The sequence below is a fragment of the Crossiella sp. CA198 genome, from assembly GCF_052078295.1.
GTDB lineage: Bacteria > Actinomycetota > Actinomycetes > Mycobacteriales > Pseudonocardiaceae > Crossiella.
This window is the reverse complement of the sequence record NZ_JBQJIM010000023.1, coordinates 1-56,373: the sequence shown is the minus strand read 5'-3', so window position 1 is coordinate 56,373 and position 56,373 is coordinate 1. Positions and strand designations below refer to the sequence as shown.

Here is a 56,373-nt window from a genome sequence, read left to right as displayed (position 1 = left end):
CGCTGGTGGAGCACGAAGACCGACATCCTGCTCGACGCCTTCCTGCAGGACGCGGCCGAAGACCTGGTCGTGCCGGATCACGGCGACCTCGGCCCCGACCTGCGGGACTACCTGCGGCGCCTGACCCACTTCCTGACCCGGTCGGACGCGGGCGCCGTGCTGCGCGCCCTGCTCGGACACGCCCAGCACGACCCCGGATTCGCCGCGGTGCTGCGGACCCGGTTCCTCGACGAGCAACACGACCGCGACCGGCTGGCGATCGAGCGGGCCGTGCACCGGGGACAGTTGCCCGCCGACCTGGACGTGGCGGCGGAGGTCGATCAGCTCGTCGGGCCGATCTACTACCGCGTGCTGGTCACCGGCAGCCCAGTCGACGAGCAGTTCACCGACCGGTTGGTAGGGACGTTTCTACGTCGCGTTGACGGAAGTTGACCGACTCTGCTAGCGAACCGGCGGCATGTTCCGTACCACTTGGGCCAACCGGTACGCCCACTTGGGCCAAACTGGCGTACCAGTTGGCCCAAATCGCCGGAAGATCGGCACGGCGGGGCGGAATCGCCAGCGGAGTCGTTGACCCCGCCCCGAGGGCGGGCTGCAGCCTGGCCGCATGACACACAACAAGCCGCAGTCATTGCGGCGAGCAGGGGCCACGGCGCTTACTGTCGCGCTGCTGGCCGGGGCCGCCCCCGAGGCCGCTGCCCGGCCGGATCGCCCGGAGCTGCAGCAGGCCGTTCAGGCGTTCGTCGACATCGGATTCGCCGGGATGCAGGCGCGCGTGCACGATCAGCGCGGCGAGTGGACGGGCAGCGCCGGGGTGCGCGAACTGGGTGAGACCGCGCGGCCGCCGACGGATGGCAGGTTCCGGATCGGCAGCAACACCAAGACCTTCGTCGCGACCATGGTGCTGCAGCTGGTGGCCGAGGGCCGGATCGGCCTGGACTCGCCTGCGGCCGGCCACCTGCCGCGGTTCGCCCTGGACCCGCGGATCACGGTGCGGATGTTGCTGGCGCACACCAGCGGGATCTTCAACCACACCGGCGAGGTCGACCCGGACGGGACGGTCGTGCCCGGACTGCCTTCAACCGGCCAGGACTGGGTGGACAACCGGTTCCGCGGCTACCAGCCGGACGAGCTGGTGCGGTTCGCGCTGGCCAGACCGGCGAGGTTCGCGCCGGGCACGGGCTGGAGCTACTCGAACACCAACTACGCGCTGGCCGCACTGCTGATCGAGCAGGTCACCGGCCGCTCCTACGCCGAGGAGTTGCAGCGGCGGATCCTGCGTCCACTCGGCCTGGACAGCACCGTGGCACCGGGCAAGTGGCCGGGCATCCCCGGGCCGCACGCGCACGGCTACTACCGCTACCAGCACGCGGGCCAAACACACACGGTCGATGTCACCCGCCAGAATCCGTCCCTGCTGTTCGCCTCGGGTGACCTGATCTCGACCACCCAGGACCTGCACACCTTCTTCGCCGCGCTGATGGGCGGCAGGCTGCTGCCCGCTCCGCTACTGGCCGAGATGCGCCGGACCTCGCCGCACAGCAACGGTTTCGGCCTCGGGGTGCGCGTGCAGGAGCTGGGCCCGGACTGCGGCGGCACCCTGTTCTTCCACAACGGCAGCACCATCGGCTACGGGGCGCTGATGTACAGCACGCCCGACGGCAGCCGGACCCTCACCGCCTCGGTGACCGGCGGGGACGCCGAGGTCGACCTGGCGAACGCGTTCCCGAAGGCGTTGGACCGGCTGCTCAAGGTGTTCTGCGGCGGGCAGGCGGGTTGACCTTGACCTTGGGGCAGGCCACACACTGACCCGCATGGCTCCCCCGACCGGCGTCACGATCGGCCAGGCCGCGGCCTTCACCGGGGTCACGGTGAAGACGTTGCGGCACTACCACCAGCACGGGCTGCTCGACGAACCACCTCGGGACAGCTCCGGCTACCGGCGGTACGGCTCGGCCGACCTGTTGCGGCTGGTCCAGGTCCGGATCCTGGCCACCGCCGGGGTGCCGCTGGCCGAGACCGGGCCGCTGCTCGACGCGGACGCCGAGCAGTTCACCGCCGCGGTCACCGACGTCGACCGGCGCCTCACCGAGCAGATCGCCGCCCTGACCGCCCGGCGCGACACCCTGCGCCGGCTCGCCGAGGGCGACCGGCTGCTGTTGCCCGACCGTGCGCTGGCGATCCTGGACCGGCTCACCGAGCTTGACTTCGATCCCGGCTACGTGGCCGGTCAGCGGGAGGCATTGGTGCTGGCCAGGGCGGTGGCGCCGGAGTTGTTCGACCTCTTCCTGACCCAGCTCGAACACCGGCTCGACGATCCCGGGTTCGTCCTGCTGACCAAGCGTGCCTGGGACGCGCGGACCTGGGATCCGGACGACCCGCGGATCGAGGAGCTGGCCGCCGCGCTGGCCGGCAACCTGCTGGCCGACCGCGAGCGCCTGGAGGTACCGGCGGGCGTCCAGTCCACGCCCGAGGCCGTCACCCGGTACGGGCTGATCAACAACCACGGCGAAGGTCAGCCGGTCTGGGTCCGGCTGAACGGGCTCGTCGAGGCCAGACTGCGGGCCGCGGGTGTGCCCGTCCCGCACCAGTGACGGCAGTTCAACGCCGCCGCCTACCGAACGGTCGGTAAACATGCAGAAGCGACCGGCGCACCCCTCGCGCCGGTCGCTTGCCTCGGGTCAGGACAGCTCCCGGATCTCCCAGCCCCAGTCGCTGATCGTCTCCCGCCCGTCGTGCTCGGCCAGCACGATCAGCTCCATCCCCAGTGGGTTCGGGTCGAAGTGGATCTCCACCCGGCTGCTGAAGTCCGGGCGGATCGCCGAGTGGTACTCCAGCACGTCGGCCTCGCCCTTGAGCAGCTGCTCGAACTGGGGTGTGCTGAGCCCGCGGGACACCTTGGCCACCGCCTTCTCACAGCTCTCGGCGTTCGCCCTGGCCTGGAACTTGGTCAGGGCGGCGCCGGAGAGCAGCCGGCAGGCCGTCGGGGAGTTGATCGCGACGGCGCGGAAGAACTCGTACACGGTGGCGCCGCTGGCCCGGAGATTGGCCGCGCAGCCCTTGAAGATCAGCACGATCACCCCGACGGTCACCATCCCGGCCGCGATCCGGGTCAGAACCCGCCGCACCGTCATGACTGGGCCGGTACCAGGACGACCACCTCGGACTCGTCGTGGGCCAGGTAGCGCACCCGGACCACCGCGCCCGGCTGGGCGTGCGCGACCATCTCCGGCGAGAGCGTCTTCTCCTGCACCAGGTCGAAGCTGCTGCCATCGGGCCTGCTCACCCGCATGCCCAGGGACACCACCGCGCGGTCGCCGCGGATCTCGCCGGTGGGGGCCATGGACAGCACCACCGCCCGGGTTTCCTGGCCCTGCTGGGCGATCTGCAGCTGCCGAGGGGTCACCAGGCCCTTGGCCAGCCGGATCTGGTCGAGCACCTGCTGGAGTTCGGCCGGGGGCGCGTCGGTGGCCAGCACGACCTTGTCGTTCCCTGGCAGGTAGCGCACCGGCAGCAGGCTGCCCGGCTGCACCGCGGGCATGTCGGTCAGGTCCACCATCTGCTTGGCCACGGCCCGGAAGGAGCGGCCGTCCTGGGTGTCCACATCCAGGGTGATCAGCAGCTGCGGCTGGTCGTTGACGGACAATCCGGTGCGGGACAACGAGACCACCGTGCCCATGCCGATCGGCGCACCCCGGTAGGCGGCCGGGATCTTCCCGCCGAAGCCGGAGTTCTCCAGTGCCTTGCTGACCCGGAACAGCATGGGGACCACGGTCACCGCGCAGATCGGGCCCGCGATGAAGCCGTTGAGCCAGGGCATCGGGCCCGCACCGGTGAGGCCCTCCCGGAGGTAGAGGAAGGTGGCGACCAGGCCGACCGCGGCGATGAGCCAGGCGAGGATCTTCATGTCCAGTCCTTTCAGAGCGAGGGGTTGCCGAAGAAATCGATGCTGCCGAGGTAGAACCAGTTGATGTGCCCGTCCAGGCCGACCGTGGCGACGCCGTCGCCGAGGACGCTGTCCGCACCGTCGGCGAAGAGCAGCGTGCGCTTGCCGGGGCTGGTCAGGGCGCGGATCGAGCTGGGGCCGATCGGGTGGGTCGCGACGATCTGGCCGGTCTGTACGGACACCACGCTCACCGCGTAGTTCCCGGAGTTGAGGTCGCGGAGGTGGTGCACCACCACCAGTCCGGCGGGTGTGCCTGCTGCCGGACTGGTGATGTTGTCCGGGAAGCCCTTGCCCTCGATCTCACCAGGCGGCGGGGTGAGCGGCAGGCTGCCCTTGTGGAAGACGGTCTCGCCGATCGGCGTGCCGCCGCTGTTCCCGGTGCGGCGGACCAGGCTCAGGCCGGGCACGTCCTCCCGCGGGATCAGCTCCACCTTCTCCCGCCCGGCGAGCACACCGTGGCTGGAACTGGCACCGCCAGTGCTGTCGGAGCCGGGACGCTGGGGGCTGAGCTTGCCCCGCCAGGCCCTGGCCAGCTCCGGCGGCGCCGGGGCCGCGACCACGGTGTCCAGTGGAATGGTGCGCAGGCCGCCGTCGGCGCTCATGGTCACGATCGAGGTGGACGCGGCGTCGTAGCCGTAGGCGGCGCTGGAGGTCACCGGGTTCGGCAGGCCCTGGATGTCGCCGTCGCGGGCCAGGATCTCGCCGCTGGCCAGGTCCAGGATCACCAGGCCGCCGTCGGTGGCCACATAGGCGTTACGGGCGCCCGCGGTGATCACCTTGGCCTGCCAGCTCGGCATGCTGGAGAGCTGCGTGTCCCACAGCCGCCGCCCGGTGTCCAGTTCGACGGCGAACAGCCGCACCTGGAAGGTGTCCTGGGTGATCATCTGGAACAGGCCCCGGCTGCCGCTGCGCCGGTAGGGCACCAGCGCGATCTCCTTCTCCGCCACCGTGGCGAACCCGACCCCCTTCTGCGGGGCGGCGCTCACGTACGGCGAGGCGAAGTAGGACATGCCGAAGACCATGAATCCGATGAACGAGAACAGGACCAGCACGAAGATCCCGCCGTTGCGCTTCCGTCGGCGGAGGCCGCGCTGCACCTCATAGGGTCCGGGCGCCGCCCACACGTACCCGGCCTGGCTGCTGTCCTTCATCGGGCTGCTCCTCTCGTCATGGGAGAAGCTTCGAGCCCGGGCTCCGGCTACCGATCACAACTTTGCCGCCATCGGCTGGACCGTCGCCGGCAACGCCTAGGCTGGCCGGTATGGGGATGGGGACGGTGACGACGGTGTCACGGGGGCAAGTGCTGGCTCAGGCCTGGCTGGAGCTGGGTCCGGCGGTGGCGCCGTTGAGCAACGGCCTGGGCCGTCCGCTGGCACGCACGGAGAAGCTGATCCTGGACCCGCTGGTGCTGCGGCCAACGCAGAATCCGCGCTTCGCCGGGGTCTCGGTGCGGGCCGAGCACGCCGAGGAGCTGCGCGCGGTGCTGGCCGCGGCCGGACCGGCGCTGGTGGCCACCGCGGGCTGGTTCACCCTGCTCAAGAAGGCGCGGCGGCGGGCCAAGATCACCGAGGGCAACCCGCAGGACCTGTACTTCCAGCGCTGCTACGAGCTGGCCACCGAGTACGGCGCCCCGGACACCCGGCCGGATGCCGACCGGATCGCCACCGGCACCATCGCCGAGATCCACGAACCCGGCGGACGGCTCACCGTCACCGAGTTGCGCGAGTTCGTCCGCACGCACGCCCCCGAGCTGACCGCGCTGCTCAGCCGGACCTGGCCCGCGCCCCGGCAACGCACCGCGCCCGCCGCCCGGCCCGCCGAGTTCCTGGCCACCAGCGCCGATGCCCCGGATGCCGCGCTGTTCGCGACGCTGGTGCGGGACCGCGCGGGCACGCACGAAGCGGCCGAGGTGGAGCGGCCGGGGGTGGCGCTGGGCTACGGGCTTACCGACCACGAGCGGCTGATCCCGCCCGCGCTGGGCAGCACCGCGTCCAAGAAACAGCTGCCCAAACCACTGGACCGCTCGATCCTGGAACGCCTCTTCGCCGCCTTCACCAGCGCCTACCACCGCGAGGCGATGGCCGGGGTGCCCGCGCTGGTACGACAGGAGATCCACCGCTGCGCGCAGCCCTGGCAGCTGGCCGAGGAGGTCAGCCGGGTGGTGCTGGTGCTGGGCAGGGACGCCACCGACGGCCTGGACGCCGACGGTCCGGCCGCCCCCGGCGCGGCCACCCGGCTGCGCGCCCGCTGGCAGCGCGAGGCGTACGTGCGACGGGTGCAACGGCTGCCCGCGGCCGAGGTGCCGGAACGCTCGCGCGCGGACGTTTTTGGGGTGCGCCAAGCCTATCTGCGCCGGTTGTGGGTGCGGTTGCATGGCCGGGAACTGCGTGCTGAGGAGGTCACCGCCGAGCAGGTGTGGGATCTGCTGGACGGGGTGCTGCGCTCGGTGATCATGGACCAGCGGGACCAGCTGCGCTCGGCGCTGACCAGGGCGGGGGCGGCATGACCCATCCCGAGCAGACCGCGCTGGTGGAGGCCGCGGGCGCACTGGTGTCCTGGGACCTGCTGGGCGCGCCGGATCCAGTCACCGAGGTGCACACGCCCGACCGCGCCGCCGCCTGGCTGTGGGAACTGGCCGAGCCTGCGGTGCTGGCCGCCGTGCACCGGCTGGCCTGCCTGAACTGGGCCCGATCCTGGTGGCCTGCCTCCAGTGTGGCCGGGGTGCCGCCGCTGCACCCGGCGTTGCTGGCCGCCGAGCACGCGCTGGCCACGCACGCGGTCAGCCACCTGCTCGACGACGAGCACGCCACCGACCGCGCACTGTCCGGATTGCTGCCACTCCCGCTGGAAGCCTTGTCCGCCAACGAAACCCTGCACGCCGAGGCACTCGCACTGGCCGAACGGCTGGCCGCGCTGGCCGAGAACTTCGGCGTCCAGGCGCCCGCACCGGCGGCCCTGACCCGGCGGGATGACTACGCGCTCGCCGCCAGTGGTGGCGGGACCCCGGATGGCCTGGTGGTGCAACGGGGTACGGCGCCGGTGGACTGGTCGCTGGTACCGGCGGGCGCGGTGGACGCGGTCGCCGAGGCGAGCTGGATCATCCTGCGCCGCAACGGGATCTCCGTGCTGGAAGCCGCCATCCCGCCCGGTCCCGTCGGCTTCCCGCCGCGACTGGCCGCGCGGTTCGGGCCGGTCGAACTGGACCTGGAACCCACGCCGACCGGTGCACTGACCGGCTCGATCCCGTTGCCCGCCACCGCGTTGCTGCTGCCCGCCGACCAGCGGGTGCTCACCGTGTACGCGCCGGAGTTCGCCGAACCCACTCCCCCGGATCCGGCCGCACCAGCCCGCCGCGCCGCACTGGTGGGATTTGCCCTGTCCCGACTGGATGATCCGGCCGCCACCCTCGCCGAACGCGCCGGGCGACTGCTGTGACCACTCCCGCCGGACCACGCTGGCAGAAGTGGAAGAAGCTACACAACAAGGGCGCGCTGCAGGCCGGCCGGGGCAACCTGGCGGCGGCGAACCGGTTGGTGCGCAAGGCATACGAGCTGACCCTGACCGCGCCCGATGATCCCGAGGCACTGGCCAGGCGGGCCCAGACACTGATCAACCTGGCCGGTCTCGCCGAGGGCCAGGAGGCGATCGACCTGGTCAACACCGCGATCGAGCTGACCCACGAGTGCGAGGCCCTGGTAGGCGATGAGTTCGGCACGGTGTCTTTGCGCGCCACCCTGTTCGCCGTGCGCGCGATGACCGTGCTCAACACCGGCGAATGGCAGGAACCCCTCGCCGACCTGCGGCGGTCGCTGGACCTGGAACCGGCCAACGACACCGCGCAGCCCGTGCTCGGCAACCTGCTCACCTGGCTGGTCCAGCTGGCCCACGCCCTGCGCCACCACGCCGATTTCGCCCAGGCCCGGCAGGTGCTCGACGCCGGACTCGAGGCCATCACCTGGTTCCCGCTCCCCCAGGAACAGGGCCAGGCCGCCTTCCTCAGCACCCGCGCCTCGGTGCTGGCCGCCGCCGGTGACTACGCCGAGGCCGCCGCCGACGCCGAGCAGGCCCTGACCCTGGCCGAGCGGTCCGCGCCGACGCTGATCCCGAACGTGCACCAGGCACTGGCCGATATCGCCGATGGCACCGGGGATCAGGTCACCGCCGTGGAACACCTGCACCTGGCCCGGGAGTTGTTCGCCGCGATCGGCGAGGGCGACGGCGAGGCGGTCGCGCTGAACAGCCTCGGCAGGCTCGCCCACCTGGCAGGCCGGGATGAGGAAGCCCTGACGCACTACACCGCGGCGGCGAAACTGGGCACCGATCCCTGGCACCGGGTGGCCAGCCAGTTCGGCCGCGCGGCCATCGCGGTCACCCAGTCCCGCCCTCGGGAGACGTTGCGGCTGCTGGCCGACGTGCCGGTGGACTCGCCGCGGATCCTCTCGGGGGTGTTGTCGGTGCGCGGCAACGCCTACGAGTCGCTGGCCGAGTTCGCCAAGGCCGATGAGTGCCTGGACCAGGCGCGGGCGCTCTGCGTGGACAACGGCATGTGGCACATGGCGCTGACCCTGGACTCCTGGCGCTCGGGCGCCCTGCACCGCCGCGCCGCGCACGGCGTGCCCACCGCCGAACTCATCGCCCCCGCGCTGGACCTGGCCCTGCCCGCCGCGCTGGCTGCCGAGGCCGCCCGCCGCCGTTTCCGCGCCGGTCCGATGCGGGAACGCTGGATCGCCCAGGCCGCCGCCCCGGCCACCAAGGCCGCCCTGGTCGCCATCGGCGCCACCCTGGACGAACACCTGATCGTGGCCTACCTGGACCACCTGGCGGCCGCGGTGTCGCTGCCCGGCCAGTCCGCCGAACCCGCGGAGATCGACCACTCCGCGCTGCTGTCCCTGCCCACCCCGCAAGATCTGGCCCTGGTCGCCGCGGGCGAGGGTGAGCCGCTGCCGGTGCCGGAACTGCTGCTGCCGCCCCGGGTCCGGGCGAATACCGCGGTGCCCTCGCCGCTGGATCCGTGGCTGGATTTGGCTGAGCAGCGCTACGGCATCCAGGTGCGTTCGGCGGAGGTGGTGCGCTCGTGGTGACCACCGTCCAGGTGACCTATGTCGACGCGGGTGAGCTGTACATCAGCTGGCGCTGGGAACACGATCCGGAGCACCCCAGGGCGCTGATCCTGCCCAGGGACCGGGTCGGCCCGCCGCTGGCCGAACTGGCCGCGGCGCTGCCCACCCCGCGTCCCGGCGAGTCCGCGCACCAGGCCCTGACCAGGGCGCTGGCCCACGGCGCGCTGACCGACCGGGACACCGAACGCGCGCTGTCCTGGCGGCTGACCGGCGTGCTCTTCCCGTCCCAGCTGGGGCAGGAGCTGCACGCGGCGCACGAGCGGGGCCCGCTGCACGTGCGCATCCAGCCGTCCCCGTCCACCGCTCAGGTGCCCTGGGAATCACTGCGGATGGAAGAGGAGGAACGCTTCGTGCACACCGCGAAGGTCTCCATCCTCACCCCGGCCACCGTGCGCAACGCCGTCGCCCGCCGGGTCTCCCCCGGCGCCGGCCCGGTGGCCGCGGTGGTGGACCCGCCCACCCCGCTCGGCCGGGTCCTCGGCCAGGTGCCGGAATCCCTTGCGGCACTGGAGGTTCTGGACCGCGACACGCTGCGCCCGGCGCTGGCCGAGGCGGGCCGGTTCCTCTACGTCGGCCACGTCACCACCGCCGCGCACGCCCTGGACGCCCGCCTGCACCTGGCCCAGGGTCCGCTCACCGCGGCCGACCTGCTCGGCTGGCGGATCCCCAACCGCACCGCCCTGATCGCCTGCGAGAGCGGCGGCGACCACCGCTACGCCGAACCCTCCGGCCTGGTCGCCGCGCTGGTGCACGGCGGGGCCGAGTACGTGACCGCCACCCGCTGGGTTCTGCCCACCGACGCAGGTCTGACCCGGCTGTTCCCCGGCTTCCAGCCGCCGGCCCAGGGCGTGCTGAGCGCGGCGGTGCTGGCCGTGCACGAGGCCCAGGAGCAGCCGGATCCCGTTGCGGCACTGAATGCCTGGCAACGCGCCCAGGCCGAGGGCTGGGATTCGACCGGGGCACCGGAGCTGACCCCGCTGGTGTGGGGGGCCTTCGGCGTCGCGCACGCACCCGCGCCGCCAGGAGCGCAGGCGGGACCTGCGAGAATGCCGATATGACTGGGGAACAGGGCACGGTTCGGGTGTGGCGGGTGCGGTGGTGGGTCCGCCTGCTGACAGTGGTGCTGCCGGTGGCGCTGGCGCCGTTCCTGCTGGTGCCCTCGCTGATGCCCAACCCGGACTGGCAGCAGCACGGCATGCCCGCCGAGGAATGGGTCTGGGTCGGGGTGTTCTACCTGGGTCTGGGGCTGGCGGCCTGGTCGGCGTTCCGCGCGCGGATCGAACTGGCCGACGGGCGGGTGCGGGTGGTCAATCCCTGGGGGACAAGGGAGTTCCCGGTCTCCGAGGTGGCCGAGGTGCGGGAGGGGGCGCGCGGGGTGGAGTTCGTGCTGACCTCGGACCGGGTGGTGGCCGCCTTCGCGGTGCAGTGCACGGCCGCCCACCGCGGTCCGGAACCCCGCTGGGTCGAGGTGGCCAGGGCGATCAGTCCCTGACCTTCTTGTTGAACCAGCCCATTGAGTTGGCCGCCACCGCGGCGCCGATCATGACCACGATGGGCAGGGTGCGGGCCAGGAAGGCACCCACGTCCAGGGAGATCATCAGCGCCAGGGTGCAGCCGCCCAGCGCCAGCAGCACGAGGGTGCCCAGGGCGAGCCGGGCTTTGGAGATGTTCGGGTCCATGGCCATGGCGCCCAGTCTCACCCAGGTGTGTCACCGCCGATGAGGTGATTTTTACCAGCAGTTCAGTGGTCGCCGGACTGCCGCTGCTGCCGGGCCAGGAAATGCGCGGTGTCCACAGTGGACGGATAAAGCCGCAGGTAGTGCTCGTGATACTCCGCGTACAGCCCGGCCCGCGCCGGATCCACGGACACCGTGTGCGCCAACGGGTTCCACCGCCCCGGGTCCACCTCCTCGCCCAGCGCGCCCGCCGCCAGCATCGCGTCGCCGAGGCAGGCGCCCATGGTGTGCCGGGGCACCTCCTGGGCATACCCGGTGACGTCGGTGACGATCTGGGTCCACAGCGAGCCCTGCGCACCACCGCCCACCGCGACCAGCCGCCGGGCCTGGCCACCGGCGGCGGCCAGTGCGGCCAGGTTGTGCCGGACGCCGTGCGCGACGCCCTCCAGCGCGGCCCGGTACAGCTCGGCGCGACCGTGCCGCAGGGTGAGTCCGGCGATGATCCCGCGCGCGTCCGGGTCGAAGATCGGGGTGCGCTCACCGGCGAAGTAGGGCAGCACCAGCAGTCCGTTGCTGCCCGCGGGCACCTGGGCTGCCTCTGTCAGCAGGGTGCCGAACTCGCCGCCGACCAGCCCGCGCAGCCAGTCGGTGATGGTGCCGGAGGTGGCCATCCCGGCCGCCAGGCTGTACGTGCCGGGGAACACGCCCCGGGTGGTCCACAGTTCCGGCGCGGGCGCGGGCTGCTCGGGCACCTGGACGAGGAACAGCGTGCTGCCGTACATGATCATGGTGTCGCCGGGGTCGCGGACGCCGACACTGGTGGCCTCGGCCCAGGCGTCCACCGTGCCCGCGGTGACCGGAATCCCTTGCGGCAGCCCGGTTTCGCGCGCCGCCTCGGCAGTGATCCCGCCCGCGATCTCGGTGGGCCACAACAACTCCGGCAGCGGCAGTCCGGGTGCGACCAGCTCGGCCCAGTCCCGGGCCCAGTCGGCGGCGTGCAGGTCGTAGAGCGGATCGCACTGGCTGGCCGAGTGGTGGTCCAGCACGAACCGGCCGGTGAGCCGGTGCACCAGGTAGGAACTGGCCATGAACCACAGTTCGGTGCGCCGGTGGATCTCCGGCTCCCGCTCGGCCACCCAGCGGATCTTGGGCCCGACGGCCTGGCTGGACAACGCGGTGCCGCCGCGGGCCAGGATCCGCTGCTCGCCCAGTTCGGCGTTGAGCGCGGCGATCTGTTCGGTGGCCCTGGTGTCCACGCCGTAGAGGATCGCCGGCCGCAGTGGGCGCCCGGCGCCGTCGGCCGGCAGGTAACAGGGCCCGATGCCGCTGACCGCGACCGCCGCCACCGGCTCGTCGGCCTGGCGGAGCAGTTCCCGGGTGAGCGCGATGAAATCGGCCCACCACACCGCGTCAGCGTCGTGCTCGAACCAGCCGGGGCGGGGCGTGGACAGGACGTGCGCCCGGCTCGCCCGCGCCAGCACCCGGCCATCCCGGCTGGTCAGCACACCTTTGGCACTCGACGTCCCGATATCGACGCCGAGCACGATTCCCGAAGCACCCACCGCGCCGGTCAGGACTCCCGGCTCAGGTCGACCCCGTGCTCCCCGGCCAGCCGTTTCAGGTTGGCCAGATCGGCCTCGTGCAGATCGGCGCGGTGCTCATCGCCGTCTGCCCGAGCGGCCTGGACGGCCGCCTCGGCCTGCGCCACTCGCTGGAGGATGTTCGCGGTGAACTCACTTGCCACGTCTGCTGCCCCTGACCTGCTCAGCCGTACCCGGAACCTGCGACTTCATCATGCCCCCGGCCGCCGACAATTTCACCAGCGGTCGTAGTGCAGCACCTCGGCCAACGGCTGGCGGGCGGCCCGGCGGAAGTCCGTGCCGACAGCGTAGGCGGTCGGGATCAGCGCTGCCTGGCGGATATCGGACGGCAGGCCGAGCAGCCCGGCGATCTCCGTCTCGTACTCCAGGTGCAACGTGGTCCAGGCACTGCCGAGGCCACGGGCCCGCGCGGCCAGCATGTAACTCCACGCCGCGGGCAGGATCGACCCCCACAGCCCCGCCTGGTTGCCCTCGGCCAGTGCGGGCGCGCGCAGGCACGGGATGACCAGCACCGGCACCTGCCCCATCTTCTCCCCGAGGTAGGCCACGCTGCTGCCCACCTTGGTCTGCACCTTGGCCCGGTCCGGGTCCTCGGCGAACAGCTTGCCCGCCGCCCCACCCGATTCCAGGTAGCTCGCCACCGCGCGGCGGTAGTACTCGCCGATCGCGGCCCGCTGCTCCGGATCGGTCACCACCACCCAGTGCCAGCCCTGCCGATTGCTGCCGGACGGCGCCTGCAACGCGATCTCCAGGCACTCCTCGATCAGTTCCCGCGGCACTGGTCGTTCCAGGTCAAGCCGCTTGCGCACCGAGCGGGTGGTGGTCAGCAACTCGTCGGGCGTGAGGTCCAGGATGGCCACGCGACCTGCCTTCAGCTCAGCGGAGCCGCTGCCCGGTTGGCCAACAGCGTGGCCACGGTATCGAGCACCGTTCGAGTGCGCGCGACCTGGTGCGCCCGGAACACCGCGGCCCCCGCGTACGCCGCGATGGCGGTGGCCGCCAGGGTCCCATCCACCCGCCCCGCCAACGGCACGCCCAGGGTCTCCCCGATGAAATCCTTGTTGGACAACGCCATCAACACCGGCCACCCGGTATCCACCAGCTCGTCCGCCCGGCGCAGCAGTTCCAGCCCATGCCAGGTGTTCTTCCCGAAGTCATGGGTAGGGTCGATCAAGATCCCCGCCCGCGGAACCCCTTGCCGCACCAGCGCTTCCGCCCGCGAGGTGGTCTCCGCGATCACCTCCCCCACAATGTCGGTGAACCGCACCCGAAACGGCCGATGCCGAGGCGTCAGCCCCCCAGTGTGCGAACACACAAACCCAGCCCCGAACTCCGCCGCCACCTCGACCAGAGCGGGATCGGCCACCGCCCAGGTGTCATTGACCAGATCAGCCCCCTCGGCACAGGCCACCCGCGCGACCTCAGCCCGCCAGGTGTCAATACTGATCACCACATCCGGAAAGGCCGCCCGCACCGCCACCAGAAACGGCACCGTCCGAGCAATCTCCTCCGCCACCCCCACCTCGGTGCCCGGCCCAGCCTTGACTCCACCGATATCAATGATGTCGGCCCCCTCGGCCACCGCTTTGGCCACCGAAGCCATCGCCGCCCCATCAGCGAAGTTGGCCCCCCCGTCATAAAACGAATCCGGCGTCCGATTGATGATCGCCATGATCATCGCGCCCTCGCGCCCCACCCACCGACCACGAAAGCTAAACTCCACCACCCCCCAGGTCTATCACACCCCCCACCCCCAGAGTGTTGGCCGTTATGGACGCCGAGTTGGCCGTTATGGACGGTGTGTTGGCCGTTGTCGTACGGCGGGTTGGCGGTTGTGGGACGACGGGCCGGAATCCCGGGCGCCGACGCCGGGCCGGGTGTGACAAGCCGAGCTTGTCCGGGACCCGAGCCCCATGACGGGGCAGGGGGTGAAACCCCCACGACGAGGGCCCTCGCGTGTTCTCCGTACGGCCTGGAGCATGCAGACCACACCCCGATGAGCGGCCCCTGCAACACAAACCGCCGCCCGGCCAACCCAACGCGACGGGGGCCGCTCATCGGGGTGTGGTTGGCTGGCGGAAGGCCGTACGGAGAACACGCGAGCCCTCGGAGCCACGCTGGAACCGGCCCCGGCAGCCCAAACCCCGCCCCGCAACCCGCTCATCCCGGGGTTTGATCTGCCCCACCCCTCCGGTGGTCTGCCCGGCCGGCGAGGCCATCCCTTTTTGATCTTCGGGTTGACAGTCAAGAGAAAAGATCAAGAGCTACAGGCGTCCTCGCCGGACGGGCAGGAATCAAAGGATGGGGGGAAGAACAAAGTCAAGAGCGAAGAGCAGTGCTCGTGGGCGGTTCCCCATCCCCGTCAGCCCTCCGATACCAAACCACATCCTGGGCAAGCGGCCCGTTGCGGTTGGGCGGGCACGCGGAAGCAGGTTGCAGGCCGCTTGCCCAGGATGCGGTGTGTCCTCTCCAGGCTGACGGGGATGGGGAACCGCTCGGGGAACGTTTGAAAAGCCACCCCCGCCGCCCGTCCCGGGCTTCGCCCGACCGCAGTGCCTACGGCGTACAACAACGGCCAACGTGCCGTACAACAACGGCCAACACACCGTCCACAACGGCCAACTCGGCGTCCGTAACGGCCAACTCGGTGTACGACAACGGCCAACACTCGGTACTTCACAATCCTTCGAGCGGCCATCACCCGGTCGGGTGATCACCCGGTGGAACCGGGATTCACCCGCTCACGCATGAACCCCTTGCCTACGGAAGCTGGTACAAACACCCCACCGAGTGCTGATCACCAAACGGAGGGCTCGCACAGTCATGACCGCGCCCGGTTCGAGCGCCGATCCCGTGGATCCGGCCTGCCACTCCTGTGGCCACGCCGCCACCGACCGCCTCACCGGTCTGCTCGACCGCTGGGGATGGGACGAGCGGGCGCCGGCCGAACTCGCCCAGGCCGCCGCGGCGCGGGATTCGTTGGCGTTGCTGGTCATCGACATTGATCGGTTCAAGCAGTTCAACGACCGGTTCGGGCACATCGCGGGTGACGCGGTGATCAAGGCTGTGGCGGACACCGTGCGGCGCTCCACCCGGGAGTCCGATGTGCTCGGCCGGTATGGCGGGCATGGTGGGGACGAGTTCCTGGTGTTGTTGCGCCAGACCGACGCGGCCGAGGCGCTGTCGGTGGCGCATCGGATCCGGACCGGGGTGCGGGAGATCGCGGTGGACGCGCCCAGCACCGATGGCGGGATCATCCGGCTGGACCGGGTGACCACCTCGATCGGGGTGTGTGCCAAGGTGCCGCGGCCCGAGGACGATCTGACCACCTACGTGGTGGCCGCGGACGCCGCGCTCCAGGTGGCCAAGCAGGCAGGCCGAGACCGGATCCGGCTGGCCGATGAGTCGCGCACGCCGTTGCCGGTGCCGCTGGGACGGCACCGGGCGGCCGCCCGGCCCGCCGCCCGGCGGTTCGTGCCGGTGCTGGTCGGACTGGGTTCCGCGCTGGCGGCCTTCGCCTACATCGTGGTCTTCGCCCCGCCCGGCGAGCGGGAGGAACCGGCGATGGCGGCCGCGCAGCTCGCGCCGATCGCCACCGCCGCGCCGGCCACCGAGACCACGATCATCGTGGTGACCACGGTGATCGCGCCGCCGCCCGCTCCCCCGCAGCGACCCGATCCCAAGCCCGCCACCGCGAAGAAGAAGCCCACCAGCAAACCCGCGCCGACCACCACCACCGAGCAGAAACCCCTCGTCGACGTCTGCCAGATCATGCGCCAGGTAGTCGGCCGGATCTGCTAGACAAGCCCCGCCATCGTGTTGGCCGTTGTCGTACGGTGTCTTGGCCGTTCCGGACGGCGAGTTGGCCCAACTGGTACGCCGGGTTGGCTGAAGTGGGCGTACCAGTTGGCCCAAGTGGTACCGGTTCGGCCAAGACAGGGTACGACAACGGCCAACACGCCGGTGAGTTACGGACGGGGGTGCTGGACCCCGGCCAGCAGCAACCGCGCCGCGACCAGCGTGCCGTCGGTCCGGACCTGCTGCGCGACCTGCGCGGCCCGCTCGGCGATCTCCGGCCGCAGCACGAATTCCAGCGCCCGCACCAGTGATTCCGCCGTGGGCGCCCCGGGCGCGTGCGCGAAGCCGATGCCGAGGGCCCGCACCCGCTCGGCAAGGTAGTGCTGGTCATACAGCTGGGGCACGATCACCTGTGGCGTGCCGGAGCGGGTGACCGCGGTGCTGGTGCCCGAACCGCCGTGGTGCACCACCGCCGCGACCCGTGGGAACAGCGCGTCGTAGTTGACCTCGCCGACGGAAAGACAATCCGGCGCGTCCTCGATCAGCTCCACATCGGCCCAGCCACGGGAGACGATCGCCCGCCGCCCCACCGCGCGCGCCGCCTTGAGCACCTCCTGACCCAGGTCACCGGGTGCGGGCATGCTGCCGAAGCCGAAGAACACCGGCGGCTCGCCCGCGTCCAGGAACTCCGTCACCTCCGGCGGCAGCGGGCGCTCGTCCGGCATGCTCCAGGCGCCGGTCTGCACCACGTCCAGCTCGGCGGGCAACTGCCAGGGCGCCAGGGTCGGGTCGGCGGCCAGCCAGGGCTGCTCGGTGAACATGTAACTCCGGACATCGGTGACCGGGGCCAGGCCGAGTTCCGCGCGGTGTGTGTTGAGCGCCTCGCCCCAGCCCGCGTTCAGGAATTCCGCGTTCCGCGCCCAGAGTTCGGCGAATTGCGCCGGATCCTCGGGTGGTTTCTGCCCGAGGCTGCCCAATGGGGCCGGTCCGTGGTGCGGGGAGGGCAGCGTGTTCGGGCAGAAGGTGACATAGACGTAGCGGATTCCCAGGTGCTCGGCCACCGAGGCGGCCGCGATCTGCAACGCCGACCAGGCCACGATCACATCGCAGCCCTTGGCCGCCTCGCCGACCGCGGCGAACTGATCGCGAACGGTCCCCGCCATCAGCTGCTTGCGCTGCTCGGGCGTTGGCGGGACCAGCGGCTTCCCCGGATCGGGCCGGGCGCGCTGGCGCAGCTCCGGCCCGACCGGGGTGAACGGGATCCCGAGCGAGCCGATCCACTCGCCGAAGTCCGGCGGCGCGACGATCCGCACCTCCTGCCCGAGTTCGCGCAATTTCAGCGCCAGTGCGACCACCGGTTGCACATCGCCGCGCGACCCGATTGTCGACAGCAGAACCCGCATGGCAAATCCCCTTGGTAATCGCGAACGCACGCCGGCCGGCGCACGAAGCGAAATTGTGGACCGCCACCGGGGCCTTGCCGCAAGCCCCCCACCCCGCTATAACTTGAAAGTGGAGCGCAGCCCGGTCAGTCCGTGAACTCCTTCCGGACCAGCGGCAGCACCTCGGTCCCGAGCAGTTCGATCGCCTTCATCACGTGCTCGTGCGGCACCCCGGACCAGTCCATCTGCATCGCGTACCGGTTCGCGCCGACCAGCTTGCCGACGCTGATGATCCGCTCCGCCACCTGCTCCGGACTGCCGGTGAACAGCGCGTTCGCGTTCTCGGTGTAGCCGTCGTAGTCGGCCCGGGTGGGCACCGCCCAGCCCCGCGCTTGTGCCCCGTACTTCATCGTCCGCAGCCAGTACGGGTAGAAGATCTCCTTGGCGTCCTGCGAGCGCGGCGCGATGAACCCGATCGCACCCATGGTCACGTGCAGATCCTCCGGCGCGTGCTCGGCGGCCGCCCCGGCCCGCCGGTACAGGTCCACCAGCGGCGCGAACCGTTCCGGCTGACCGCCGATCACCGCGTAGACCACGGGCAGCCCGAGCACGCCCGCGCGGATCGAGGACTCCGGGTTGCCACCGGTGCCAACGGAGATGCGCAGCCGCCTACCGTACGGTCGGGGCAGCACCCGCACGTTCTTCAGCCCGGTGCGGTGCTTCCCGGACCAGGTCAGCGGGTCCTCGCGGTCAATGCGCAGCAGCAGCGCCAGCTTCTCCTCGAACAACTCGTCGTAGTCGCCGAGGTCCGCGCCGAAGAGCGGGAAGGACTCGGTGAACGAGCCGCGGCCGGCCAGCAGTTCGGCACGGCCGTGACTGAGCTGGTCCAGCGTGGTGAACTGCTGGTAGACCCGGACCGGGTCCTCGGTGCTGAGCACGGTGACCGCGGAGCTGAGCGTGATGTGCTCGGTGACACTGGCCGCCGCGGCCAGCACGGTGGCCGGGTTGGAGATCGCGTACTGGTCCAGGTGGTGCTCACCCAGACCGTAGAAGGACAGGCCCAGCTCGTCCGCCAGCTTGATCCGCTCCAGCTGGTTGGCCAGGGCCCGGGCCACGGAGACCTGCTCGCCCGTCACCGGATCGGGGCTGCGGTCGCCGAAGCTGTAGATACCGAGTTCCATGGGCACTACAACGCCAGGTGCGCACGATCCGATACCCGGCGGACGGGGGCGAGGACATGAGCGAGACCACTGACGTGGTGGTGATCGGTTCGGGCGCGGCCGGACTGTCCGCGGCACTGGCCGCGGCGGTCGGCGGGGCCAGGGTGACCGTGCTGGAGGGCAGTCCGCACTGGGGCGGCACCACCGCGGTCTCCGGTGGTCAGGCGTGGGTGCCGGACAACCACCGGATGGCCGCGCTCGGCGTGTCCGACGACCGGGCGGAAGCGCTGACCTACCTGCTGGGCCGCACCGAGGGCCGGGAACCCGAGCTGGCCACCGCGTTCGTGGACGCCGCGCCGCGGATGGCCCGGTTCGTCGAGGCGCACAGCCCGATCGAGTTCACCGCGATGAGCACCCCGGACTCCTTCGCCGAGGCCCCCGGCGGCAAACCGGCCGGTCGCAACATCGAGGTGGCGCCGGTCGAACTGGGCGGGCTGGGCCGGGCCGACGACCTGTTCTGGCCCGCCGCCTTCCCGATGGTGCTGACGAATGAGGAGATCTCCGGGCTCGGCCTGATGACCGGCGGGCAGCTGCCCCAGGGCCTGATCGAGTACCGGATGACCACCGGCCAGGTCACCCTGGGCCAGGGCCTGATCGCCGGGCTGCTGCACGGCTGCCAGGCGGCTGGCGTCCAACTGCGGAAAGGCCAGCCGGTCACCGAGCTGACGCTGGAGCACGGGTGGGTGGACGGGGTGCGCACCCCGTCCGAGAGCATCCGCGCGGACGCGGTGATCCTGGCCTGCGGTGGTTTCGAGCACGATCACGACCTGGCCGAGGCGAAGTTGCACGGCCCGTTCCGGCACCCGGTCTCACCGCCGGTCAACCGGGGCTCCGGGATCCGGCTGGCGTACCAGGCCGGGGCGTCGTTCAGGCACCTGGGCGAGGCGTGGAGCTGGCCGGTACGGCAGGGCTCGACCTGGGCGGACGGCTCGCCACGGCCGGAACTGGTGCTGGCCGAACGGATGCTGCCGCACGTGCTCTGGGTCAACCAGGCCGGACGGCGGTTCGTCAACGAGTCCAGCCACAACGTGGCGCTGGCCTTCGCCGAGACCGATCCGGCCACCGGCCTGCCCGCCAACCTGCCCGCCTGGGCCATCGCCGACGCGCACTTCCGCGCCCGCTACCCCTTCGCCGGGGCCTACCCCGGCCAGCCGCTGCCCGCGCAGGTCCGCCAGGCCGACACCCTGCCCGAACTGGCCGACCAGCTCGGCATCCCGGCCGCCACCCTGACCGCGACCATCGCCGAGTTCAACACGCACGCGGCCCAGGGCACCGACCCGGAGTTCGATCGCGGCTCGTTCGCCTACGACCGCCACGGCGGCGACCCGAGCGCAGCGCACCCCAACCTCGGCCCACTCACCGAACCCCCGTTCCTGGCCATGCCGGTGCAGGCCGGACTGGTCGGCACCAAGGGCGGGCCAAGGGTGGACGCGCACGCCAGGGTGCTGTGCTGGGACGACTCGCCGATCAGAGGCCTCTACGCCGCGGGCAACGCGATGGCCGCCCCGATCGGCCCAGGCACGGTGTCCGCGGGCGCCACCATCGGCTCCGCGCTCACCTGGGGGTGGATAGCGGGCGCAACGACATCCGGTCTACATCGCACACCAGCCGAGCCCCGGTGAGATCGGTCGCGCACACCCCGAGGAAGCCGCGGGCGACCGGCAACGGCGGCCCGATCCCGGTCCAGCTCCCGCCGTCGGCGGAAGCGGTGAAACGCAGCTCGCCGTGCTGGATCAGGGCGCGCAGCCAGACCGGTCCGCTCGGCCAGGGCAGCGGGTCGGCAGGGGCGCCGAGCTGACCGTTGTCGCTGGTCAGGACGGCGAGGCAGCGGCCAAGGTGCTCGTGATGGGTGAGGTGCAGCCAGTGCCAGCGGGTGTGGTCGGTGTAGTGGATCAGTCCGGCCAGCTGCTGGAAATGCGTGGGCTGGGCGTCGAGCACGGCGGTGAACTCGCAGTCCTGGTGCTGGTGGCGGGCGAGCAGGCTGACCCGGTGCCGGCTGGCCGGGGACTCGTCCGCGCGCAGGCGCAGCCAGCCGGGACGTTCGCCAAGGGAGAGCCAGCCTGGGTCGGGCGGTCGGCGCACGGACTGCCAGCAGAAGGCGAGTTCGGTGGCGTCGAAGTCGTCGGCCAGGTGGGCCGGATCAGGTGCGGTGGGGTTGATCCGTGGCCGCTGTCCGCCGACCCGCGGCCACCCGTCCCCCGCCCACTCCACCGCCCGCACAACGGTTTCCGGCCCCAGCGCGCACCCGTCCGCCGGCCACGCCGTCAGCCACCACTCCCCCGCCCTGCCCTCGATCAGGCACCCCGCCCCGCCCCCGGCCACCAGCGCGCCGTGCGGATCCGGGTGGAACGGCCCGGTCAGGTGCGGCGACCTGGCCAGCGCGATCCCCTCGGCCACCAGGTAGTACCAGCCCGCCCGCCGGTGCAGCCGGGCTCCCCGGTCACCGCCGCGCACCGGGTGCGCCCGCCCGGTCAGCCGCCGCGCGCCGCGATCGAACTCCTGCGCCCAGGTCCCGCCGAAGGAGTCTCGGCCCGGCCGGTGGTCCCACTCCGCCCACAACAGGTACGACCGCCCCGCCTCGTGGTAGAGCGAGGGCTGGAAACCCTTGGCGTGCAACAACTCCGGCGGCGACCAGGGGCCGTGCGGCGAGGGGGCGCGCAGGTGGAAGATCAGCGAATCGGCGAAGCCGTGCCCGCCCGCGGAGAGCACCGTGCTGTACAGCAGGTGGTACACACCGTCCACATAGGACAGGGCAGGTCCGCGCAGGACACCGGATTCCGGTATCTCGAGTTGTTCCAGTGGATGCGGGAGTTGTTCCCAGCGCGCCAGGTCCGGGGAGCGGAACAGCAGCACGCCGGGATAGAAGCCGCCGGTGGCGATGGCGGCCAGGTACTCGCCGTCGGCCTGGATGATCGACGGGTGGTCGCGCTGATTCGTCGTCATGGGCGCTCCCCGTTCCCCCGTGTGGCGGGAGACGTTAGGTCGCGATACTTCGTGGGTCAATGACTACGGCTGGCCGGTGACCGTAAGTTCACTTTTCCCAGGTAGTTCGATGATGTGGCCATGTGTCCGCCGCCAACCGGGTGGCAGTCTCCGCCAGAATCACCGCGGGCGGACCGTCCTAAAAGGTCATTACCCCCGAGTAGGCGAAGACTTTACGCAGGTCAGCGGCATCGGCGGCCGGAGAGCGCCGGGTGTACGGCAGCCGGGAAGTCGCCGCGGCCACATCAAACATGCTGGCCACGCCTGCACTCCGCGCGAGGTTGCTGGCACCATGGCGTCCGTGTCGCGGCTGGTGAACGAACGCAGGTTGCGCCAGGAGTGCCGCCGGTTGCTCAGGGAGCTGGGCCTGCGGCCGCCACTGGACGTGCGGGAGCTGTGCCGCCGGGTCGGCGAACGCCGCGGGCGGCCGATTCACCTGATGCCGCACCGGTTTCCGGTGCCCGGCCCGTTCGGCGCGTGGACCGCGGGCGCCGAGGCCGACCACATCCACTTCCAGGCCGAGACCTCCGCCGCGCACCAGGATCACATCATCCTGCACGAGCTGAGCCACCTGCTGGCCGGGCACGAGCCCACGCCGGAGCGGGCGCTGTTCCGGCGCACCCACTACACCACCGCGGCCGAGTACGAGGCCGAGGCGCTGGCCACCATCATCCTGGAGTGGTCGGCGGTGGCCGGGCGGGTCAATCCCGGGCGCTCCAGCACACTGCCCGCGCGGCGGATCAGCCGCAGCCTCTCCGGTGAAGCGGTGGGCTGGTTGTGACCGCGGTCTACCCGATCGCCACCTACCTCACCCTCACCTGGGTGCTGTTCCTGCTCGCCCGCCGCCCGCACGACATCCGGTTGCGCGCCATCGTCGGCGTGGTCGCCTGCTGGGCGGTGGCCTACCCGTTCCAGGCGCTGGCCAACGACCACGTCACCTTCCTCGGGCTGCCACCGATGGCCTCCCGGTTCCTCCAGCACTCCCTGTTCCTGATCGCGGTGAACTTCCTGATCGTGTTCTTCCTGCACTCCGCGCTGGAGGAGGAGCTGGCCCGGCGGCGGGCCCGCTGGTGCGCGGTGCCACTGGGTGTGGCCGTGACGGTGCTGCTGGTGACCGCGGCGCTCACTCCGCCGTCAGCCGACACCAACGACCAGTCGGTGACCAGCATCGCGGTGTTCTTCCTGACCTCCAACCTCTACGTGGTGTTCGGCTTCACGCTGTCCTGCGTCTGGACCCTGCGGCACGCCCGCGGCGCCGAACCCCGGCTGGCCCGCGGGCTGCGGCTGGCCGCGGTCGGCCTGGCCGGGATCGTGGCCGCCGACCTGGTGTTCCTGCCGACCGTGCTGATCCGCTGGGCCGGCGGGTTCGCGCCGCGCTGGTTCGTCGACATCGGGATCACGCTGGTACTGCTGGGGATCGTGCTGTTCCTGGCCGGGGTGTGCTATCCGGCCGCCGGCATGCGGGTGGCCGGGCTGGGCGTGTGGTGGCAACACCTGCTGCTGTACCGGCGGCTCTATCCACTGTGGACGATCCTGCACGAGCGGTTCCCACAGGACACGCTGGAGTCCTTGCCCGCCAACACCCTGCGCGAGCTGTACGGGTTACGCGGGGTGCACCGCCGCTACTACCGGCGGGTGATCGAATGCCGGGACGGGCTGGTGCGGATCAGCCCGTACCTGGGCTGCTCGCGCCGGGCCGGCCTGCCGCTGGCCGAACAGCTGCGCGCCGCGCTGCGGGCACACGCGGCAGGCATCCCGGCCGCGGTGCACGCGGTGCCGGTGGCGATCCCGCGGGCCGAGGGCCTGGAAGCCGATGTGCGCGAACTGGTCGCGCTGTCCGACGCGCTGCGGAGCGCGCCGCGCTGACCGGGTGGGCTCAGTAGTCGTCGTCCTCGCCGGAGAACTGCTCCTCCAGCTCGTCCGCGGTGGCCGCGAGCAGGCTCAGCGGTTCGGTGAACTCGTTGAGGTCCAGGTTCTCCAGCGGCAGCGTATGCCGCAGCACCACGTGCTCACCCATGATCACCACGCCCCCGGCCACCGTGTTGTGCCCGACCTCGACCAGCAGCGCGTGCAGGTCGACCCGCCCGGCCCGGCCGCACGGCGAGGCGATCTGCACCCACTCGTGCTTGCCGTCAAGTACCTCCCGGCCCAGCAACACGGTCTGGCTGCGGTCGTCCTCGAACCGCACCAGCAGCCGCAGTTCGTCCGGCTGCTGATCGACCACCTTGTAGGCCGACCGGACGTAGCTGACCAGCTCGTCCCAGGTTGCCACGATGCCCCTCCCCGATGACCGGAACAACTCCGCGCCGAAGCCTAGTGGCAGCCGATCTATTCCCGGCGTTCCACAGTGCGAGATCACGCCACCGGGTCAACCCGGGTCCCGATACTGATCACATGACCGAGCTGTCCGCGCACGAGGTGCTCACCACCACCCGCACCGTCCGCCGCCGCCTCGACCTGGACCGCCCGGTTGACCCAGACCTCATCCGCCAGGCCCTGACCACCGCGCTGCAGGCCCCCAGCAGCTCGAACGCCCAGCGCTGGCACTTCCTGGTGATCACCGACGCCGACCGGCGAGCGGCCATCGGCGAGTACTACCGGCGCGCGGCCGAGGAGTATTTCGAGACCGCGGAGTCCGCGGGCAACCAGCCACACGAGGATCCCGCCCGCCAGCGCACCCAGCAGCGGGTCCGGGCCAGTTCCGCGCACCTGGCCCAGCACATGGGCCGGGTACCGGTGCTGGTCATCCCGGCCGTCGAGACCCCGGACGTCACCGAGTTGCCCGCGGGCAACCAGTCCGGCCTGTGGGGCACCATCCTGCCCGCCGCCTGGAGTTACATGCTCGCCGCCCGCAACCTGGGCCTGGCCGCCGCCTGGACCACCCTGCACCTGAAGTACGAACGCGAGGTAGCCGACCTGCTCGGCCTGCCACCGACCGTGCACCAGGCCGCCCTGATCCCCACCGCCCACTACACCGGCGACGGTTTCAAACCAGCCGCCCGCCAGCCGCTGGATGAGGTCCTGCACCTCAACCGGTGGTGACAACGGCTGGGTCATGATGGAGGCATGCGCACCTTCGTCGACATCTCCGTCCCCCTGATGAGCGGCATCGCCTCCGACCCGCCCGGCTTCACCCCGGAGATCACCTACCTGGACCACCAGGACACCGCGGCCGACGTCGTCTCCTTCTTCCCCGGCGCGAAGAAGGAGGACCTCCCGGACGGCGAGGGCTGGGCGCTCGAATGGGTGCGGATGACCACGCACTGCGGCACCCACCTGGACGCGCCCTACCACTATGCGTCCACAATGGACGGTGGCCAGCGCGCCATCACTATTGACGAGGTGCCGCTGGAGTGGTGCCTGCAACCCGGGGTGAAACTGGACTTCCGGCACCTGCCGGACGGGTACGTGGTGACCCCCGCGGACATCGACGCGGAACTGGCCCGGATCGGGCATACGTTGAGCCCGTTGGAGATCGTGGTGGTCAACACGAGCGCGGGCACCCGGTATGGGCAGCCGGACTATGTGTCGAAGGGGTGTGGGGTCGGGCGGGCGGCGACGCTGCACCTGCTGGAGCAGGGGGTGCGGCTGACGGGGACGGACGCGTGGAGCTGGGATGCGCCGTTCGTGCATACGGCGCAACGGTATGCGGCGGAGGGGGACCCGTCGGTGATCTGGGAGGGTCACAAGGCGGGACGCGACATCGGCTACTGCCACATCGAGAAGCTCCACAACCTGGAAGCCTTGCCCGCCACCGGTTTCCAGGTCTCCTGCTTCCCACACAAGGTCCACCGCGGGTCAGCAGGCTGGACCCGAGCAGTAGCCATCATCGACACCCCAGAGCCATAACCCAGAACACCCCAAACCCGAGTGTTGGCCGTTGTGGTACGCCGAGTTGGCCGTTGTGGACGCCGAGTTGGCCGTTGTGGACGCCGAGTTGGCCCAACTCGTACGCCAAGTTGGCCGTTGTGGGACGGGGCGGGCGGGGCGGAGGGGTGAAACCCCCACGACGAGGGCCCTCGCGTGTTCTCCGTACGGCCTGGAGCATGCAGACCACACCTCACCGAGCGGCCCCCGCAACACAAACCGCCGCCCGGCCAGCCCAACGCGACGGGGGCCGCTCGGTGAGGTGTGGTTGGCTGGCGGAAGGCCGTACGGAGAACACGCGAGCCCTCGGAGCCACGCTGGATCAGGCCCCGGCAGCCCAAACCCCGCCCCGCAACCTGCTCATCCCGGGGTTTGATCTGCCTCCCCCCTCCGGTGGTCTGCCCGGCCGGCGAGGCCATCCCTTTTTGATCTTCGGGTTTTGATCTAAACCAAAATCAAGATCAAGATCGTCCTCGCCGGACGGGCAGAAATCAAAGGATGGGGGAAAGAACAAGAGCAAAGACGAAGAGCAAGAGCAGTGCTCGTGTGCGGTTCCCCGCCCCCGCCCCCCGCCCCGGGCTTCGCCCAACCGCAACGGCGTCGTCAGCGCAAAATGTCCAGGAGCGCCTGCAAGGTTCGGCGCCAGGCGTGCGGGGCCGGGGTGGCGAAGCCGAGGACCAGAGCCGCGGCGGAGTCAGCGCTCTGGCTGTGCCAATACCCGAACGCGTGCATTCCTTGCAGGAGTAGCCCATCGGCGCGGGCCTTGGCGACGAGACGAGTCTCCTGCTCGACCGAGTCCAGCGGAAGCAGGGTTTGCAGCCCGGCTGGGATTCCGTGCACCGCGGCCCCGGTGGCATCCTCGATCGCGGTGACCAGTTCCGTGCGCCGGCGCCGGTAGGACTGGCGGGCGCGGCGGATGTGGCGGTCGTAGTCGCCGTGGGTGATCAGGTCGGCCAGGGCCATCTGGTCCAGTGATGGGACGGTGGCGCCCAGGGCGAAGAGCTTGGTGTGGACCGGGTTTCGCAGGGCGGGTGGGAGGACGAGCCAGCCGATGCGGACGCCAGGGGCCATGGTTTTGCTGGTGCTGCCTGCGAAGATCACTCGATCGGGGGCCAGGGCTTGCAGGGCGCCTACGGGGCGTTGGTCGTAGCGGAATTCGCCGTCGTAGTCGTCCTCGATGACATAGCCGTCCACCCGGGTCGCCCAGTCCACAAAGGACTTTCGGCGGGATGGGGACAGCAGGTACCCCATGGGGAACTGGTGGTTGGGGGTGAGCAGGGCGGCTCGGGCCCCGGTGGGCAGGTCGGCGGGGTTGGCGCCGTGGGTGTCTACGGTGAGGGGGGTGGTGGTGAGGCCTGCGGCGGTCAGCCAGTCGCGGTGCAGAGGCAGGCTGGGGTTTTCGGTGGCGATGGTGGTGATGTCCTGGTCGTGCAGGACTCGGGCCAGGACGGCCAGGGCGTGGCTGAAGCCGCAGGTGATCACTACCGAATCGGGATCGGCTTGTACGCCTCGGGTGCGGGCTACGTAGTCGGCCACCGCGGCGCGCAGGGCGGGGAGGCCGGCCGGGTTGGCGTAGTCGAAGTCCAGGCGGCCCGCGGTGGACAGGACCCGGCGGATGCTCGCGGTCCAGGCCGTGCGGGGGAAGGTGCTGATGTCGGGGCGGCCGGGGCGTAGGTCCAAAGTGGACTGTGGAGGCGGCGGTGCGGTGGAGGGCTGGACGCCGGTGGCGGGGGCTACCCGGGTGCTGGAGCCCGCGCTGCCGATCAGCCAGCCTTCGGCGATGAGCTGGGTGTAGACCTGGACCACGGTGCCGCGGGCCAATCCCAGGTCAGCGGCCAGGCGGCGGGTGCCGGGCAGGCGGGCGCCGGGGGCGAGGCGGCCGGTGCGGACCGCCTCGCGTAGCGCCTCCTCCAGGGACCGGCCCACGCCGCCTGGGGTGCGGCGGAGGCCGGCCAGGTGCAGGTCCAGGCCTGGGTCACGCATGTGGGAGTGTGGCGTGACTGGGCACGGCCAGCCGGTTGAAGGCGTTGATCACCACGATCATCCACATCACCGCCTTGTACTGGTCGGGGGTGAGCAGTTCGGTGGCGCGCTGGTACAGCTCGTCGGGGACGTCGCGGGTTTCGGCCAGCCGGGTGACCTCTTCGGTCAGTTCCAGGGCGACGCGTTCCTGGTCGGTGTAGAGCTGGGTTTCCCGCCAGGCGTTGAGCAGGAAGATCCGGCGCTCGGTCTCGCCCGCTTTGCGGGTTTCCTTGGTGTGCATGTCAATGCAGAACGCGCAGCCGTTCATCTGGGAGGCGCGGATCTTGACCAGTTCGAGCAGCTTGGGGTCCAGGCCCGCCGCGCGGCCCGCTTCGGCCACCTGGGTGTTGATGTCGATCAGGGCCTTGTAGGCGCTGGGGATACCGGGGCTGAGTTGGATTCGCTGGGTCACACCGGCAACGTTAGGCGTGGTACAGCCGGTCCGCTGTACCGCTTGGGGGGTGGTTCCGTGTACCGGTTGGGTGGTCCGCGGGGTCAGTCCTGGGCGCGCAGGAAACCGTCGATGAGGGTGTTCACCGTTTCGGGGACTTCCAGGGCGGCCAGGTGCGCGGCGTTGTCCAGCACCACGAAGCGGGCGCCGGGGATGGCGTCGGCCATCGCCCTGGTCTCGGCCACCGGGAAGGTCTGGTCCTGCACGCCCGCGACCACCAGCACCGGGGTGCGGATGAGGCCGAACAGGCCGCGCTGGTCCGGTCGGCGCGGCACCACGCTGGTCACCGCCCAGGTCACCGAATGCACGTTGATCCGCCTCAGCGCGGCCCGGATGGCGGCGACCGCGTGCGGGCGGCTGCGCAGCGAGGTCGGGCCGAGGAAGGCGTTGAGCACCGAGGGCACCAGGGGTGCGCGGACGCCGCCGAGCAGCCGGGCCACCCTGGTGAGCAAGCCGTACTCGATCCGCTGGCGGCGGCCTGCCGGGGAGGCGGTGCAGTTCATCAGCACCGCGGCCCCGATCCGGTCCGGGTACCTGGCGGCGAAGGTGCCGCCGATCATGCCGCCCCAGGAGTTGCCCACGAAGTCGGCCCGGTCCAGGCCGAGGTGGTCCAGGATCTGCCGCACGCAGGTGGCGCACTCCTCGAAGGTAAACTCCTGGCCCAGCGGCTCGCTGCCGCCGTGCCCCGGCGGGTCCACCAGCAGCACCTGCCGCGTCCCGGCGAAATACTCGGCCTGGGCTGTCCACAGTGCACTGTCCATCAGCAGACTGGGCCAGAACAGCAACGGGGGCCCGGCACCGGCCCGGCGCACCCGCAGGCGGCCGAGCACGGTGGGCACGTGGACGTCCTGGAGTTCCATGGGGGCCTCCCGTCACCGAGGTGCGAAGAGACTACCCGTCAGCGCACCACGCGGTACTTCAAGTGCGTGACCGCGCTGCCCTGCACGGTGGAGATCGGCCCCTCCAGGGTCACCGGCGAGCTGGCCAGCGAGGCGAAGTAGGGCACGCCGCCGCCTAGCACCACCGGCACCAGGTCGATCCACACCTCGTCCACCAGTCCGGCGTCCAGGGCCTGGCCGCCGGTGATGCCAGCGGCGACGCCGACCTGCCGGTCCCCCGCGATCTCCTTGGCCTTGGCCACCGCGGCCTCGATGCCCTCGGTGACGAAGACGAAGTTCTCGCCGTCCTGGTCCCAGCCGTCCGGGACGCTGTGCGTGAGCACCACGGTGCGCACGCCGAGGGGGTGCTCACCGCCCCAGCCGTTGGTCAGGTCGAACAGCCTGCGGCCCACCAGCAGCGCGCCGGTGTCGCTCAGAATGCCCTGGAAGTACGCGGCGCTGGTCTCGGTGAGCTTGAAGGTCAGCGTGGGATGCCTGGTCTCGACCACGACGTCACCGTTCTCGTACCACTGGAACAGCTTGTCGAAGCCGCTCTCGCCGGGCCCGGAGACGTACCCGTCCAGCGACATGCTCGCGCCGACATACACCTTGGCCATGGTCCCGCTCCTCTGTTGCTGTTGCGGTTGTCATGAGGTCTGACCCGGGCCGCGGGCGGAACTCATCGGTCCCTCGGCAGCCATTCCGCGCGGGAGGAGCCGCGGGGCACCAAGCACGGTTTCGCCGTCGCCTTCCAGATCGGGTCAGTGGTGACTACAAAACCTGTAATGCGGCACTACTGGTTTCGCTAGTGCTCTGGACTGGCGACTCCCCATAGCCTCGAAGAATGCCGCCAGCAGCAACCGGAAATATCCGGACAATTGCGAAAGAGGTCATCAAAATTGGCGTACTCGGCTGCGCCGATATCGCCTCCCGCCGAATTCTGCCGACCGTCGCGCGCAACCCGGAACTGCGACTGACCGCCGTGGCCAGCCGGGATCCCGGCAAGGCCGCGGCACTGTCCACCAGGTTCGGGGCCGACCCGGTCACCGGCTACGAACAGCTGCTGACCCGCCCGGACGTGGACGCGGTCTACCTGCCACTACCCGCCGCCCTGCACACCGAATGGATCACCCGCGCACTCCTGGCCGGCAAGCACGTGCTGGCCGAGAAACCACTCTCCACCTCCGCCCAGGACAGCCGGGCACTGCTCGCGCTCGCGCAACGACAGGGCCTGGTGCTGATGGAGAACTACATGTTCCCCTGGCACGGCCAGCACCAGAGGGTGCGCGAACTGGTCAGGGACGGCGCGATCGGCGAACCGAGGGCCTTCGAGGCCACCTTCGCCATTCCGGCCCGCCCGGCAGGCGATATCCGGCACCAGCCCGCGCTCGGCGGTGGCGCGCTGCTGGACACCGCCGGTTACCCGGTGCAGGCCGCGCAGCTGCTGCTCGGCGGCGAACTGCGGGTGCTGGGCGCGACCCGGTGGTCGGACCCGGAGCTGGGCGTGGACCTGGGTGGCACCGCGCTGCTGGCCGATCCGGCCGGGGTCAGCGCCCAGCTCACCTTCGGCCTCGGCCACGCCTACACCTCCCGCTACTCCTTCCTGGGCAGCGCCGGCCGGCTGTCCCTGGAACACGTCTTCACCCCGCCCGCCACCCACCGCCCGGTCCTGCACCTGCACCGCCAGGACCACCGGGAAGAACTGACCCTGGCCGCCGATGACCAGTACGCCAACGCCATCGCCGCCTTCGCCGGGGCCGTGCTCGGCCGGGCGGACGCGAACACCGCGACCACCCTGCGGCAGGCCGAACTGATCGACGAGATCCGGCTGTGCCAGGCCGGGAACCCACCAGGAGGCCAGCTGTGACCAGCTCCGCGAAACGCCACATCCTCGACCTGGTGGCCGGCTACCACCACGACCAGCCCGGCCGCGAGTTCCAGCCGGGCGTGACCCCGCTACTGGCCTCCGGCGCGGTGCTCACCGCGGCGGACCGGGTGGCGCTGGTGGAGGCGGCCCTGGACCTGCGCATCGCCGCCGGGGCCAGCTCGCGCAAGTTCGAGCGCGACTTCGCCCGCTATTTCGGGCTGCGCAAGGCACATCTGACCAACTCCGGCTCCTCGGCCAACCTGCTCGCGCTCTCCGCGCTGACCTCACCGCAGCTCGAAGATCATCGGCTGCGGCCAGGCGATGAGGTGATCACGGTGGCCGCGGGTTTCCCGACCACGGTCAACCCAATCCTGCAGAACCGCCTGACACCGGTGTTCGTCGACATCGAGCTGGGCACCTACAACACCACCCCGGAGCGGGTGGCCGCCGCGATCGGCCCGCGCACCAGGGCGATCATGATGGCGCACTCGCTCGGAAACCCGTTCGCCGCAACGGAGATCGCCGAACTCGCCGAGCAGCACGGCCTGTTCCTGATCGAGGACAACTGCGACGCGGTCGGCTCCACCTACCAGGGCAGGCTGACCGGCGGCTTCGGCGATCTGGCCACGGTCAGCTTCTACCCGGCGCACCACATCACCATGGGCGAGGGCGGGTGCGTGCTCACCGACAACCTCGCGCTGGCCCGGCTGGTCGAGTCGATGCGGGACTGGGGCCGGGACTGCTGGTGCGAACCGGGTGAGGACGACCGCTGCTTCAAGCGGTTCGACCAGCAACTGGGCACGCTGCCGCAGGGCTACGACCACAAGTACATCTTCAGCCACATCGGCTACAACCTGAAGTCCACCGACCTGCAGGCCGCCCTTGGCCTGACCCAACTGGCCAGGGTCGAGGAGTTCGGTGCGGCGCGGCGGCGGAACTGGCGCAGGCTGCGCGAACACCTCGACGGCGTGCCCGGCCTGCTGCTGCCCGAACCGACCCCCGGCTCGGACCCCAGCTGGTTCGGTTTCGTGCTGACCGTGCTGCCCACCGCGGCCTACACCCGCAAGGACCTGATCGCCTTCCTGGAGGCCCGCAACATCGCCACCCGGCGGTTCTTCGGCGGCAACCTGACCCGGCACCCGGCCTACGACGGCGCCGAGTACCGGGTGGCCGGCGAGCTGACCAACAGCGACGTGGTCACCGCGGACACCTTCTGGGTCGGCGTTTTTCCCGGTCTGACCGAGGAGATGATCGATTACATCGGTGCGTCCATCACCGAGTTCGCGCTCCGGCACGCCGGTGTCCGGCTGGCCCGCTGAGCGCGGAAGGCGCTGCTGAGGAGGGCGAATGCTGTTCCACCACACCGAGTTGCCCGGGGCACTGGTCATCACCCCTGAGCCGATCGCGGACGAGCGCGGCAGCTTCTTCGAGAACCTGCGCACCGAGGAACTGGCCAAGGAGACCGGCAGGCCGTTCAGCCCGCAACAGATCAACTACTCGGTGTCCCGGCGGAACACCCTGCGTGGCCTGCACGGCGTGCGCAACCCACCTGGCCAGGCCAAATACGTCACCTGTGTGCGGGGTGCGCTGCGGGACATCATGGTCGACCTGCGGCTGGGCTCGCCCGCCTACGGCAAGTACGTGGTCACCGAGCTGACCGCGGCCGAGGGCACCGCGCTCTACATCCCGGAGGGCTTCGGCCACGGCTTCCTCAGCCTCGCCGAGGACACCTGCATCAGCTACGTGCTCGGCACCGCGCACGTGCCCGGCACCCAGATCGACATCAACCCGCTGGACCCGGAACTGGACCTGCCCTGGGGATTCGACAGCTTCCCGCTGATCTCGGCCAAGGACGCCGCCGCACCCAGCCTGGCGCAGGTACGGGACCAGGGCCTCCTCCTCCAGTTCCCGGGCTGAGCAGATCACCGAAAGTCCCGTGCCCGGCGTCGAGTTGGCCAAAGTGGTACGCCCAGATGGGCCAACTAGGCGTACCACTTTGGCCAACTCGGCCTTATGGCGGCTGGCATCGGAGCTTTACAACGTTGCAGAATGGGGGTTCAAACTGGGGTTTCTGAGGGGGAACAACGCATGTCAGGCGTTTCCTTGGCGCGCGCGGCCACTGTCGCGGCACTCATCGGCACCGTTGTCGGCACCGGACTCGCGGCACCCGCTTCGGCGGCGCCGAACCCGGTTTGCACCTGGCAGGCGCAGGCGGTCGCCGCGCCCGCCGGGCTTGATCCGCAGTACGCCAGCGTCACCGGGGCGGACGGGCTGGGCGGCTACTCCGGCTACTACGCCCCCAACAGCGGCGACATCACCCTGCTGCGCTGGACCGGCGGGGTCCCGGCGAGGCTGGCCCCGCCCGCCGGGGTGAACTGGGTGTTCCCCAGGGGCGAGAACCGGTCCGGGACCATCCTGGTGGACGGGATGAACACCGCGACCGGGGCGAAGCAGGTGTTCACGCTGTCCCGGTCCGGGTCCTACCACTCGCTGCCGGTCCCGGCCGGGCTGACGAATCCGACCGGCGCCGCGATCAACAACCGTGGTGACGTGGTGGCCTCGGCCCGGCGCAGCTCGGATGACCGGAACGTGGTGCTGCTGTGGGAGGCGCTCTCGACCGGATCCGGGCCGCGGGTGCTCGACCTGCCGGAGGCGAGTTTCCCGACCGCGGCGGACCTGGATGAGGACGGGGCCGTGCTGGTCAGTGGCGGCTACGAGGTCTTCGTCTGGCGGGACGGGGTGACCACCCGGCTGCCGGAGCCGACCGGGGCCGTGGTGGGCCGGGCGATCAGCGACGGCCTGGTGATCGGCACGAGCTATGGCAGTTCGGCCCGGTCTTATGTCTGGGATTCCCGTGGCGGCAAGGTGGCCTACCCCGAGCGCGGTCGCACCGCCGAGGGCGTCAATCGCAACGGGCTGATCGCCGGGGAACGGGTGGACGGACCGGCCTCGGTGTGGCAGGGCTCGACCTTCCTGGCCGAGCTGCCCGCACTGGACGGACGGCCCGGCAGGCCGCACCTGGTGGCCGATGACGGGTCCGTGTTCGGCGAGACCTTCGAGCCGGGCAGTGTGCCGGTGCAGTGGTCCTGCCGCTGACAACTGGGGAGAAGAGCCATGCTCAGCAAGGAAACCATCCGAACGGTAGGGACAGTGCTGGCGGCGGTCGCGCTGACCGCCGGACTCACCACCACCGCGGCCGCCGCACCCGCGGACGCGCCGTGCACCTGGCAGGTGACCCCGGTGGCGGGGCCGCCCGGGATACCGGCCAGCGAGTTCACCGTGACCGGGTCCAACACCCAGGGCGGGTACTCCGGGTACCGGCGGGCGACCGTCGACGACGCGGAGTTCTTCCGCTGGGTCAACGGTTTCGCCGTGCGGCAGCCCGCCGCGCCGGGAGTGACCGGGGCGCAGCCGGTGGCTGAGAACAACGCCGGGACGGTGGTGTTGCGCGGCAAGGACGCCCAGGGCGAGCGGGTGCTGCTGACCCACTCCCCGGCCGACGGCTACCGCACCCTGCCGCTGCCCGCCGGGGCCAGGCTGCAGGACTCGGCCGCGATCAACGACGGCGGCGATGTGGTGGCCGCGATCTGGCAGGGCGGCAAGGACTTCGTGCTGCGGTGGCGGGCCGGTTCGAGCACGCCGGAGGTGATCACGCCGCCGGGAACCGGGGTGCCGATCCTGGTCGACATCGATGAGGACGGGACCGTGCTGCTCAGCGGCGGGCGGAGCAACGTGCACGTGTGGCGGGCCGGGGTGTTCACCGCGATGCCGGGCTCGACCGACGCGATGGCGCGCTCGCTGAACAACGGGCGGGTGGTCGGTCTCCGGTTCAACGGCCAGCACCCGGTCACCGCCTGGCAGTGGGAACTGGGCACCGGCGTGGTCAGTCAGCCACTGCGCGGCGGCGCGGCGCACGGGATCAACCGGCTCAACCTGATCGGCGGGCAACTGGACAATGTGGACGGACCGCCCGCGGTGTGGCGCGGCACCCGGCTGCTGGCCGAACTGCCACTGCCGCCCGGTGCGACCGGTGGGCGGGTCAACCTCGTGGGGGACGACGGGGTGCTGCACGGCAAGGCCAGCACGCAGCCGTCGATTCCGGTGCGCTGGCACTGTTCCTGAGCTGACAGTACGGTGAACCGCCGCTGAGTGAGCCGGGCGCTGTCCGCACCTGGGACAGCGCCCGCGCTGCTCAGCCCGGGTCCAGGATGCGCTTGAGGAAGCGCCGGGTGCGTTCCTCGCGCGGGTCCTCGATCACCTGACTGCCCGGACCCCGCTCCACGATCACCCCGCCGTCCAGGAACAGCACCTGGTCGGCCACCTGCCCGGCGAAGCGGATCTCGTGCGTGACGATCACCATCGTCCAGCCCTGCGCGGCCAGGTCCTTGATCACGGCGAGGACCTCGCCGACCAGTTCCGGGTCCAGCGCCGAGGTCGGCTCGTCGAAGAGCACCACCTTCGGCTTGAGTGCCAGCGCGCGGGCGATGCCGACCCGTTGCTGCTGCCCGCCGGAAAGCTGGTACGGGTAGGCGTCGGCCCGATCGCCGAGTCCCACCTGGTCCAGCAGGACCTTCGCCTCGGCGACGGCTTCTTCCTTGGGCCGCTGCTGGGCGATGACCGGGCCCTCGATGATGTTCTCCAGGACCGTGCGGTGCGGGAACAGGTTGTGCGCCTGGAACACCATGCCGCTCTGTGCGCGCAGCCTGCCGCTCTCCCGGCGACCGGCCTTGCCCTTGGGCAGCGCGGCGAAGTCCACCTCGACCTCGTCGATCCGGACCACCCCGCGTTCGGGGTTCTCCAGCGCGTTGAGCGAGCGCAGCAGGGTGGTCTTGCCCGAGCCGGACGGTCCCAACAGGACGGTCGAACTCCCGCGCGGTGAGTCGATGTCGATGCCGCGCAACACGTGTGCGTCGCCGAAGGACTTGGCCAGTCCGCGCACCCGGATGCGGAGGTCCTGCTCTGCGGTCTCAGTCATGTGCTCACATACCTGTTCAGTCGGATCTCCAGTCGTTTCTGCGCGGCGGACAGGCCCACGCAGATCAGCCAGTAGTACAGCCCGGCGAAGGAGTACAGCGCGAGGAACTCGTTGCTCTCCGCCGCAGCCAGCTGGGACTGCCGGAACAACTCGGTCAGCAGCACCACCGAACCCAGTGAGGTGTCCTTGACCAGGGACAGCAACGTGTTGGACAGCGGTGGCACCGCGGTCCTGGCCGCCTGCGGCAGGATGATCCGGCGCAACGTCTTCGAGTAGTCCAGCCCGATGGTAGCGGCGGCCTCGAACTGGCCCTTGGGCACGGACAGGATCGCCGAGCGCACGACCTCGGCGGCGTAGCCTGCCACGTTGAGGCTGAAGGCGATCACCGCCGCGGCGAAGGGCGGGAACTTCAGCCCGAGCTGGGGCAGCCCGTAGAAGACGATGAACAACTGCAGCAGCAACGGGGTGCCGCGGATGATCGAGATGAACGCGCGGGCCAGTCCGGCCAGCACCCGGTAGGACGAGATCCGGGCCAGCGCCACGAACAGCGCCAGCACCAGGCCGATGGCGAAGCTCAGCGCGGTCAGCGGGATGGTCACCTCGACCAGTCCGACGAACATCGGCCACGCGGTGCTGGCCAGCACCTCCCAGGTGCTGCGGCTGCCCCTGCCTTGGGACAGGTCGGCGCTGCCGCCGTCGGGCACCGAGACGTTGGCCTTGAAGTACTTCTGCGAAATGCCGCTGAGCGTGCCGTCGGCCTGGAGCGCGGTGATCGCCTGATTGGCCTGGGCCAGCAGGGTTTCGTCGCTCTTGCGGAAGGTCAGCGCCTGCTCGCTGATCTTGTCCCCGGCGTTCCCGGCGATCTCCACCGCGGTGGAGCCGGTGCTGGCCAGGTAATCCAGCACGGCGATGTTGTCGTTGACGATCGCGTCCACCCGGCCCTGCGCGAGCAGTGCGGCGGCCTGCGCGAACCCTTCGACTGCCTCGACCTTCGCCCCGGCGTCCTTGGCCACCTTGGCCCAGTTGCTGGTGCTGGACTGGGCGGTGGTCTTGCCGTTGAGGTCGGCCAGCGACTTGATGGCGGTCTCGCCCGTGCGCCGGACGACCACGCCGCGGGAGTAGGTGTAGGTGCTGGACAGGCCGTATTTGGCCTTGCGTTCGTCGTTGACCGAGACCTGGTTGGCGATCAGGTCGATCCGCCGGGCGTCCAGCGCGGGGAAGATCGCGTCCCACTGGGTCTCGACGAACTCCAGCCGCCACCCGGCCTTGCCGGCGATCGCCTTGATCACTTCGATGTCGTAGCCGGTGAGTTCCTGGCCGCGCGGATCGTGGAAGGAGAACGGCGGGTAGGTCCCCTCGGTGCCGACCCGGACCACGGGTTGTTCGGCGGCCTGCGCGCTCGCCTGCCCCGGCAGCACGATCAGCAACAGCAGGAACAGCACCACGCCCCTGAGCGTGTGTCGCATCAGCGACTCCCTCGACTTCGGCCAGCTGCCCGGAAGCCGGGCGTGAGCCGGAGACTAGTGCGCTCGGGGGCCGCACCGCCGGGTGATCCACTATGCGGGATCCGGCCGGGAAAGCTACGTCACTCGTTGGTGACCTGGTCACCGCGAGGTGCCCTGCCGCCCTTGCGGGTAACCACCACCTGTTGTTTAGGTTGCGGCACATGAGGTTTTCCGCCGTACTGCTGGCGGCCGCACTGGCCCTCCCCGTGGCCACCGCGACCGCCGAAGCCGCCGCCCGAGTCGACCTGCGAGTCGCCGCGCAGAGCCAGGACATGATCTGGAACGCGGTGGCCGTGGACCGGAACCGGGTCTTCGTCTCCGGCCCACGCTGGAGCGGCTCCCGCGGCCCGGCCCTGGCCAGGCTGAGCCGAGGTGTCCCCCGGCCCTATCCGAACGCGGCATGGAACTCCTGGCAGCCCGGTCAGGACCCGGCCGGGAAGTTCGTCAACATCAACGCCATCCACCACGACGGCCACGGTTCGCTGTGGGCGGTGGACACCGGGTCACCCGATTTCGGCGGCAACCCGCTCCCCCGGGCCGCCAAACTGGTCCGGATCAACCTGCGCACCAACCAGGTCACCCGGGTCTACCACTTCGCCGACTCGGTGGCGCTGCCCGGCAGCTACGTCGACGACGTCCGGTTTCACGGCCGCCATGCCTACCTGACCGACGCGGGCCGCCCCGGTCTGATCGTGCTCGATCTGGTCACCGGGTCGGCCCGGCGGGTGCTGGACAACCACCCGTCCACCCTCGCCCCGGCCGACCGGCCCCTGGTCCTGGACGGCGCGGTGGTCCGAGCCCCGGACGGCAACCCGCTGCGGGTGCACGCCGATCCGCTGGAGCTGTCCCCGGACCGCCAGTGGCTCTACTACGGCTCCCTGCACGGCCCCTGGTCACGCATCGCCACCCGCGACCTGGACAACCCTGGACTGTCCGCCGCGGAGCTGGCGGCCCGGGTCGAGCCCTGGGCCGACCTGCCCGCGGTCGGCGGCACCGCGATGGACCGGCACGGGAACCTGTACTTCACCGACCTGGTCGAGCACGCGCTCAAGCGGCGCGCACCCGACGGCCGGATCACCACCGTGGTCCAGGACCAGCGTCTACATTGGACGGACGCGCCCTTCCTCGCCCCGGACGGCCGGATCTGGCTGCCGGTGCCGCAGATGGACCGGGTGGCCCTGTTCCACGGCGGCCAGGCGCGGGTTCAGTGGCCGATCCAGCTGTTCACGGCGCGGCCGTGATCAGCACCTGAAGCCGGCGTGTTGGCCGTTGTCGTACCCAGTGTTGGCCGAACTGGTACGCCATTCGGCCAACACACCGTCCACAACGGCCAACACACCGTACGACAACGGCCAACACGGTGACGAGTCAGCGGGTGTTGTAGCCCTCCGCCACCAGGTTTGGGGTGCCGGATGGCTGTTTCGCCGGGTTCCAGGTGGCGGTGATCGGGCGGGATTCGCCAGGGAGCAGCCACAGGTAGTTGTCGGTGTAGGTCACTGGCAGCACGCGCTCGCCGGAACGCCGGTCGCGCACGGACAGCCGGATCAGCGCGGCCACCGTGCGGCCCTCGTTGCGCAGGGTCGCGGTCAGCCTGCCCGGCCGCTGCTCGCCGACTCGCACCGAAACCCTGGTCTGCGCCAACGTGTTGAGCTGGCGCATGTCCTCCGGTTTGCGGTAGCGCCAGTAGGTGTTCTCCGAGAGCACCTTGCCCTTGCCGTCGCTGAGCACCAGCCGCAACAGGTGCAGTGCGGGCAGGTCGGCGCCGAACGGCACCGTGAACGCGCGGGTGATGTTGGCGGCGGCGATGGCGAGCTGCTGGGACTGCGGGGGGCCGAGCTGCTTGCCGTTGAGGTCGAACAGGGTGGCCTTGACCGTGGCGCCGGTGATCGCCACCGTGGTGTGGTTGGCCGCGACCACCCGGCCGTCCGGATTCGCCTGCACGTGCAAGGCTTCGCAACCCTTGCGGGCGCCGTAGTAGCTGCCGTTGACGTCCAGGTCGTAGTCGTAGGTCTGCCACACCGTGCTGTGCCAGGCCGGGTGCGACATCCACAGCAGCAACGCGTTCGCGTCCTGCCACAGGTTCGCCGTCCACGCCTCGAACATGGCGCGCATGTTCTCGTAGTTGACGAACTGGGCCTTGCGGCAGAACTCGGCCAGGCTGGTCGACTCGCCGAGCCGGGTGTTGATCGCCTCCAGGTAGGTCTGCGGCCGCTGGTTGCCCTTGGTGGACCAGTCGTGGTGGAACCAGGTGATGTCGATCGGCCAGCCGGGATGGTCCTTGCCGACCAGGTTGCGCATGCTCTCCACCACCGGGATGGTGGGCATGCCGATCTCGGTGTGGAAGCCGAAGTTGTTGGTGTCGTAGGTGCTCGCCTCGAAGTACTTGGCGGGCTCCACCCAGTAGTACGGGCCGTGCCCGGAGACGAAGCCGCCCGCGGAGTCCGGCATGTACAGGATCTCGCTGTGTTCCTCGGCGATGGCCTTGGCGATGCCGTTGTGGATGGCCGGTGGCGGGTGCTGTTCGTTGGCCGCGCACCAGACCACGATGCAGGGGTGGGTGCGGTAGCGCAGGATGGTGTCGCGGGCGACGTCGACGTAGCCGGGCGGGTCGGCCAGGAAGGCGCCCGCTTCCCAGAAGTCGTTCCACACCAGGATGCCCTGCTCATCGCACTGGGCGAACAGCTCCTCCCGGTAGCTGCTGCCGATCCAGTTGCGGATCATGGTGAAGTTCATGTCGCGGTGCATCTTGACCACCGCGTCCATCCGGTCCGGGACCATCCGGCGCAGCAGTTCGTCCCAGCCCCAGTTGCCGCCGCGGCAGTACACCTGCACGCCGTTCACGCTGATCCGCAACGGGATCGGCGCGTTGCTGACCTTCTTGGCATCCGTCCAGCTCTGGCCGTCGGCCGAGGTCTGCACGGTGAAGTCCTTGGCGTAGGCGGTTTCCCACAGCAGCACCACCCGGTCGAACCCGGTGTCCGCGCCGAGGTCCACCTGGATCCACTGGTTGTCGGTGTACTCCGAGGACCAGCGGGTGCCGGTATTGCCGTCGACCACGTTGCCCGCGGCGTTGCCAGGATTGTCCACTGAGGACGCGCTGGCCGTTTTACCAAGGGCCAGGTCGACATCGGGTTTGACACTGTCCACAACGGACAGGCTCCACATCGAGTTGCCCCAGCCGGTGGCCCTGGTGTGACACAGGATCCGGACGTGCCTGGCCTGGACGCGGGCGAACTCGACGGTCTGTTTGGCCGAGTTGGTGGCCGGGTCGATCTTGATCGGGATGTCGTAGCCGTAGCCGAACTGGCGGATGCCGAAGCGCAGGCTCCGCTGGTCGCTGCGCACCCCGCCGACGGTGGCGGTCAGGGTGAGGTCGTGCAGGTTGGGGTCGCCGTACCCGTTGGGCCACCACAGTTTCGGGTCACGCAGCCGCAACGCCGGGTGCTCGGCCGGGGTGAACACGGCGTTGGCGCTGCCACCGGCGGGCACGGTCACCGTGCCGCGCAGGCTGATCGCGCCGAAGTTCGCCTGCACCAGCACGGACACCGGCGTCGAACCAGGGTTGCGCACCGGGACACTGATCTTGACCTCGGCCAGGCCGGTGTCCGGCAGGTTGGGCAGGGTGGTCTCCACCCGCGGGTCGCCGAAGACGGCCGAGCCGGTGCTGCGCAGGCGAACGTGGTTCCACAGCCCGGCGCCGCGGTCGCGCACGGCGGGCATCCAGTCCCAGCCGGAGGCGGCCAGGTAGGTGGGCGAGTCCAGGTAGAGCTTGCCGGAGTGCAGGAAGGCCAGGCCGTCCGCGCCCTTGTCGCCCGCGGTGCCCGGATGTGGCATCGGGTCGACCCGGATGGCCAGGTTGTGCTTGCCGTTGCCCGCTTTCAGGGCTTCGGTGATGTTGAGGTGGGCGCGGGCGAACGGGCTGGTCACGGTGCCGACCTTGTGCCCGTTGAGCCAGACCTCGCCGTGGTGGTTGACCCCGTCCAGTTCCAGCCACACCTGCCGCCCGGCGCTGACATCCAGCTCACGCGGCACGGTGAAGGCCCGCCGGTACCACCAGCTGTGCCGGGACAGCGCCTCCGGGATGTGCAGGTTGTGCTGCCCGGACACCGGATCCGGCAGGTGTCCCTGGTCCACCAGGTCGGCCAGCACGGTGCCGGGCACCGAGGCCGGCAGCCAGGTGGTGGTGTCGATGCTCGGGCCGGACAGCGCGGCGCCGTCGCTGCTGCCCGCCCACTCGTCCATGGTCAGCGACCAGCCGGATTCCAGGGGCACGGTGCCGTCCTTGCCGACGGTCAGCGCCGGGGCGGGGCGGGTGTTGCGGCCCCAGTCGGTCCAGCCCTTGACCGCGGGGCGCGGGCGTTCGGTGCTGCCGTAGACCTCGAAACCGTTGAGCCCCACCGGGTTCGTGTTGTGCGTGCGCGAGGTGGACAGCCGCACCCAGCGGCCGCCGGCGGGCGTGGGCAGCGCGATGTCGACCTGGCCGCCAGGACCGGAGCCGGTCTCGTACACGGTGCGCCAGGCGGTCCCGTTGTCCGAGACCTCCAGCCGGAAGGCGGTGGCGGCGCTGGAGAGGATCTCCGAGCCGTCGGTGTCGGAGAAGGGGTTCCAGCCGGTGCCGGGCACGTAGGCCGGGTCGGTCAGCCTGGCCTCGAAGACCAGGCGGACCGCCTCGATCCGGCACTGGGCCTGGAGATCCACGATCAGCCACTGCGGTCCCGCCGCCTCGGCCCGCCAGCCGCTGCCGCGCACCCCGGTGACCGACAGGCCGTCCACCGCGAACTCCGGCGGGGCGGCGGCATAGGCGGTGGAGGAGGCGGTGACCGGCCGGAACCTGGCCAGATCGGTGCGCGGCGGAGCGGCCTGTCCCGGATCAGGGGCCGCGGCCGCGGCGCCGGGTAAGGCGACGCCGACACCGACGCTGGCGAGCAAGGTGCCCGTGCTGGCAAGGAAACCGCGTCGCGAGACTGGTCCAGTCGCATTCGCCATGCCGGACATCAGACCTTGGTTCAAGGCGTGGAACAAGTGGACAAGCAGGACAGAAATCCGGCCGTCCTGGAATCAGTCAACCGGCGTCAGCACCGGTTTCCGCTGCTCGCGGGTGATCCGTCGCTCTTCCATCAGCGCCGTCAGGCAGTGATGACAGCGATTTGTCCACCACCGGCGCGGCCGGTGGGCCAGGCGATGCCACCGGGTGGGTCCACCGGTCAGCATCTTCTGGTGGGCTCGGTCCAGGGCCTGATCGGCCGCGATCAGCAGCCGTCCCAGGATCAGGACCAGCGCACCGCCGGCGGTGAGGACAACGAGCACGACAATGAGCGACAAGGGCATGTTGGGGAAGTTCCTACCGACCAGACGTGAAGCGGCCCCGCGACACTGAGGGACCAGCGCGGACAACTGGCGGCGGCGACGCGGACCCTCAGCCGGGGCACGCGTCGCCGCCGCCACCGGGTAAGGCCGATCTGCCCGCGATGCGGACCAGCCGGGTGGCTGCCTCCTCCACCTCGACCCACCGGTCCACGTCCATGCGTGGTCCTCTCTTTCCCGCACACCCCGACTGTGCGCCGTCCGCACTGACGGCGAGAAAGCAGCACTGACCAGGCCAGATGCCATGGCTCGAAGCGTTGCTGTTGATCAACATCGTAGGGAGCGGCCGGAAGGCGCGGCAAGGATGTGCGGCCAATGCGCACCGAAAAGGTGACGGGTCACCCGGCTCGGCGACCCAGTCCGCCTACTTGCGTGAACGCCCGAGAGAGCGCTCCCCCGGATTGTTGTGGACTCATACGAACGGCGGTTGCCCGAGTTGTCCGGACGGCGCGATAGTGACCGCTTGAGAGCGCTCTCTCCATACGTTTGCATCGGGCCCGATGCCAAGCAGAGGGAGTTCCAGAATGGCTTCTTCAACGACGAAGAGACGTTCCGCCACCCTGTTGTCGATCATGGCCGTGGTCGCCGGCCTGCTCACCGGCGGCGCGGGCGCGGCGCAGGCCGAACCGGTCCGGGTGGCCGAGTTCGTGGCCGACTGCCAGCTCAGCCACCGGCTGCCCGATGACCCGATCGTGCTGCCCAACCTGGCGGGCGCCTCGCACCTGCACGACTTCTTCGGCAACAAGTCCACCAACGCGGGCTCGAACCTGCAATCGCTGGCCGGGGCCACCGGCAACTGCGATCCGCTGATCGACATCTCCTCCTACTGGGTGCCCACCCTGTTCAAGGACAACGTCCCGGTGCCGCCGCGGTTCATGACCTTCTACTACCTCGGCGAGGGGGTGAACCGGCCGCAGGACATCCGGTCCTACCCGCTCGGGCTGAAGGTGGTGGCAGGCAACGCCAAGGCCACCGGACCCAACGACAGCATCGCGCGCTGGTCCTGCCTGCACGCCGGACACGTGAACCCCTCGAAGAACTTCGTGGAGTGCCCGCCGAACACGATGCTGGAGACCTACCTGGACTTCCCGCAGTGCTGGAACGGCCGGGACCTGGACTCGCCCAACCACGCCAGTCACCTGGCCTACCCGGTGGCGGGCGGCTGTCCGTCCTCGCACCCGGTGTCGGTGCCCAAGCTGCGCATGGTGCTGCGGTACCCGGTGACCGGCCCGACCGGCGGCCTGCGGCTGTCCTCCGGGCCCGGGTACACCATGCACGGCGACTTCTTCAACGTCTGGCCCGCGGCCGAACTGGACCGCCGGGTGCGGAACTGCCTCAACGCGGTGCTCAAGTGCAACGCCGCGGGCGTGCCCGGATGAGCTTGGCCCGGCCACTGCTCATCGCCCTGCTGGCACTCGGCCTGACCGGCTGTGACCGGCAGGTGGCGTCCCCGCCGCCGTCAGCGCCCTCGTCGACGGCGGCGGGCACGTTCGGGCCGACCGAGACCGCCTTCGCCGAACTGGTCATCGCCACCGACGACCAGGCGCTCAAGCTGCTCGACGCGGGCGCGGCGCGGGTGGCCGCACCGGCCCTGCGCGAGCTGGCGGCGGAACTCGGCTCGGCTCGCCGAGCGGAACGGGAAACCCTGCACGAGCTGCTGAAACAGGCCGGGGTGGCCTATGTGAACAACCACGAGGGCCACGACATGCCCGGCATGCCGACCGAGCCCGAACTGAGCGCGCTGGCCACGGCGGCGGACTTCGACGCCGAGTTCACCCGGCTGCTGCGCGCGCACCTGGCCGAATCGACCACGGTGGCCGGTTCGGCGGCCGAGTCGATCACCCACCCGGCCACCAGGGAGGTCGCCGCGCGGATGACCGGGCAACGCAAGGTCGAACTCGCCCGGCTGACCCAGCTGACAGGCGGCTGAACGCGCGGCGGGAGCCGGTATAAAGATCAGGTGTCCGTCTCCCGCCGCCCCACCGCCGACCGCGTGACCCTGGAGGTCGTCGCGCGGGTCGCCGGCGTGTCTAGGGCGACGGTGTCCAGGGTGGTCAACGGCAAGGCCAGCGTGGACGAGGGCCTGCGCCAGGCGGTTGAGCGGGCCATCTCCGAAACCGGTTACCTGCCCAATCTGGCGGCCCGTTCCCTGGTCACCCGCCGCGCCGACGCGATCGCCCTGGTGCTGCCGGAGGAGAGCCGGATCCTGGGCGACCCGTTCTTCGGCCGGGTGGTCAGCGGGGTGACCAGCGTGCTCAACCCGCTGGGCCTGCACCTGGTGCTGCTGATGACCGGCCGGGACAGCCGGGAACAGGTGGTCACCGACCTGCGCCAGGGCCGCCTGGACGGGGTGATCCTGATCCACACCTACGCCCAGGACCCACTGCCCGGCCAGCTGCTGAAGTCCCGCCTCCCGGTCGTGCTGGCCGGTAAGTCCGCCAGCCCGGCCCGCATCACCTACGTGGACGTGGACCAGGTCGCCGGTGGCGCCCTCGCCGCCCAGCACCTGCACGCCCTTGGCCGCCGCGGCTTCGCCACCATCACCGGCCCACTGGACGCCCCCGCGGGCCAGGGGCGGCTGAACGGCTTCCGGGACACCCTCACCGGCCTCGGCCATCCGCCGCCGCTGATCACCGAGGGCGATTTCAGCCGGGCGGGCGGCGGCGCCGCGATGGAGCGCCTGCTCGCCGACACCCCCGGCCTGGACGCGGTGTTCATCGCCTCCGACCTGATGGCCCAGGGCGCACTGCCGGTGCTGCGCAGGCACGGCCGCCGGGTGCCCGAGGACGTCGCGGTGGTCGGCTTCGACGACAGCAGCGCCGCGCTGGCCTGCGAACCCCCGCTGACCACGGTCCGCCAGCCGGTGGAGGACATGGCCGCGGAAATGGCCCGCCAGGTCCTCACCCGGGTAGCCGACCCGGACGTGCCTCCCGCCGCGGTGATCTTCCAACCCATCCTGGTGCACCGGGACTCGGCCTGATGCCCACCACGGCCTTCGCCCTGCGCACCCTGCTGCCCACCACCCCGGAGACGGTGTTCGAGCACCTGTCCGATCCGCACAACTACCTCGGGCTCTCGCCGTTGATCGTCGAGGTCCGGGACGTGTGGCGGGACGGCGCGGAAGTCCGGTACACCGCGGTGGAACGCTTCCGCTTCGGTTTCCTGCGCCACGACAACGTGATCGAGGTCAGCCTGGTGCTCGGCGCGGGCGCCATCGACGGCGCGGTGCGCAGTCCCGGCGGGGTGCGGCTGCGCTACGGCTACCGGATCGAGGCAGACCCGGCGGGCACCGCGGTGCTGGACCACATCGAACTGTCCGCGCCGCGCGGGCTGCTGGGTTTCGCCGCGGGCCAGGCCCGCAAGGCCCAGCTCGGCCGGAGCCGGGAACTGGCCTGCCGGTTCCCGGGCCCGCCGACCGGAATCGGCGGGCCCGGACCACTCAGTCCTCCGTGAGACTGCGGGCCTGATCCCGCAGCAGCTCGTGGAAGGTGTAGCGACCCGGCGCCGGTTGCAACAGCAGGTGGTTGTCCACCAAGGCTTCCAGCAGTTCCTCGGCCCGCACCGGGGTGAGACCGGCCAGCGTGGCTGCCGCATCGGGGTCGAAGACCTCGCCGCCATGCCTGCCGAGCAGACGGAACAACCGGAGCTGATGCTGGTCCAACAGACGGTAGGACAGGGTGAATGTCGTTGCCACGCCGGGCATCCCGGCCACGGCAAGCTCACCCAGCCTGCGGTCGTCATTGCGCAACCGGTCCGCGAGATGACCGGTGGTCCAGCTGGGCCGGTTGGCCAGCCGGACCGCGGCGATCCGCACCGCCATCGGCAGGAACCCGCACAGCTTGACGATCTCGGCCGCGCTGGCCTCCTCGTCCCGCAGCCGGTCCCGGCCGGCCACGCGGGTGAACAGTCGAAGGGCGTCCCCGGGCGGAAGAACGTCCAACGACAACGGAATCGCACCGGCCAGGGCGGGTAGCCGGCGACGGGAGGTGACCACGACCAGGCTGCCCGCGGTGCCCGGCAGCAGCGGGCGGACCTGGTCGGTGTCCGAGACGTTGTCCAGCACCACCAGAACCCGTTGTCCGGCGACACTGGCCCGCCACAGGGCAGCTCGTTCATCCACTGTGGACGGTATCTGCCAGGACGGCACGTTCACCATCCGCAGCAACGCCTCCAGGGCCTCACCCGGTTCCAACGGCTGGTGGCCCTGGCTGAAACCCCTCAGATCACAATAGAACTGGCCGTCCGGGTACAGCGCGGTCAACGCGTGCCCGGCGTGCACGGCCAGTGCCGATTTGCCGATGCCCGCCATGCCGTCGAGCACCGCGATCACCGTGCTCGCCGACAGACTGGCCAAGTGCCGCAACCGGTTCAGCTCCACCTCGCGACCGACGAAGTCGGGCACGTCGTAGGGCAGGAACCCGTGCGACCCCACCTGGACCGCTGCCTCGGCCCCGGTGCTGCGCTCGCCGGTCTGCTGAGTCGGCAGCAGACCGGTCACCTCACCGCGGGTCGCCGCGAACAGCGCACCGCGTTCCTCCACCGGCAGGGACAGTGCCTCGGCCAGCAATCGCGCCGAGGCCAGCCGAGGCGCCTCACGCCTCCCGGTCTCCAGCAAGCTGATCGTCCGGGCCGACACTCCCGAACCCTCAGCCAGTTCCTCCTGCGTCATTCCGGCGCGCAGGCGAAACTCACGCAACATGACCCCAAATAAACCAGAGTGATCCACTCCGAGAACGCCCCCCAGCGGCGAACTGGCTCTCTAACGGAGCCAAACGTGGATATAATCGAATTATTTTCTGAAGCGACAAGCGCTTCACGTATAGCTGAATAACTGGCGGCACCCCCATTGGTTGTGGTAGCGGTCCACAGCGGTCTGCTTGTGACAGAACCACAGGTGAGTGTGCCAGCGCAGGCTGAGACAGAGCAAGAACGGGCTGCATAGAGAAATCTAGTGAGGTGAATGTCTGGTTTCCTGGCGACAACTTGAGCACAAGACAGTCACAAGACAGGAGCAGGAGCTAGAATTCGACCTGTCGCGCGCGCATATGCGCATTGCGACTCATTCTCCGGACCGCTGAAGTTAGGACTTCGGGGCAACATGACTGACGATCTCTGGGTGCGTCGCTTTCACCCCGCGCCGCAGGCACCCGCCCGACTGCTCTGTTTGCCGCACGCGGGCGGGTCGGCCAGCTACTTCTTCCCGGTATCCCGCGCGCTGACCCCGGGCGTGGAGGTGCTCGCGGTGCAGTACCCGGGCAGGCAGGACCGCAGACAGGAACCGGGCATCGACAACATCGAGGCGCTGGCCGATGAGGTGACCAAGGCGGTGCGGCCCTGGCTGGACCGCCCGGTCACCCTGTTCGGACACAGCATGGGCGCCTCGCTGGCCTTCGAGGTCGCGCGCAGGCTGGAGGCGGACGGGATCCGGCCGACCGGGCTGTTCGCCTCCGGCCGCCGCGCGCCCTCCCGGCCCCGCGACGAGCGCACGCACCTGCTCGACGACGACCGGTTGATCATCGATGTCCGGAAGCTGGCCGGCACCGACTCCGCGCTGCTGGAGGACGAGGACGTGCTGCGGATGGTGCTGCCGGCGATCCGCACCGACTACAAGGCCGCCGAAACCTACCGCTACACGCCGGGTCCGCCGTTGTCCTGCCCGGTGATCGCGCTGACCGGGGACGCCGACCCGAAGGCGACCGTGGACGAGGTGCGCTCCTGGGCCGAGCACACCACCGGTTCCTTCGAGCTGAAGGTCTTCCCCGGCGGCCACTTCTTCCTCAACGCCGTGGTGCCGGAGATCCTGCGGATGATCTCCGCGCACATCGACGGCCACCTGGCGAGCACTGCCTGACAGCGGACCGGCCGGCGCCCGCGCGGGGCGCCGGCCGGGCGCTCAGAGCTTGGCCATCCGCGGGATGAAGGTGAAGTCCTTCGGGAAGTCGGTGTTGACCTGCACCCGGGACGGGTCCAGCCGCAGCACCTCGAAGGCCGGGTTCTCCGGGCTGTCGATGCCGAACAGCCGCAGGTCGTATCCGTCGCCGCGGCCGTTGATCAGCTCGTACACGTGCTTCTTGGTCTCCCCGTCCTCCACCCAGCTCGCCACGCACTCGGCGAGCACGACCTCGCCGATCGCGCTGAGGTAGGACACCGCGACGTTCGGGTTCCCGGCCAGGTGCTTGGTCTTGACCGGGGACCGGGAGGTGAAGATCCAGCCGACCGGGCGGCCGTCCACGACCTCCCACACCGGGTGCAGCACCCGGGAGCGCGGGGCCCCGTTGCCGTCCACGGTGGTCACGGTGGCCAGCACGACCGTGCTGGTGACCTTCAGGAAGTCCTCCTCCAGCGCGGAGAATGCTTCGGACATGGTGGTACTCCTTCTCATCTGCCGGTGCGGTCCGGCGGTCACTGGTTGACGAACTTCTGTTGCAGGGACGGGAAGGCGGTCAGCAGCCGGGACGCGGCGCCGAAGGCCAGGCGGGCGAAAGCGTTGTCGGCCAGGAACATCCGGGACGCGCGGCGGGAGGCGGCGACCGCGGCGAAGCCGTAGCCGAGCATCTCCCGCTCGTACTCGCCCACCGCCGCCAGCAGCTCCCGGCCATCGTGGGCCACCTCGATGATCCGGTCGGCGAGCAGCCGGGCGTCGCGCAGCGCGGTGCCCGCGCCGAGGCCGAGGAAGGGGGTCATGCTGTGGATGGCGTCGCCGAGCAGGGTCACCGTGCTGGTGGGCCAGGGCCGCACCGGGTCCGCGGTGTGCACGGGCAGCAGCGAGATGGTCTCCGGGTGGGTGTCGGCGACCATCCGGCGCAGTCCGGGATGCCAGTCGGCGATGAGCGTGCCGACCAGGTCGCGCAGTGCGTGCGGGTCGGCGCCCTTGGCCAGTCCGGGATGGTGGCTCTGGCTGGCGTTGTAGGACCAGAGCAGGTAGTCGACGGTGTTGTCGAAGAGCACCGGGTTGTGCTGGTAGGTCTCGTCGTTGACGCCGCCGTTCTTGTTCTGCCGGATGGGCATGGACATCAGGCTGCAGCCGCGCATCTCCAGCGCGCCGGTGATGCCGGTGCGCAGCTGGGCCGGCAGGTTCTGCGCGCGTTCCTCGGTGAGCAGGTACTTGCCGGCCACGATGAACATGCCGGTGTCGCGGCGTTTCGCGGCGGGCAGCAACTGGGCGCGCACCCGGGAGCGGCCGCCGTCGGCGCCGACCACCAGGTCCGCGGTGGTGCTGCTGCCGTCGGCGAAGTGGCAGCGCACCTGACCGCCGGGGAGTTGTTCGTAGCGCAGGAAATCCTGGTCGTAGCGGACGATGTCCTCAAGTCCGCTGGCGAGCAGGGTTTGCAGGGTGCTGCGCTGGATGTCGTTGGTGGCCCCGGACCGGTCGGCGACCACTTTCCTGGGTGCGGCGCGCAGCCGTAGCCGTTCCCGTAGCTGGGTGTCGGTGAGCACCTGGTCGCCGTAGTCGGCCTCCACGCAGTGGTCCAGGAACTCCTGCCACAGCCGGGCGGAGAGGCAGCGGCTGAGTGCACGGGAGCCATCGGGGTTGAGGCTGACCCGGTAGCCCTGCAGGCGTTCGGTGCGCACCCGGTGCCGTTCGTGCACGCTGACGCTGATCCCGGCGTTGTGCAGGGCGTGCGCCAGGCCGAGCCCGCCGGTGCCGCCGCCGATGACCACGATGTGCGGACAGGACATCAGAAACTCCGATCCGGGACACGCTGCGGCCCCAGGGTGGTGAGCCAGTCCCGGATGTGCGCGGCGGTGTTCGCCGCGTGTTCCTCCATCAGGGAGAAGTGGTCGCCGGGCAGGTCGCTGGTGGTGTGCGCGCCCGGCCAGGAGGTCTGCCACTGCGCCGGGTCCAGCGACTCGCCGTCCGCACCGGTGACGAAGGAGGATTCGGGGCGCAGGAACAGGATCGGCGCGCTGATCTGTTCCGCGCCGAGCCAGTCCTCCAGCAGCCGGGCGTAGCGGGCCATCGCGGACAGCCGGGCGCTGGTGAACGGGCCGATCCACTCCTCCCTGGTGAGCAGGCCGTCCAGCATCAGCGCGATGACCTGGCCCAGGCCGGCGCCGTTGTCCCGGAAGGTGTCCAGCAGGATGACCGCGGCCGGGGCCGGACCGTCCTGTTCCAGCCGGTGCGCGACGGCCTGGGCGAGCAGGCCGCCACTGGAGGCGCCCAGCAACGCGAACGGCGCCTCGCCCGCGGTCTGCCTGGCCAGGGTGGCCAGCACCTCGACCGCGGCCTCGGCGGTGGCGGGCAGTGGCTCGTCGTCGGCGAATCCGGGCAGTGGCAGCACGGAGACGGCGAGCTGTCCGCGCAGCGCGGCGGCGAAGCGAGCGTACTGGCGGGCGCCGCCCATGCCCATCGGGGAGGGCAGGCAGATCAGCCGCAGCCCCTCGGCTTCGGCCAGGTGCACGGGGCTGGGCACGGGGTGCAGGTCGGCGGCGGTGTGGAAGACCGGGCGCAGTGCGGCGACGGCTTGGACCAGGTCGAAGGCGGCGAAGTGCGCTCCGGTCTGGACGGCGGTGCGGAACAGGGTGCGCACGGTTTCGCCGTCCTCGGCGGCGGGGGCGGCGGTGGCGAGCAGCGCGGTGTCCAGGTGCCGGGCCAGGCGTTGGGCGGTGGGTTCCTCGAAGGCCACGGTCATCGGCAGCCGCAGGCCGGTGGCCTCGTTGAGGCCGTTGCGCAGTTCGATCGCGGTGAGCGAGTCCAGGCCCAGTTCGAGGAAGTCCCGTCCGGGGGCGACCTCGGTGGTGTCGGGGTAGCCGAGCACGGCGGCGGCCCGGCCGCGGACCAGGTCGACCAGGGCGGTGTGCCGGGCTTCGGCATCCAGTCCGGCGAGCCGGTTGCGCAGGGTGTCCGCGGCTTCCGGGGTGCCGGTGCCCGCGCTGCGGCGGGCGGTGGGGACCAGGCCGCGCAGCAGGGCGGGCACGCTGCCCTGGCCGGTGGCCGAGCCGACCCGCATGGGCAGCAGCAGTGGGCGGGTGGCCCGGCAGGTGGCGTCGAACAACGCCATTCCGTCCTCAATGGACAGTGCTTGCACGCCGCCACGGGTGAGCCTGGCCCGGTCGGTGTCGGCGAGTTCGCCGGTCATGCCGCCGTGCTGGGCCCACAGTCCCCAGGCCAGGGACACCGCGGGCAGGCCGAGGGTGTGCCGGTGCTGGGCCACGGCGTCCAGGACGGTGTTGGCGGTGGCGTAGCTGCCCTGGCCGGGGGCGCCGAGCACCCCGGCGGCGGAGGAGAACAGCACGAACAGCGACAGGTTCAGGTCGCGGGTGAGTTCGTGCAGGTGCCAGGCGGCGTCGGCCTTGGGGCGCAACACGGTGTCCAGGCGGTCGGGGGTGAGCGCGGTGAGCACGCCGTCGTCGAGCACGCCCGCGGTGTGCACCACGCCGGTGAGCGGGTGTGCGGCCGGGATGTCGTGCAGCAGCGCGGCCAGCTGGTCGCGGTCGGCGACGTCGCAGGCGGCGATGGTGGGGGCCGCGCCGAGTTCGGTGAGTTCGGCGAGCAGCTCGTGGGCGCCCGGGGCGTCGAGGCCGCGGCGACTGGTGAGCAGCAGGCGGCGGTGGCCGTGGACGCCTGCCAGGTGACGGGCGAGTTCCGCGCCGAGTGCGCCGGTGCCGCCGGTGATCAGCACCGTGTGGTCCGGATCCGTTGGCGGCGCGGTGGTTTCGGGGTCGGTGGCGCGGGCCAGGCGGGGCGCGTAGGTCTTGCCGTCGCGGACGGCGAGCTGGGGTTCGCCGTGCTCGATGGCGGTGCGCAGGGCCGAGGGAGTGGGTTCGCCGTCGAGCAGGATGATCCGGTCCGGGTGTTCGGACTGGGCCGAGCGGACCAGGCCCCAGATCGCGGCGGCGGCCGGGTCGATCTCCTCCGCGCCGATCGTGACGGCGTGCTGGGTATGCACGAGGAGGTGACCGGGCTGGTCAGCGGCCAGCCAGTCCCGCACGGTGGCCAGCGCGGTGTGCGCGGCGGCGTGGATCCGTTCCGGCACAGTGGTTCCGGCCAGGTCCAGGTGGATGATCGTGACCTCGGGTGCGGCGCCCTCGGCCTCGGGCAGCGGCACCCAGTCGAGCTGGAACAGCGCGTCGCGGCGGGTGTTGCCGGTCAGCTGGGCCGGGTTGACCTGGCGGACCAGCAGGGACTCGATGGTGGCGACCGGGCTGCCCACGCCGTCGGCCAGGTGCAGGGTCACGCCGTCCTCGGCCGGGGTGATCCGCACGCGCAGCCGGTCGGCGCCGGTGGCGTGCAGGGTGACGCCGCGCCAGGCGAACGGCAGACCGGGGCCGTCGGCGGGTTGGGCGGGCAGGGCCAGTCCGGCGGCCTGCAGGGCGGCATCGAGCAGCGCGGGGTGCAGGCCGAAGCGGCCGGGTTCGGCGGGCAGCACGATCTCGGCGAGGATCTCCCGGTCCCGGCGCCAGGCCCGGTGCAGGCCCTGGAACAGCGGGCCGTAGCCGAGGCCGACCGCGGCGAACTTCTCGTAGAGCCCGGTCAGGTCAACGGGTTCGGCGGTGGGTGGCCAGGTTTCGGTGAACGGCGCTTCGGCGGTGGCGGGGAGCAGGCGGCCGCGGGCGTGGCAGGTCCACGGGAGGTCCGCGCCGTCGGGGCGGGCGTGCACGGCGACCGGTCGGCCGCCGTCCTCGGCGGGGCCGTCCACGGTGACCTGGAGCCGGATGCCGCCGCGTTCAGGCAGCACCAGTGGGGCGTGCAGGACCAGTTCGTCGATCCGGTCGCAGCCGAGCAGGCCGCCGGCGTGCGTGATCAGCTCGATCATCCCGGCGCCGGGGAACAGCGGCAGGCCGTTGACGGTGTGGTCGGCCAGCCAGGGCTGGGCGGCCAGGGACAGCCTGCCGGTGAGGGCGAGGCCGCCGGTGTCGGGCAGCGCGACGGGGTCGCCGAGCAGGGGGTGGCCGGTGGCGCCGAAGGAGGCGGTGGGCAGCGCGCCTTCCGGCCAGTAGCGGCGGCGTTCGAAGGGGTAGGTGGGCAGGTCGACGGTGTGCGCGTGCGGGCCGAACAGCGGCCGCCAGTCCACGGTGAGGCCGCTGATCTGAAGCCGGGTCACGGCTTCCAGCAGCGAGCGGGCTTCAGCCCGGTCCTTGCGCAGGGCGGGCACCAGGAGTGCGGTGTCGCCTTCGGGCAGGCATTCCTGACCGAGGGCGGTGAGCGAGCCGCCAGGGCCCAGTTCCAGGCAGCGGGTGACGCCGTTGGCGAGCAGGGTGTCGAAGGCGTCGGCGAAGCGCACCGGCGCGCGGACCTGGCCCACCCAGTAGCCGGGGTCGGTGGGCTCGGCGAGCACCTTACCGTCCACAGTGGACACGATGGGGATGGTGGGTTTGTGGTAGGCGACGCTTTCGGCCACCGTGCGGAACTCGGCCAGCATCGGTTCGATCAGCGGGGAGTGGAAGGCGTGCGAGACCGGCAGCCGCTTGGTCTTCACCCCGCGCTCGGCCAGGGTCGCGGCGATGGCCTCGATCTCCGCCTCGACGCCGGAGAGGACCACCGAGGCGGGGCCGTTGACCGCGGCCAGGTCGACGCCCGCGGTGAGCAGTGGGCGGACCTCGTGCTCGGCTGCCTGCACGGAGACCATCGCGCCGCCGGTGGGCAGGGCCTGCATCAGCCGGGCCCTGGCGGTGACCAGGCGGCAGGCATCGGGCAGGGTCAGCACCTCGGCGAGGTGGGCGGCGGCGAGTTCGCCGACGGAGTGGCCGAGCAGGAAGTCCGGGCGCAGGCCCCAGGTTTCCAGGAGCCGGAACAGGGCGACCTCGATGGCGAACAGGGCGGGCTGGGTGAACTCGGTGTGGTCCAGTCGTTCCGGGTCCAGCCACAACACCGTGGGCAGTTCCGGGTCCAGCTCAGCGCAGACCACCTTGAACGCCTCCGCGAACACCGGGTATGCCTGGTACAGCTCGCGGCCCATGCCGGGGCGTTGCGAGCCCTGGCCGGTGCACAGGAAAGCGAGTCCGCCGGGTCCGGTCACGCCGGTGAGTCCGCCGCCCTCGGCCACGGTCCGCAGACCGCGCAGCAGTTCGTCCCGGTCCGCGCCGACCACGGCGGCGCGGTGCGGCAGGGCGGCGCGGCCGGTGGCCAGCGAGAAACCGATGTCCACTGTGGACAGTGTTGGGTCGGCGGTCAGCCGGGTGGCCAGGCGGGCGGCCTGGGCGCGCAGGGCGGTGGCGGAGCGGGCGGAGAGCAGCCAGGGCACAACTCCGGCCTCGGCGGTGGGCGCCGCGAGCTGGTCCGGGGCCTGTTCCAGGATGATGTGCGCGTTGGTGCCGGAGATGCCGAAGGAGGACACGCCCGCGCGGCGGGGGCGGCCGGGGTCGGGCCAGTCCTGGGCCTCGGTGAGCAGCCGGACCTCGCCTGCCGACCAGTCCACGTGCGGGGTGGGCTCGTCCACGTGCAGGGTGCGCGGCAGGTGCTGGTGCCGCAACGCCTGCACCATCTTGATCACGCCCGCGACGCCGGCGGCGGCCTGGGTGTGGCCGAGGTTGGATTTGATCGAACCCAGCCACAGCGGGGTGTCCCGGCCCTGGCCGTAGGCGGCCAGCAGTGCCTGGGCCTCGATCGGGTCGCCCAGCGTGGTGCCGGTGCCGTGCGCCTCCACAACGTCCACTTCGGACGGTTTCAGCCGGGCGTCGGCCAGGGCCTGGCGGATCATGCGTTGCTGGGCAGGGCCGTTGGGGGCGGTGAGGCCGTTGCTGGCGCCGTCCTGGTTGATCGCACTGCCGCGCAGCACGGCCAGCACCGGGTAGCCGAGTCGTTGTGCGTCGGCGAGCCGGGCCACCAGGAGCATGCCGACGCCCTCGGACCAGCCGGTGCCGTCGGCGGCGCCGGCGAAGGACTTGCAGCGGCCGTCTGGGGCCAGCCCGCCCTGCCGGGAGAACTCGACGAACCCGGTCGGGGTGGCCATCACGGTGACGCCACCGGCCAGCGCCAGTTCGCATTCGCCGTTGCGCAGCGCCCGGATCGCCAGGTGCAGGGCGACCAGGGAGGAGGAACACGCGGTGTCGATGGTGACCGCCGGGCCTTCCAGGCCGAGGCTGTAGGCGATGCGGCCGGTGGCCACGCTGCCCGCGTTGCCGTTGCCCGCGAAGCCGCCGACCTCGGCGGGCAGGGTGGCCGCCCAGGCGGTGTAGTCGTGGTTCATCAGCCCGGCGAAGACCCCGGTCCGGCTGCCGCGCAGGGATTCCGGATTGATGCCCGCGCGTTCCACCACCTCCCAGGAGGTTTCCAGCAGCAGCCGTTGTTGCGGGTCCATGGCCAGGGCTTCACGCGGGGAGATGCCGAAGAAGGCGGCGTCGAACTCGGCCGCGCCGGCCATGAACCCGCCGTGCCGGACGTAGCTGGTGCCGAGCTGGCCGCGGCCGGGGTCGTAGAGGCCGTCCACATCCCAGCCGCGGTCGGCCGGGAATTCCGAGATCGCGTCCCTGCCCTGTTCGACCAGCTGCCACAGGTCCTCCGGCGAGCTGATCCCGCCGGGGTAGCGGCAGGCCATGGCGATCACCGCGACCGGTTCGTGGCCGCGCCCCTCGACCTCGGTCAGTCTGGCCTTGGTCTCGTGCAGGTCCACGGTGACCCGCTTGAGGTAGTCCAGCAGGCGCGTGTCGTTCTCGCTGATAGGGCTACCTTCATTCATGGCCGGGACCTCCGGGGAACGCTCTGCTCGCTTGTCCTGCGAGGACTGAAATGAGACGGCGTCCCCGGAGGTTTCAGCCGGAGGCTCGCCATCTCGGAAG

49 protein-coding genes (1 of these 49 only partly in view) are annotated in these 56,373 nt (G+C 70.9%); 26 read left to right on the top strand and 23 right to left on the bottom strand.

Features of this window, described 5'->3' with window-relative positions; genetic code table 11:
- The 3 genes from ACTOWY_RS32995 to ACTOWY_RS32985 form a co-directional block, all read left to right on the top strand.
- Window positions 1-432 carry the 3' portion of a TetR/AcrR family transcriptional regulator gene (locus ACTOWY_RS32995; protein ID WP_441313507.1) on the top strand. Its footprint begins 177 nt before the window's first position, so the window shows 432 of its 609 coding nt (coding positions 178-609); its start codon lies beyond the left edge, outside the window; its stop codon occupies window positions 430-432.
- 175 nt (window positions 433-607) lie between these two features.
- On the top strand, window positions 608-1,780 hold the full coding sequence (locus tag ACTOWY_RS32990; RefSeq protein ID WP_441313506.1) for a serine hydrolase domain-containing protein: 1,173 nt from the start codon (window positions 608-610) through the stop codon (window positions 1,778-1,780).
- Window positions 1,781-1,814: 34 nt separating this feature from the next.
- Window positions 1,815-2,594 (top strand): MerR family transcriptional regulator, encoded by a 780-nt coding sequence (locus tag ACTOWY_RS32985; RefSeq protein ID WP_441313505.1) that lies wholly within the window; start codon window positions 1,815-1,817, stop codon window positions 2,592-2,594.
- An 87-nt stretch (window positions 2,595-2,681) separates the two neighbouring features.
- Here ACTOWY_RS32985 and ACTOWY_RS32980 read toward each other — a convergent pair whose 3' ends face one another.
- The 3 genes from ACTOWY_RS32980 to ACTOWY_RS32970 are packed head-to-tail and all read right to left on the bottom strand — an operon-like array spanning window position 2,682 to window position 5,097.
- On the bottom strand, window positions 2,682-3,134 hold the full coding sequence (locus ACTOWY_RS32980; protein ID WP_441313504.1) for a hypothetical protein: 453 nt from the start codon (window positions 3,132-3,134) through the stop codon (window positions 2,682-2,684).
- The gene (locus ACTOWY_RS32975) at window positions 3,131-3,907 is read right to left on the bottom strand and encodes a hypothetical protein (RefSeq protein WP_441313503.1); all 777 of its coding nucleotides are present in this window, start codon (window positions 3,905-3,907) and stop codon (window positions 3,131-3,133) included. The genes ACTOWY_RS32980 and ACTOWY_RS32975 overlap by 4 nt, the downstream gene beginning before the upstream one ends.
- Before the next feature lie 11 nt (window positions 3,908-3,918).
- A complete protein-coding gene (locus ACTOWY_RS32970; protein WP_441313502.1) occupies window positions 3,919-5,097 on the bottom strand; it encodes a PA2928 family protein in 1,179 nt (392 codons plus the stop codon).
- Between the two features lie 134 nt (window positions 5,098-5,231).
- Between ACTOWY_RS32970 and ACTOWY_RS32965 the strand changes: the two genes are divergently transcribed.
- The 5 genes from ACTOWY_RS32965 to ACTOWY_RS32945 are packed head-to-tail and all read left to right on the top strand — an operon-like array spanning window position 5,232 to window position 10,558.
- Window positions 5,232-6,452, top strand: coding sequence for a hypothetical protein (locus tag ACTOWY_RS32965; protein ID WP_441313501.1), 1,221 nt, complete (start codon window positions 5,232-5,234; stop codon window positions 6,450-6,452).
- Complete coding sequence (locus ACTOWY_RS32960; protein WP_441313500.1) at window positions 6,449-7,381, top strand: hypothetical protein; 933 nt, start codon at window positions 6,449-6,451, stop codon at window positions 7,379-7,381. Before ACTOWY_RS32965 ends, ACTOWY_RS32960 begins: the two co-directional genes overlap by 4 nt.
- Complete coding sequence (locus ACTOWY_RS32955; RefSeq protein WP_441313499.1) at window positions 7,378-9,027, top strand: hypothetical protein; 1,650 nt, start codon at window positions 7,378-7,380, stop codon at window positions 9,025-9,027. The genes ACTOWY_RS32960 and ACTOWY_RS32955 overlap by 4 nt, the downstream gene beginning before the upstream one ends.
- Window positions 9,024-10,124, top strand: coding sequence for a hypothetical protein (locus ACTOWY_RS32950; protein WP_441313498.1), 1,101 nt, complete (start codon window positions 9,024-9,026; stop codon window positions 10,122-10,124). The genes ACTOWY_RS32955 and ACTOWY_RS32950 overlap by 4 nt, the downstream gene beginning before the upstream one ends.
- Window positions 10,121-10,558 carry a PH domain-containing protein gene (locus ACTOWY_RS32945; protein ID WP_441313497.1) on the top strand — a complete coding sequence of 146 codons (438 nt, stop codon included), beginning with the start codon at window positions 10,121-10,123 and terminating at the stop codon, window positions 10,556-10,558. Before ACTOWY_RS32950 ends, ACTOWY_RS32945 begins: the two co-directional genes overlap by 4 nt.
- On the opposite strand, the gene ACTOWY_RS32940 is transcribed toward ACTOWY_RS32945, so the two are convergent.
- The 5 genes from ACTOWY_RS32940 to folP all read right to left on the bottom strand — a co-directional run bounded on the left by ACTOWY_RS32940 (window position 10,548) and on the right by folP (window position 14,069).
- Window positions 10,548-10,751, bottom strand: a complete 204-nt coding sequence (locus ACTOWY_RS32940) for a hypothetical protein (RefSeq protein ID WP_441313496.1) — start codon at window positions 10,749-10,751, stop codon at window positions 10,548-10,550. The two genes, ACTOWY_RS32945 and ACTOWY_RS32940, sit on opposite strands and share 11 nt — an antisense overlap.
- 56 nt (window positions 10,752-10,807) lie before the next feature.
- Window positions 10,808-12,304: an FGGY-family carbohydrate kinase gene (locus tag ACTOWY_RS32935; RefSeq protein ID WP_441313495.1), complete on the bottom strand. Its 1,497-nt coding sequence runs from the start codon at window positions 12,302-12,304 to the stop codon at window positions 10,808-10,810.
- 8 nt (window positions 12,305-12,312) lie between these two features.
- Window positions 12,313-12,486 (bottom strand): hypothetical protein, encoded by a 174-nt coding sequence (locus ACTOWY_RS32930; protein WP_247765286.1) that lies wholly within the window; start codon window positions 12,484-12,486, stop codon window positions 12,313-12,315.
- Window positions 12,487-12,558: 72 nt separating this feature from the next.
- The gene (locus ACTOWY_RS32925) at window positions 12,559-13,203 is read right to left on the bottom strand and encodes a nitroreductase family protein (protein ID WP_441313494.1); all 645 of its coding nucleotides are present in this window, start codon (window positions 13,201-13,203) and stop codon (window positions 12,559-12,561) included.
- A gap of 11 nt (window positions 13,204-13,214) precedes the next feature.
- Window positions 13,215-14,069: a dihydropteroate synthase gene (gene folP / locus ACTOWY_RS32920; RefSeq protein WP_441313493.1), complete on the bottom strand. Its 855-nt coding sequence runs from the start codon at window positions 14,067-14,069 to the stop codon at window positions 13,215-13,217.
- A 1,097-nt stretch (window positions 14,070-15,166) separates the two neighbouring features.
- Here folP and ACTOWY_RS32915 point away from each other — a divergent pair.
- Complete coding sequence (locus tag ACTOWY_RS32915) at window positions 15,167-16,144, top strand: GGDEF domain-containing protein (protein ID WP_441313492.1); 978 nt, start codon at window positions 15,167-15,169, stop codon at window positions 16,142-16,144.
- A 167-nt stretch (window positions 16,145-16,311) separates the two neighbouring features.
- Here the strand turns inward: ACTOWY_RS32915 and ACTOWY_RS32910 are convergent, their stop codons facing one another.
- Together ACTOWY_RS32910 and ACTOWY_RS32905 are read right to left on the bottom strand one after the other, a co-directional pair.
- Window positions 16,312-17,544, bottom strand: coding sequence for a glycosyltransferase (locus ACTOWY_RS32910; RefSeq protein ID WP_441313491.1), 1,233 nt, complete (start codon window positions 17,542-17,544; stop codon window positions 16,312-16,314).
- 125 nt (window positions 17,545-17,669) lie between these two features.
- Window positions 17,670-18,704: an LLM class flavin-dependent oxidoreductase gene (locus tag ACTOWY_RS32905; protein WP_441313490.1), complete on the bottom strand. Its 1,035-nt coding sequence runs from the start codon at window positions 18,702-18,704 to the stop codon at window positions 17,670-17,672.
- Between the two features lie 56 nt (window positions 18,705-18,760).
- Between ACTOWY_RS32905 and ACTOWY_RS32900 the strand changes: the two genes are divergently transcribed.
- Complete coding sequence (locus ACTOWY_RS32900; protein ID WP_441313489.1) at window positions 18,761-20,365, top strand: FAD-dependent oxidoreductase; 1,605 nt, start codon at window positions 18,761-18,763, stop codon at window positions 20,363-20,365.
- Here ACTOWY_RS32900 and ACTOWY_RS32895 read toward each other — a convergent pair.
- A complete protein-coding gene (locus ACTOWY_RS32895; protein WP_441313488.1) occupies window positions 20,298-21,686 on the bottom strand; it encodes a family 43 glycosylhydrolase in 1,389 nt (462 codons plus the stop codon). The two genes, ACTOWY_RS32900 and ACTOWY_RS32895, sit on opposite strands and share 68 nt — an antisense overlap.
- Before the next feature lie 352 nt (window positions 21,687-22,038).
- Between ACTOWY_RS32895 and ACTOWY_RS32890 the strand changes: the two genes are divergently transcribed.
- Both ACTOWY_RS32890 and ACTOWY_RS32885 read left to right on the top strand, forming a co-directional pair.
- Window positions 22,039-22,506 (top strand): hypothetical protein, encoded by a 468-nt coding sequence (locus ACTOWY_RS32890; protein WP_441313599.1) that lies wholly within the window; start codon window positions 22,039-22,041, stop codon window positions 22,504-22,506.
- Window positions 22,503-23,591 (top strand): MAB_1171c family putative transporter, encoded by a 1,089-nt coding sequence (locus ACTOWY_RS32885; RefSeq protein WP_441313487.1) that lies wholly within the window; start codon window positions 22,503-22,505, stop codon window positions 23,589-23,591. The genes ACTOWY_RS32890 and ACTOWY_RS32885 overlap by 4 nt, the downstream gene beginning before the upstream one ends.
- 10 nt (window positions 23,592-23,601) lie before the next feature.
- On the opposite strand, the gene ACTOWY_RS32880 is transcribed toward ACTOWY_RS32885, so the two are convergent.
- The gene (locus ACTOWY_RS32880) at window positions 23,602-23,997 is read right to left on the bottom strand and encodes a hypothetical protein (protein WP_441313486.1); all 396 of its coding nucleotides are present in this window, start codon (window positions 23,995-23,997) and stop codon (window positions 23,602-23,604) included.
- 122 nt (window positions 23,998-24,119) lie between these two features.
- Between ACTOWY_RS32880 and ACTOWY_RS32875 the strand changes: the two genes are divergently transcribed.
- Window positions 24,120-24,767 carry a nitroreductase family protein gene (locus ACTOWY_RS32875; RefSeq protein ID WP_441313485.1) on the top strand — a complete coding sequence of 216 codons (648 nt, stop codon included), beginning with the start codon at window positions 24,120-24,122 and terminating at the stop codon, window positions 24,765-24,767.
- Window positions 24,768-24,791: 24 nt separating this feature from the next.
- On the top strand, window positions 24,792-25,574 hold the full coding sequence (locus ACTOWY_RS32870) for a cyclase family protein (RefSeq protein WP_441313484.1): 783 nt from the start codon (window positions 24,792-24,794) through the stop codon (window positions 25,572-25,574).
- Between the two features lie 621 nt (window positions 25,575-26,195).
- Here ACTOWY_RS32870 and pdxR read toward each other — a convergent pair.
- From pdxR to ACTOWY_RS32850, 4 genes are all read right to left on the bottom strand, one after another.
- Window positions 26,196-27,575, bottom strand: a complete 1,380-nt coding sequence (gene pdxR / locus ACTOWY_RS32865) for a MocR-like pyridoxine biosynthesis transcription factor PdxR (RefSeq protein WP_441313483.1) — start codon at window positions 27,573-27,575, stop codon at window positions 26,196-26,198.
- Entirely contained in the window at window positions 27,568-28,026 is a 459-nt protein-coding gene (locus ACTOWY_RS32860) for a carboxymuconolactone decarboxylase family protein (protein WP_441313482.1), read from the bottom strand. The genes pdxR and ACTOWY_RS32860 overlap by 8 nt, the downstream gene beginning before the upstream one ends.
- 83 nt (window positions 28,027-28,109) lie before the next feature.
- A complete protein-coding gene (locus ACTOWY_RS32855) occupies window positions 28,110-28,925 on the bottom strand; it encodes an alpha/beta fold hydrolase (RefSeq protein WP_441313481.1) in 816 nt (271 codons plus the stop codon).
- A gap of 38 nt (window positions 28,926-28,963) precedes the next feature.
- A complete protein-coding gene (locus tag ACTOWY_RS32850) occupies window positions 28,964-29,560 on the bottom strand; it encodes a dihydrofolate reductase family protein (protein ID WP_441313480.1) in 597 nt (198 codons plus the stop codon).
- A gap of 227 nt (window positions 29,561-29,787) precedes the next feature.
- On the opposite strand from ACTOWY_RS32850, the gene ACTOWY_RS32845 reads away from it, so the two are divergent.
- From ACTOWY_RS32845 to ACTOWY_RS32825, 5 genes are all read left to right on the top strand, one after another.
- On the top strand, window positions 29,788-30,810 hold the full coding sequence (locus ACTOWY_RS32845; protein WP_441313479.1) for a Gfo/Idh/MocA family protein: 1,023 nt from the start codon (window positions 29,788-29,790) through the stop codon (window positions 30,808-30,810).
- Window positions 30,807-32,129, top strand: coding sequence for a lipopolysaccharide biosynthesis protein RfbH (gene rfbH, locus ACTOWY_RS32840; RefSeq protein ID WP_441313478.1), 1,323 nt, complete (start codon window positions 30,807-30,809; stop codon window positions 32,127-32,129). Before ACTOWY_RS32845 ends, rfbH begins: the two co-directional genes overlap by 4 nt.
- A 28-nt stretch (window positions 32,130-32,157) precedes the next feature.
- Entirely contained in the window at window positions 32,158-32,727 is a 570-nt protein-coding gene (locus ACTOWY_RS32835; protein ID WP_441313477.1) for a dTDP-4-dehydrorhamnose 3,5-epimerase family protein, read from the top strand.
- Window positions 32,728-32,898: 171 nt separating this feature from the next.
- Window positions 32,899-33,906: a hypothetical protein gene (locus ACTOWY_RS32830; protein ID WP_441313476.1), complete on the top strand. Its 1,008-nt coding sequence runs from the start codon at window positions 32,899-32,901 to the stop codon at window positions 33,904-33,906.
- Window positions 33,907-33,924: 18 nt separating this feature from the next.
- The gene (locus tag ACTOWY_RS32825) at window positions 33,925-34,932 is read left to right on the top strand and encodes a hypothetical protein (protein WP_441313475.1); all 1,008 of its coding nucleotides are present in this window, start codon (window positions 33,925-33,927) and stop codon (window positions 34,930-34,932) included.
- A gap of 70 nt (window positions 34,933-35,002) precedes the next feature.
- On the opposite strand, the gene ACTOWY_RS32820 is transcribed toward ACTOWY_RS32825, so the two are convergent.
- On the bottom strand, window positions 35,003-35,785 hold the full coding sequence (locus tag ACTOWY_RS32820) for an amino acid ABC transporter ATP-binding protein (protein ID WP_441313474.1): 783 nt from the start codon (window positions 35,783-35,785) through the stop codon (window positions 35,003-35,005).
- Complete coding sequence (locus tag ACTOWY_RS32815; protein WP_441313473.1) at window positions 35,782-37,251, bottom strand: ABC transporter substrate-binding protein/permease; 1,470 nt, start codon at window positions 37,249-37,251, stop codon at window positions 35,782-35,784. The genes ACTOWY_RS32820 and ACTOWY_RS32815 overlap by 4 nt, the downstream gene beginning before the upstream one ends.
- A 200-nt stretch (window positions 37,252-37,451) precedes the next feature.
- Between ACTOWY_RS32815 and ACTOWY_RS32810 the strand changes: the two genes are divergently transcribed.
- Window positions 37,452-38,531, top strand: coding sequence for an L-dopachrome tautomerase-related protein (locus ACTOWY_RS32810; RefSeq protein ID WP_441313472.1), 1,080 nt, complete (start codon window positions 37,452-37,454; stop codon window positions 38,529-38,531).
- A gap of 127 nt (window positions 38,532-38,658) precedes the next feature.
- On the opposite strand, the gene ACTOWY_RS32805 is transcribed toward ACTOWY_RS32810, so the two are convergent.
- The gene (locus ACTOWY_RS32805; RefSeq protein ID WP_441313471.1) at window positions 38,659-42,219 is read right to left on the bottom strand and encodes a discoidin domain-containing protein; all 3,561 of its coding nucleotides are present in this window, start codon (window positions 42,217-42,219) and stop codon (window positions 38,659-38,661) included.
- A 93-nt stretch (window positions 42,220-42,312) separates the two neighbouring features.
- On the opposite strand from ACTOWY_RS32805, the gene ACTOWY_RS32800 reads away from it, so the two are divergent.
- From ACTOWY_RS32800 to ACTOWY_RS32780, 5 genes are all read left to right on the top strand, one after another.
- On the top strand, window positions 42,313-42,648 hold the full coding sequence (locus tag ACTOWY_RS32800; protein WP_441313470.1) for a hypothetical protein: 336 nt from the start codon (window positions 42,313-42,315) through the stop codon (window positions 42,646-42,648).
- A 530-nt stretch (window positions 42,649-43,178) separates the two neighbouring features.
- Window positions 43,179-44,033: a DUF1996 domain-containing protein gene (locus ACTOWY_RS32795; protein ID WP_441313469.1), complete on the top strand. Its 855-nt coding sequence runs from the start codon at window positions 43,179-43,181 to the stop codon at window positions 44,031-44,033.
- Window positions 44,030-44,584, top strand: coding sequence for a DUF305 domain-containing protein (locus ACTOWY_RS32790; protein WP_441313468.1), 555 nt, complete (start codon window positions 44,030-44,032; stop codon window positions 44,582-44,584). The genes ACTOWY_RS32795 and ACTOWY_RS32790 overlap by 4 nt, the downstream gene beginning before the upstream one ends.
- 30 nt (window positions 44,585-44,614) lie before the next feature.
- Window positions 44,615-45,634, top strand: a complete 1,020-nt coding sequence (locus ACTOWY_RS32785; protein WP_441313467.1) for a LacI family DNA-binding transcriptional regulator — start codon at window positions 44,615-44,617, stop codon at window positions 45,632-45,634.
- Window positions 45,634-46,107 carry an SRPBCC family protein gene (locus tag ACTOWY_RS32780; protein WP_441313466.1) on the top strand — a complete coding sequence of 158 codons (474 nt, stop codon included), beginning with the start codon at window positions 45,634-45,636 and terminating at the stop codon, window positions 46,105-46,107. The genes ACTOWY_RS32785 and ACTOWY_RS32780 overlap by 1 nt, the downstream gene beginning before the upstream one ends.
- On the opposite strand, the gene ACTOWY_RS32775 is transcribed toward ACTOWY_RS32780, so the two are convergent.
- On the bottom strand, window positions 46,094-47,353 hold the full coding sequence (locus tag ACTOWY_RS32775) for a helix-turn-helix domain-containing protein (RefSeq protein ID WP_441313465.1): 1,260 nt from the start codon (window positions 47,351-47,353) through the stop codon (window positions 46,094-46,096). The two genes, ACTOWY_RS32780 and ACTOWY_RS32775, sit on opposite strands and share 14 nt — an antisense overlap.
- Before the next feature lie 399 nt (window positions 47,354-47,752).
- Here ACTOWY_RS32775 and ACTOWY_RS32770 point away from each other — a divergent pair, with 399 nt between their 5' ends.
- Window positions 47,753-48,505 (top strand): thioesterase II family protein, encoded by a 753-nt coding sequence (locus ACTOWY_RS32770; protein ID WP_441313464.1) that lies wholly within the window; start codon window positions 47,753-47,755, stop codon window positions 48,503-48,505.
- A 42-nt stretch (window positions 48,506-48,547) separates the two neighbouring features.
- On the opposite strand, the gene ACTOWY_RS32765 is transcribed toward ACTOWY_RS32770, so the two are convergent.
- From ACTOWY_RS32765 to ACTOWY_RS32755, 3 genes are read right to left on the bottom strand one after another with little or no spacing between them, the layout of a single operon-like run.
- Window positions 48,548-49,018, bottom strand: coding sequence for a pyridoxamine 5'-phosphate oxidase family protein (locus tag ACTOWY_RS32765; RefSeq protein WP_185004145.1), 471 nt, complete (start codon window positions 49,016-49,018; stop codon window positions 48,548-48,550).
- Window positions 49,019-49,056: 38 nt separating this feature from the next.
- Entirely contained in the window at window positions 49,057-50,334 is a 1,278-nt protein-coding gene (locus ACTOWY_RS32760; RefSeq protein ID WP_441313463.1) for an FAD-dependent oxidoreductase, read from the bottom strand.
- A complete protein-coding gene (locus ACTOWY_RS32755; protein ID WP_441313462.1) occupies window positions 50,334-56,273 on the bottom strand; it encodes an SDR family NAD(P)-dependent oxidoreductase in 5,940 nt (1,979 codons plus the stop codon). Before ACTOWY_RS32755 ends, ACTOWY_RS32760 begins: the two co-directional genes overlap by 1 nt.
- Window positions 56,274-56,373: the final 100 nt, after the last annotated feature.

What these genes read in the sequence shown, in the direction of transcription:
- ACTOWY_RS32990 (WP_441313506.1), top strand. Translation starts at nt 608, where the DNA reads ATGACACACAACAAGCCGCAGTCATTGCGGCGAGCAGGGGCCACGGCG.
- ACTOWY_RS32985 (WP_441313505.1), top strand. Translation starts at nt 1,815, where the DNA reads ATGGCTCCCCCGACCGGCGTCACGATCGGCCAGGCCGCGGCCTTCACC.
- ACTOWY_RS32980 (WP_441313504.1), bottom strand. Translation starts at nt 3,134, where the DNA reads ATGACGGTGCGGCGGGTTCTGACCCGGATCGCGGCCGGGATGGTGACC.
- ACTOWY_RS32975 (WP_441313503.1), bottom strand. Translation starts at nt 3,907, where the DNA reads ATGAAGATCCTCGCCTGGCTCATCGCCGCGGTCGGCCTGGTCGCCACC.
- ACTOWY_RS32970 (WP_441313502.1), bottom strand. Translation starts at nt 5,097, where the DNA reads ATGAAGGACAGCAGCCAGGCCGGGTACGTGTGGGCGGCGCCCGGACCC.
- ACTOWY_RS32960 (WP_441313500.1), top strand. Translation starts at nt 6,449, where the DNA reads ATGACCCATCCCGAGCAGACCGCGCTGGTGGAGGCCGCGGGCGCACTG.
- ACTOWY_RS32945 (WP_441313497.1), top strand. Translation starts at nt 10,121, where the DNA reads ATGACTGGGGAACAGGGCACGGTTCGGGTGTGGCGGGTGCGGTGGTGG.
- ACTOWY_RS32940 (WP_441313496.1), bottom strand. Translation starts at nt 10,751, where the DNA reads ATGGCCATGGACCCGAACATCTCCAAAGCCCGGCTCGCCCTGGGCACC.
- ACTOWY_RS32915 (WP_441313492.1), top strand. Translation starts at nt 15,167, where the DNA reads ATGACCGCGCCCGGTTCGAGCGCCGATCCCGTGGATCCGGCCTGCCAC.
- ACTOWY_RS32910 (WP_441313491.1), bottom strand. Translation starts at nt 17,544, where the DNA reads ATGCGGGTTCTGCTGTCGACAATCGGGTCGCGCGGCGATGTGCAACCG.
- ACTOWY_RS32905 (WP_441313490.1), bottom strand. Translation starts at nt 18,704, where the DNA reads ATGGAACTCGGTATCTACAGCTTCGGCGACCGCAGCCCCGATCCGGTG.
- ACTOWY_RS32900 (WP_441313489.1), top strand. Translation starts at nt 18,761, where the DNA reads ATGAGCGAGACCACTGACGTGGTGGTGATCGGTTCGGGCGCGGCCGGA.
- ACTOWY_RS32895 (WP_441313488.1), bottom strand. Translation starts at nt 21,686, where the DNA reads ATGACGACGAATCAGCGCGACCACCCGTCGATCATCCAGGCCGACGGC.
- ACTOWY_RS32875 (WP_441313485.1), top strand. Translation starts at nt 24,120, where the DNA reads ATGACCGAGCTGTCCGCGCACGAGGTGCTCACCACCACCCGCACCGTC.
- ACTOWY_RS32870 (WP_441313484.1), top strand. Translation starts at nt 24,792, where the DNA reads ATGCGCACCTTCGTCGACATCTCCGTCCCCCTGATGAGCGGCATCGCC.
- pdxR (WP_441313483.1), bottom strand. Translation starts at nt 27,575, where the DNA reads ATGCGTGACCCAGGCCTGGACCTGCACCTGGCCGGCCTCCGCCGCACC.
- ACTOWY_RS32855 (WP_441313481.1), bottom strand. Translation starts at nt 28,925, where the DNA reads ATGGAACTCCAGGACGTCCACGTGCCCACCGTGCTCGGCCGCCTGCGG.
- ACTOWY_RS32850 (WP_441313480.1), bottom strand. Translation starts at nt 29,560, where the DNA reads ATGGCCAAGGTGTATGTCGGCGCGAGCATGTCGCTGGACGGGTACGTC.
- ACTOWY_RS32845 (WP_441313479.1), top strand. Translation starts at nt 29,788, where the DNA reads ATGCCGCCAGCAGCAACCGGAAATATCCGGACAATTGCGAAAGAGGTC.
- ACTOWY_RS32835 (WP_441313477.1), top strand. Translation starts at nt 32,158, where the DNA reads ATGCTGTTCCACCACACCGAGTTGCCCGGGGCACTGGTCATCACCCCT.
- ACTOWY_RS32830 (WP_441313476.1), top strand. Translation starts at nt 32,899, where the DNA reads ATGTCAGGCGTTTCCTTGGCGCGCGCGGCCACTGTCGCGGCACTCATC.
- ACTOWY_RS32825 (WP_441313475.1), top strand. Translation starts at nt 33,925, where the DNA reads ATGCTCAGCAAGGAAACCATCCGAACGGTAGGGACAGTGCTGGCGGCG.
- ACTOWY_RS32820 (WP_441313474.1), bottom strand. Translation starts at nt 35,785, where the DNA reads ATGACTGAGACCGCAGAGCAGGACCTCCGCATCCGGGTGCGCGGACTG.
- ACTOWY_RS32815 (WP_441313473.1), bottom strand. Translation starts at nt 37,251, where the DNA reads ATGCGACACACGCTCAGGGGCGTGGTGCTGTTCCTGCTGTTGCTGATC.
- ACTOWY_RS32810 (WP_441313472.1), top strand. Translation starts at nt 37,452, where the DNA reads ATGAGGTTTTCCGCCGTACTGCTGGCGGCCGCACTGGCCCTCCCCGTG.
- ACTOWY_RS32795 (WP_441313469.1), top strand. Translation starts at nt 43,179, where the DNA reads ATGGCTTCTTCAACGACGAAGAGACGTTCCGCCACCCTGTTGTCGATC.
- ACTOWY_RS32790 (WP_441313468.1), top strand. Translation starts at nt 44,030, where the DNA reads ATGAGCTTGGCCCGGCCACTGCTCATCGCCCTGCTGGCACTCGGCCTG.
- ACTOWY_RS32780 (WP_441313466.1), top strand. Translation starts at nt 45,634, where the DNA reads ATGCCCACCACGGCCTTCGCCCTGCGCACCCTGCTGCCCACCACCCCG.
- ACTOWY_RS32775 (WP_441313465.1), bottom strand. Translation starts at nt 47,353, where the DNA reads ATGTTGCGTGAGTTTCGCCTGCGCGCCGGAATGACGCAGGAGGAACTG.
- ACTOWY_RS32770 (WP_441313464.1), top strand. Translation starts at nt 47,753, where the DNA reads ATGACTGACGATCTCTGGGTGCGTCGCTTTCACCCCGCGCCGCAGGCA.
- ACTOWY_RS32765 (WP_185004145.1), bottom strand. Translation starts at nt 49,018, where the DNA reads ATGTCCGAAGCATTCTCCGCGCTGGAGGAGGACTTCCTGAAGGTCACC.
- ACTOWY_RS32760 (WP_441313463.1), bottom strand. Translation starts at nt 50,334, where the DNA reads ATGTCCTGTCCGCACATCGTGGTCATCGGCGGCGGCACCGGCGGGCTC.
- ACTOWY_RS32755 (WP_441313462.1), bottom strand. Translation starts at nt 56,273, where the DNA reads ATGAATGAAGGTAGCCCTATCAGCGAGAACGACACGCGCCTGCTGGAC.